At 66.3% G+C, this 57,671-nt stretch carries 49 protein-coding genes and 1 pseudogene (2 of these 50 cut by a window edge); 16 read left to right on the forward strand and 34 right to left on the reverse strand.

Annotated elements, in window-relative coordinates; all coding sequences use genetic code 11:
- Positions 1 to 1,496 carry the 3' portion of a malto-oligosyltrehalose trehalohydrolase gene (treZ, locus tag QM590_RS03020; protein WP_269593996.1) on the forward strand. The gene continues 250 nt to the left of window position 1, outside the view, so only the last 1,496 of its 1,746 coding nucleotides appear in the window; its start codon lies beyond the left edge, outside the window; its stop codon occupies positions 1,494 to 1,496.
- Here treZ and QM590_RS03025 read toward each other — a convergent pair.
- Positions 1,469 to 3,015, reverse strand: a pseudogene (locus QM590_RS03025) (MFS transporter). The gene treZ and the pseudogene QM590_RS03025 sit on opposite strands and share 28 nt — an antisense overlap.
- A gap of 134 nt (positions 3,016 to 3,149) precedes the next feature.
- Here QM590_RS03025 and QM590_RS03030 point away from each other — a divergent pair.
- The gene (locus tag QM590_RS03030; protein WP_269593915.1) at positions 3,150 to 3,674 is read left to right on the forward strand and encodes a TetR/AcrR family transcriptional regulator; all 525 of its coding nucleotides are present in this window, start codon (positions 3,150 to 3,152) and stop codon (positions 3,672 to 3,674) included.
- A 27-nt stretch (positions 3,675 to 3,701) separates the two neighbouring features.
- Here QM590_RS03030 and ilvA read toward each other — a convergent pair whose 3' ends face one another.
- Positions 3,702 to 5,057: a threonine ammonia-lyase IlvA gene (ilvA, locus tag QM590_RS03035; protein WP_269593914.1), complete on the reverse strand. Its 1,356-nt coding sequence runs from the start codon at positions 5,055 to 5,057 to the stop codon at positions 3,702 to 3,704.
- 70 nt (positions 5,058 to 5,127) lie between these two features.
- Positions 5,128 to 5,562, reverse strand: a complete 435-nt coding sequence (locus QM590_RS03040; RefSeq protein ID WP_269593913.1) for a nitroreductase family deazaflavin-dependent oxidoreductase — start codon at positions 5,560 to 5,562, stop codon at positions 5,128 to 5,130.
- Positions 5,563 to 5,719: 157 nt separating this feature from the next.
- On the opposite strand from QM590_RS03040, the gene QM590_RS03045 reads away from it, so the two are divergent.
- Positions 5,720 to 5,989 carry a hypothetical protein gene (locus QM590_RS03045; protein ID WP_269593912.1) on the forward strand — a complete coding sequence of 90 codons (270 nt, stop codon included), beginning with the start codon at positions 5,720 to 5,722 and terminating at the stop codon, positions 5,987 to 5,989.
- On the opposite strand, the gene dnaE is transcribed toward QM590_RS03045, so the two are convergent.
- The 4 genes from dnaE to lspA form a co-directional block, all read right to left on the reverse strand.
- On the reverse strand, positions 5,960 to 9,496 hold the full coding sequence (gene dnaE / locus QM590_RS03050) for a DNA polymerase III subunit alpha (protein WP_269593911.1): 3,537 nt from the start codon (positions 9,494 to 9,496) through the stop codon (positions 5,960 to 5,962). The genes QM590_RS03045 and dnaE overlap by 30 nt on opposite strands.
- A gap of 146 nt (positions 9,497 to 9,642) precedes the next feature.
- Complete coding sequence (locus QM590_RS03055; RefSeq protein ID WP_269593995.1) at positions 9,643 to 10,299, reverse strand: hypothetical protein; 657 nt, start codon at positions 10,297 to 10,299, stop codon at positions 9,643 to 9,645.
- The gene (locus QM590_RS03060; protein ID WP_269593910.1) at positions 10,299 to 11,225 is read right to left on the reverse strand and encodes an RluA family pseudouridine synthase; all 927 of its coding nucleotides are present in this window, start codon (positions 11,223 to 11,225) and stop codon (positions 10,299 to 10,301) included. Before QM590_RS03060 ends, QM590_RS03055 begins: the two co-directional genes overlap by 1 nt.
- Positions 11,222 to 11,854 (reverse strand): signal peptidase II, encoded by a 633-nt coding sequence (gene lspA / locus QM590_RS03065; protein ID WP_394855419.1) that lies wholly within the window; start codon positions 11,852 to 11,854, stop codon positions 11,222 to 11,224. Before lspA ends, QM590_RS03060 begins: the two co-directional genes overlap by 4 nt.
- Before the next feature lie 89 nt (positions 11,855 to 11,943).
- On the opposite strand from lspA, the gene QM590_RS03070 reads away from it, so the two are divergent.
- Complete coding sequence (locus tag QM590_RS03070) at positions 11,944 to 12,921, forward strand: hypothetical protein (RefSeq protein ID WP_269593909.1); 978 nt, start codon at positions 11,944 to 11,946, stop codon at positions 12,919 to 12,921.
- The gene (locus tag QM590_RS03075; RefSeq protein WP_269593908.1) at positions 12,918 to 13,661 is read left to right on the forward strand and encodes a hypothetical protein; all 744 of its coding nucleotides are present in this window, start codon (positions 12,918 to 12,920) and stop codon (positions 13,659 to 13,661) included. The genes QM590_RS03070 and QM590_RS03075 overlap by 4 nt, the downstream gene beginning before the upstream one ends.
- A 94-nt stretch (positions 13,662 to 13,755) precedes the next feature.
- Here QM590_RS03075 and QM590_RS03080 read toward each other — a convergent pair whose 3' ends face one another.
- From QM590_RS03080 to mraZ, 22 genes are all read right to left on the reverse strand, one after another.
- Positions 13,756 to 14,241 carry a WKL family lipoprotein gene (locus QM590_RS03080; RefSeq protein WP_176460298.1) on the reverse strand — a complete coding sequence of 162 codons (486 nt, stop codon included), beginning with the start codon at positions 14,239 to 14,241 and terminating at the stop codon, positions 13,756 to 13,758.
- Between the two features lie 197 nt (positions 14,242 to 14,438).
- Complete coding sequence (locus tag QM590_RS03085) at positions 14,439 to 15,797, reverse strand: DNA polymerase IV (RefSeq protein ID WP_269593993.1); 1,359 nt, start codon at positions 15,795 to 15,797, stop codon at positions 14,439 to 14,441.
- A 2-nt stretch (positions 15,798 to 15,799) separates the two neighbouring features.
- Positions 15,800 to 16,447 (reverse strand): peptide deformylase, encoded by a 648-nt coding sequence (locus tag QM590_RS03090; protein WP_269593907.1) that lies wholly within the window; start codon positions 16,445 to 16,447, stop codon positions 15,800 to 15,802.
- Entirely contained in the window at positions 16,444 to 19,581 is a 3,138-nt protein-coding gene (gene ileS / locus QM590_RS03095) for an isoleucine--tRNA ligase (RefSeq protein ID WP_269593906.1), read from the reverse strand. The genes QM590_RS03090 and ileS overlap by 4 nt, the downstream gene beginning before the upstream one ends.
- 541 nt (positions 19,582 to 20,122) lie before the next feature.
- Positions 20,123 to 20,974 (reverse strand): DivIVA-like cell division protein Wag31, encoded by an 852-nt coding sequence (gene wag31 / locus QM590_RS03100; protein WP_094640120.1) that lies wholly within the window; start codon positions 20,972 to 20,974, stop codon positions 20,123 to 20,125.
- A 160-nt stretch (positions 20,975 to 21,134) separates the two neighbouring features.
- Entirely contained in the window at positions 21,135 to 21,422 is a 288-nt protein-coding gene (locus tag QM590_RS03105; RefSeq protein WP_068051947.1) for a YggT family protein, read from the reverse strand.
- An 82-nt stretch (positions 21,423 to 21,504) separates the two neighbouring features.
- Entirely contained in the window at positions 21,505 to 22,149 is a 645-nt protein-coding gene (locus QM590_RS03110) for a cell division protein SepF (RefSeq protein WP_269593905.1), read from the reverse strand.
- Between the two features lie 83 nt (positions 22,150 to 22,232).
- Positions 22,233 to 22,988 carry a YggS family pyridoxal phosphate-dependent enzyme gene (locus tag QM590_RS03115; protein WP_269593904.1) on the reverse strand — a complete coding sequence of 252 codons (756 nt, stop codon included), beginning with the start codon at positions 22,986 to 22,988 and terminating at the stop codon, positions 22,233 to 22,235.
- A 19-nt stretch (positions 22,989 to 23,007) separates the two neighbouring features.
- The gene (gene pgeF, locus QM590_RS03120; RefSeq protein WP_068051953.1) at positions 23,008 to 23,775 is read right to left on the reverse strand and encodes a peptidoglycan editing factor PgeF; all 768 of its coding nucleotides are present in this window, start codon (positions 23,773 to 23,775) and stop codon (positions 23,008 to 23,010) included.
- Positions 23,772 to 25,067: a cell division protein FtsZ gene (gene ftsZ, locus QM590_RS03125; RefSeq protein WP_269593903.1), complete on the reverse strand. Its 1,296-nt coding sequence runs from the start codon at positions 25,065 to 25,067 to the stop codon at positions 23,772 to 23,774. The genes pgeF and ftsZ overlap by 4 nt, the downstream gene beginning before the upstream one ends.
- A 171-nt stretch (positions 25,068 to 25,238) precedes the next feature.
- Positions 25,239 to 26,033 carry a cell division protein FtsQ/DivIB gene (locus QM590_RS03130; protein ID WP_082898936.1) on the reverse strand — a complete coding sequence of 265 codons (795 nt, stop codon included), beginning with the start codon at positions 26,031 to 26,033 and terminating at the stop codon, positions 25,239 to 25,241.
- On the reverse strand, positions 26,030 to 27,535 hold the full coding sequence (gene murC, locus QM590_RS03135) for a UDP-N-acetylmuramate--L-alanine ligase (RefSeq protein ID WP_269593992.1): 1,506 nt from the start codon (positions 27,533 to 27,535) through the stop codon (positions 26,030 to 26,032). The genes QM590_RS03130 and murC overlap by 4 nt, the downstream gene beginning before the upstream one ends.
- 63 nt (positions 27,536 to 27,598) lie before the next feature.
- Positions 27,599 to 28,741 carry an undecaprenyldiphospho-muramoylpentapeptide beta-N-acetylglucosaminyltransferase gene (gene murG / locus QM590_RS03140; protein ID WP_269593902.1) on the reverse strand — a complete coding sequence of 381 codons (1,143 nt, stop codon included), beginning with the start codon at positions 28,739 to 28,741 and terminating at the stop codon, positions 27,599 to 27,601.
- Positions 28,738 to 30,336 carry a putative lipid II flippase FtsW gene (gene ftsW / locus QM590_RS03145; protein WP_269593901.1) on the reverse strand — a complete coding sequence of 533 codons (1,599 nt, stop codon included), beginning with the start codon at positions 30,334 to 30,336 and terminating at the stop codon, positions 28,738 to 28,740. Before ftsW ends, murG begins: the two co-directional genes overlap by 4 nt.
- Positions 30,333 to 31,805: a UDP-N-acetylmuramoyl-L-alanine--D-glutamate ligase gene (gene murD / locus QM590_RS03150; RefSeq protein ID WP_269593900.1), complete on the reverse strand. Its 1,473-nt coding sequence runs from the start codon at positions 31,803 to 31,805 to the stop codon at positions 30,333 to 30,335. Before murD ends, ftsW begins: the two co-directional genes overlap by 4 nt.
- Before the next feature lie 3 nt (positions 31,806 to 31,808).
- Positions 31,809 to 32,894 carry a phospho-N-acetylmuramoyl-pentapeptide-transferase gene (mraY, locus tag QM590_RS03155; RefSeq protein WP_032394385.1) on the reverse strand — a complete coding sequence of 362 codons (1,086 nt, stop codon included), beginning with the start codon at positions 32,892 to 32,894 and terminating at the stop codon, positions 31,809 to 31,811.
- Positions 32,891 to 34,399, reverse strand: coding sequence for a UDP-N-acetylmuramoyl-tripeptide--D-alanyl-D-alanine ligase (locus QM590_RS03160; RefSeq protein ID WP_269593899.1), 1,509 nt, complete (start codon positions 34,397 to 34,399; stop codon positions 32,891 to 32,893). Before QM590_RS03160 ends, mraY begins: the two co-directional genes overlap by 4 nt.
- Entirely contained in the window at positions 34,396 to 35,997 is a 1,602-nt protein-coding gene (locus QM590_RS03165) for a UDP-N-acetylmuramoyl-L-alanyl-D-glutamate--2,6-diaminopimelate ligase (RefSeq protein WP_269593898.1), read from the reverse strand. Before QM590_RS03165 ends, QM590_RS03160 begins: the two co-directional genes overlap by 4 nt.
- Positions 35,998 to 36,156: 159 nt before the next feature.
- A complete protein-coding gene (locus tag QM590_RS03170) occupies positions 36,157 to 38,013 on the reverse strand; it encodes a peptidoglycan D,D-transpeptidase FtsI family protein (protein WP_269593897.1) in 1,857 nt (618 codons plus the stop codon).
- Positions 38,010 to 38,837, reverse strand: coding sequence for a cell division protein FtsL (gene ftsL, locus QM590_RS03175; protein WP_269593896.1), 828 nt, complete (start codon positions 38,835 to 38,837; stop codon positions 38,010 to 38,012). The genes QM590_RS03170 and ftsL overlap by 4 nt, the downstream gene beginning before the upstream one ends.
- Positions 38,834 to 39,865, reverse strand: coding sequence for a 16S rRNA (cytosine(1402)-N(4))-methyltransferase RsmH (gene rsmH, locus QM590_RS03180; RefSeq protein ID WP_269593895.1), 1,032 nt, complete (start codon positions 39,863 to 39,865; stop codon positions 38,834 to 38,836). The genes ftsL and rsmH overlap by 4 nt, the downstream gene beginning before the upstream one ends.
- Positions 39,866 to 40,085: 220 nt before the next feature.
- Positions 40,086 to 40,517 (reverse strand): division/cell wall cluster transcriptional repressor MraZ, encoded by a 432-nt coding sequence (gene mraZ, locus QM590_RS03185; protein WP_027497352.1) that lies wholly within the window; start codon positions 40,515 to 40,517, stop codon positions 40,086 to 40,088.
- Positions 40,518 to 40,618: 101 nt separating this feature from the next.
- Here mraZ and QM590_RS03190 point away from each other — a divergent pair, with 101 nt between their 5' ends.
- Positions 40,619 to 40,963, forward strand: coding sequence for a hypothetical protein (locus tag QM590_RS03190; protein ID WP_269593894.1), 345 nt, complete (start codon positions 40,619 to 40,621; stop codon positions 40,961 to 40,963).
- 64 nt (positions 40,964 to 41,027) lie between these two features.
- Here QM590_RS03190 and QM590_RS03195 read toward each other — a convergent pair whose 3' ends face one another.
- Both QM590_RS03195 and QM590_RS03200 read right to left on the reverse strand, forming a co-directional pair.
- On the reverse strand, positions 41,028 to 41,465 hold the full coding sequence (locus QM590_RS03195) for an SCO2097 family morphological protein (RefSeq protein ID WP_269593893.1): 438 nt from the start codon (positions 41,463 to 41,465) through the stop codon (positions 41,028 to 41,030).
- Between the two features lie 227 nt (positions 41,466 to 41,692).
- Positions 41,693 to 42,148 carry an SAV_6107 family HEPN domain-containing protein gene (locus tag QM590_RS03200; protein ID WP_269593892.1) on the reverse strand — a complete coding sequence of 152 codons (456 nt, stop codon included), beginning with the start codon at positions 42,146 to 42,148 and terminating at the stop codon, positions 41,693 to 41,695.
- Positions 42,149 to 42,344: 196 nt separating this feature from the next.
- Between QM590_RS03200 and QM590_RS03205 the strand changes: the two genes are divergently transcribed.
- Genes QM590_RS03205 through QM590_RS03225 form a run of 5 tightly spaced genes read left to right on the forward strand, consistent with a single transcriptional unit; the run spans position 42,345 to position 47,362 of the window.
- On the forward strand, positions 42,345 to 42,962 hold the full coding sequence (locus QM590_RS03205) for a GNAT family N-acetyltransferase (RefSeq protein WP_269593891.1): 618 nt from the start codon (positions 42,345 to 42,347) through the stop codon (positions 42,960 to 42,962).
- A gap of 4 nt (positions 42,963 to 42,966) precedes the next feature.
- On the forward strand, positions 42,967 to 44,574 hold the full coding sequence (locus tag QM590_RS03210; protein ID WP_269593890.1) for a phytoene desaturase family protein: 1,608 nt from the start codon (positions 42,967 to 42,969) through the stop codon (positions 44,572 to 44,574).
- On the forward strand, positions 44,571 to 45,413 hold the full coding sequence (locus QM590_RS03215) for a carotenoid biosynthesis protein (RefSeq protein ID WP_269593889.1): 843 nt from the start codon (positions 44,571 to 44,573) through the stop codon (positions 45,411 to 45,413). The genes QM590_RS03210 and QM590_RS03215 overlap by 4 nt, the downstream gene beginning before the upstream one ends.
- A 27-nt stretch (positions 45,414 to 45,440) precedes the next feature.
- Positions 45,441 to 46,196 carry an LppM family (lipo)protein gene (locus QM590_RS03220; protein WP_176460266.1) on the forward strand — a complete coding sequence of 252 codons (756 nt, stop codon included), beginning with the start codon at positions 45,441 to 45,443 and terminating at the stop codon, positions 46,194 to 46,196.
- On the forward strand, positions 46,193 to 47,362 hold the full coding sequence (locus QM590_RS03225; protein ID WP_269593888.1) for a glycosyltransferase family 2 protein: 1,170 nt from the start codon (positions 46,193 to 46,195) through the stop codon (positions 47,360 to 47,362). The genes QM590_RS03220 and QM590_RS03225 overlap by 4 nt, the downstream gene beginning before the upstream one ends.
- A gap of 6 nt (positions 47,363 to 47,368) precedes the next feature.
- Here the strand turns inward: QM590_RS03225 and metF are convergent, their stop codons facing one another.
- Positions 47,369 to 48,295 carry a methylenetetrahydrofolate reductase [NAD(P)H] gene (metF, locus tag QM590_RS03230; RefSeq protein ID WP_269593991.1) on the reverse strand — a complete coding sequence of 309 codons (927 nt, stop codon included), beginning with the start codon at positions 48,293 to 48,295 and terminating at the stop codon, positions 47,369 to 47,371.
- Positions 48,296 to 48,543: 248 nt separating this feature from the next.
- Here metF and QM590_RS03235 point away from each other — a divergent pair, with 248 nt between their 5' ends.
- The 4 genes from QM590_RS03235 to QM590_RS03250 all read left to right on the forward strand — a co-directional run bounded on the left by QM590_RS03235 (position 48,544) and on the right by QM590_RS03250 (position 53,975).
- Positions 48,544 to 49,602 (forward strand): polyprenyl synthetase family protein, encoded by a 1,059-nt coding sequence (locus QM590_RS03235; protein WP_068052016.1) that lies wholly within the window; start codon positions 48,544 to 48,546, stop codon positions 49,600 to 49,602.
- Between the two features lie 11 nt (positions 49,603 to 49,613).
- Positions 49,614 to 51,197, forward strand: a complete 1,584-nt coding sequence (gene crtI / locus QM590_RS03240) for a phytoene desaturase family protein (protein WP_269593887.1) — start codon at positions 49,614 to 49,616, stop codon at positions 51,195 to 51,197.
- Between the two features lie 157 nt (positions 51,198 to 51,354).
- On the forward strand, positions 51,355 to 52,998 hold the full coding sequence (locus QM590_RS03245) for an alpha-(1->6)-mannopyranosyltransferase A (RefSeq protein WP_269593886.1): 1,644 nt from the start codon (positions 51,355 to 51,357) through the stop codon (positions 52,996 to 52,998).
- Between the two features lie 11 nt (positions 52,999 to 53,009).
- Entirely contained in the window at positions 53,010 to 53,975 is a 966-nt protein-coding gene (locus QM590_RS03250; protein ID WP_269593990.1) for a phytoene/squalene synthase family protein, read from the forward strand.
- Here QM590_RS03250 and QM590_RS03255 read toward each other — a convergent pair.
- On the reverse strand, positions 53,972 to 54,343 hold the full coding sequence (locus QM590_RS03255; RefSeq protein WP_068052028.1) for an Rv2175c family DNA-binding protein: 372 nt from the start codon (positions 54,341 to 54,343) through the stop codon (positions 53,972 to 53,974). The genes QM590_RS03250 and QM590_RS03255 overlap by 4 nt on opposite strands.
- 185 nt (positions 54,344 to 54,528) lie before the next feature.
- Here QM590_RS03255 and pknB point away from each other — a divergent pair, with 185 nt between their 5' ends.
- Complete coding sequence (gene pknB / locus QM590_RS03260) at positions 54,529 to 56,511, forward strand: Stk1 family PASTA domain-containing Ser/Thr kinase (RefSeq protein WP_269593989.1); 1,983 nt, start codon at positions 54,529 to 54,531, stop codon at positions 56,509 to 56,511.
- Here the strand turns inward: pknB and QM590_RS03265 are convergent, their stop codons facing one another.
- Positions 56,512 to 57,671 carry the 3' portion of a class II 3-deoxy-7-phosphoheptulonate synthase gene (locus tag QM590_RS03265; protein WP_032394396.1) on the reverse strand. 226 nt of this gene lie beyond the right edge of the window, so the window shows 1,160 of its 1,386 coding nt (coding positions 227-1,386); its start codon lies beyond the right edge, outside the window; the stop codon is at positions 56,512 to 56,514.

Here is a 57,671-nt window from a genome sequence, read left to right on the forward strand (position 1 = left end):
ATCCGACGCTGTGGACCGACGCGGCCTGGACCGGCCGGCAGCTGCCCGGCTCGTCGATCTACGAACTCCATATCGGCACGTTCACCGACGAGGGCACGTTCGATGCGGCCGTCACCAAGCTCGATCATCTTGTCGATCTCGGCGTGACGTTCATCGAGATCATGCCGGTGAACGGGTTCAACGGCGTGCACAACTGGGGCTACGACGGTGTTCTCTGGTACACCGTGCACGAGGCGTACGGCGGGCCGGAAGGCTTGCAGCGCTTGGTCGATGCGTGCCACGGCCACGGCATCGGCGTCGTTCTGGACGTGGTCTACAACCACCTCGGCCCGTCCGGCAACTACCTCGACCGCTTCGGCCCGTACATGACCGAGGGTGCCAACAGTTGGGGCCAGGCGATCAACTACGCCGAGGCCGACTCGGGCGAGGTGCGGCGCTACGCCCTCGACAACGCGCTGCGATGGTTCTCCGAGTTCCACATCGACGCGCTGCGACTCGACGCGGTGCACGCGATCGTCGACCACACTGCGATGCACCTCCTCGAACAGCTCTCGATCGAAACCCGAAGCCTCTCAGCTCATCTGGGCCGGCCACTGACCCTGATCGCCGAGAGCGATCTCAACGATCCGATGCTGATCACTGCTCGGTCGGGTGGCGGTTACGGACTCGACGCCCAGTGGGACGACGACATCCACCACGCGATCCACGCAGCCGTCTCCGGTGAGCGGCAGGGTTACTACGGCGATTTCGGTTCACTGCAGGGGCTTGCGAACACGCTGCGGCAGGGCTTCTTTCACGCCGGAACGTACTCGAGTTTCCGCGGTCGCGTCCACGGTCGCCCACTGGACACCCGGCGTATCCCGGCCAGTTCCCTGGTGACCTACACGACCACACACGATCAGGTGGGCAACCGCGCGATCGGCGACCGACCTGGGTTCTACCTCTCCCCCGGCCAGCTCGCGATCAAGGCCGCCCTGGTGCTGACCTCCCCCTACACTCCGATGCTGTTCATGGGCGAGGAGTGGGGGGCGTCGACGCCGTTCCAGTTCTTCACCTCGCACCCCGAGCCCGAGCTGGGCAAGGCCACCGCAGAGGGGCGCAAGGCGGAGTTCGCCGAGCACGGTTGGGACAAGAGCGATATCCCCGATCCGCAGGATCCCGAGACGTTCACGCGGTCCAAGCTGAACTGGTCGGAGCTGGGCGACGGCGATCATGGGCGACTGTTGGCCGTCTACCGGGATCTGTTGCGGCTGCGTCGTGACCGGACCGAACTGACCGATCCGTGGCTCGACCACGTGAAGGTGGAGTACGACGAGGACGCGCAGTGGATCGTCGTTCGCCGAGGCCGCATCAGCGTGGTGTGCAACCTGTCCGAATCCGCGGTGACGGTACCGGTCGGCGGCTCAGCACTGATCGAGTGGGAGCCGACGACCTCGGACGAGACCGGCTCTGCCACCACGGTTCCCGGTCACTCCGTCGTCGTGCTGGAGTCCTGACGCTTACGTAGATTGACCAGGACGAACACGGCGGTGATCGCCAGCACCACCGCGGTGGCGACGGCCGCGACATGCATGCCCGACACGAACGCAGCATGCGCGGAATCGAGCAGAACCGTCGCCACCGAGTCCGGCAACTCACGAGCCACCGCATCCGCGCCGCCGAGTGTCTCCCCTGCCCTGGCTCCGAGCTCGGGGGTCAACTGGGTGACGTCGATTCCGCGGCGGAAGATGGCCATGACCACGGTGCCGAGTACGGCGACACCCAACGCGATACCCAACTCGTATGCGGTCTCCGACACCGCCGAGGCCGCTCCCGCTCGTTCGGGTTCGACGGAGCTGACGACCAACTCGGAGGTCAGCGTGAGCGCCACACCGACCCCGGCTCCCACCAGGACGAATCCGGCGATGAACAACGCCGGTCCGCTGTCGGTCGCGAGTCCGACCAGGATGCCTGCGCCCGCGGCGGCGACGATCATCGAACACCCAGAACCGTTCCCGCGCTGAAGTATCGAACCAGGACCGCGACCAGCAGTGAGGTGACGATACTGGCGGCGGTGCCGGGCAGCAGCAACAGTCCGGCTTCGAGTGGGCTGTTGCCGAGCACGAGCTGCAGGTACTGCGAGCCGAAGAACAAGACCCCGGCGAGGGCGAACACCGACAGGAAGTTCGTGGCCACGCCCGTCGAGAACGCCCGGTTGGCGAACAGTCGTAGGTCGATCATCGGGGCGGCAAGAGTCCGCTGCCGACGGACGAACACGTACCCGGCGATGACGCCGACCACCGCGGAGAGCAGGTAGACCACGTCGAATCCGTGTGCCGCAGTCTCTTTCACCGCGAACACCACGGGGACGATGGCAAGCATCGACAGTGCCGAGCTAGTCAGGTCGAAGCGCCCCGGGTTCGGATCCTTGGACTCGGGGATGACCAGGGGCCCGAGCGCGATCAGCACGATCATCACGGGGATGTTGATGAGGAACACCGATCCCCACCAGTAATGCTCGAGCAGCCAGCCGCCCACGAGCGGGCCTGCGGCGGCACCGCCGCCTGCCATCGCGCCCCACACGCCGATCGCGGCGACGCGTTGACGCGGGTTCAGGAAGATGGTCCTGATCAGGCCGAGAGTCGCGGGCATCAGAGTTGCGCCGGAGATGCCCTGCAGCACCCGGGCGGCGATGAGCATCTCGGCGCTGGTCGACACCGCGGCGACGAGCGAGGCGAGACCGAAGCCCGCTGCTCCGATCAGCAGCAGTCGACGACGACCGATTCGATCGCCGAGCGTGCCCATGGTGATGAGCAGGCCGGCCAGGACGAACGAGTAGACGTCGATGATCCACAGCAGCTGGTTGCTGGTGGGTGCCAGATCCGCGCTGACGAACGGCAGGGCCAGATCGAGGACGGTGCCGTCCACAGCGATGAGCAGCACCGCGAAAGCAAGCACCACCAACCCGAGCCAATCTCGGGGGCCGGCCCGATGCTCGGACGCTCCGTCGACCTCGTGCACCGAACCGGTGCGCACGTCACTCACCACGATCTCCTACGTTCTGCGCTCGGCGACCGTATAGGCCGGACGAAGCGACGACACGTACCGACCGTCCAGCCGGTACAGTGATCGAGAGTACCGCGAACCGTCCAGCCGGTAAAGTGACTTTCATGTCATCGGACACCCGCGACCGAATACTCGACGCACTCGAATCGATGCTGATCGAACACGGCATGACCAAGGTGACCCTCGACAGCGTCGCCGCCGCCGCAGGCGTCTCCAAGGGCGGCCTGCTCTATCACTTCAAGACCAAGGACGCGCTGATTGCCGCCATGGTGCGACGACTCGGTGCCCAGGCCGACAAGCAACGCGCCGACGCCACAGCAGGGGGCACCTCGGTGTCCGAGTGGTATCTGCAACCACCCGACTCCATCTCCGAGAAGGAGATCGCACTGTATCGATCGACCCTGGCCGCGTTGCGTAGCGTCGACGGTAATTCCGGCGAGGTGCAGGACGCCGTCACGGAGATGATGCGATTGTGGGACGAGGGGCTACGCGCCGAAATCGACGATCCCGTTCAGGCCGAGATCATCCGACTCGTCGGCGACGGCATCTACCTTGGAGCCCTCCTCGATCTGCCGGGCGTGGACCCCGAACTGCACCGACAGGTGGTCGATCGCCTCCTCGGCCGGTAACTCCGCAGGTAGGTCCGGTGGGCCGGCTCAGGTCAGGTAGCGATACACCGGAGAGCCCGGCTCCAGCTGCTCGACGTGCAGGTGCGAATTCCGCATACGTTCGAGCAGCGGGCTCAATCCGGCCGCCGACCCGAGTTCGACGCCCACCAGAGCCGCACCGGTCTCACGGTTGTTGCGCTTGACGTACTCGAACAACGTGATGTCGTCCTCGGGGCCGAGCACCTCGTCGAGGAATCTGCGCAGCGCCCCGGGTTCCTGCGGGAAATCGACCAGGAAGTAGTGCTTGAGCCCCAGGTGGACCAGAGAGCGCTCGAGGATTTCGCCGTAACGGGAGACGTCGTTGTTACCACCCGAGACGAGGCACACGACGGTACTGCCAGGGGCGATGTCGAGGTGCTCGAGCGCAGCCACCGCGAGTGCGCCCGCGGGCTCGGCGATGACGCCCTCGTTCTGGTAGAGCGCCAGCATCGCCGTGCAGATCGCGCCCTCGTCGATCTGCGTGATCAGGAACGCGCCCGGGCCCGCACTGTCGAACACCGGCGCAGTGAGCAGCGGCAGCGAGGCATGCGAGACCACACTCGCTCCCAGCGACCGCAACGCGGCGTACGGCACGTCTCCGATGCGGCGGACGGCAGCTCCGTCGACGAACGGATCGATGTCGGCGAGTGTCACCGGACCACCGGCGATCAGTGCGGCGGTCATCGACGCGGCTCCGGACGGCTCGACGCCGACCAGTGAGGTCTGCGGTGCTCGCTCGCGCAGGTAGCTCGAGATGCCCGCGATGCATCCGCCGCCGCCGACCGGCATCACGACGACATCCGGCGCGCCGCCGAGCTGGTCGACGATCTCGGCGGCGATAGTGCCCTGGCCGGCCACGGTTCGGGGGTCGTCGAACGGCGGCACCATCGTGGCACCGGTACGAGCGACATCCTCGGCAGCGGCGGCAGCTGCCGCGTCGAACGTGTCGCCGATGACGATGAGATCGACGAATTCCCCTCCGTGCACCCGGATGCGGTCACGCTTCTGCTTCGGGGTGTTGGCCGGGACGTAGATCCTCCCCCGCACCTGCATCGTGCGGCATGCGAATGCGACGCCCTGCGCATGGTTCCCGGCGCTCGCCGTCACCACGCCCACGGCGAGCTCGGCGTCCGTCAGCTGATCCATCAGGTTGTATGCGCCGCGAATCTTGTACGACCGCACGATCTGCAGGTCCTCGCGCTTGAGGTAGACCTTCGCGCCCGTCTCCGCGGACAGCCGCTCGCACAGCTGCAGGGGTGTCGCGGCCACCACCGAAGAAATTCGCACCGCAGCGGCATCGATGTCGGCAGCGGTGACGGCTACCGACGATGAGTGCTGGGAGGCGAGTTCAGGGGATGAAGACACCAGGACATGCTGCCACCAGCGTGGAACGGTTGCCCATCCGGGACCGTTCCACGACCAGTGCAGGCACGCCTCAGGCGCGCGAGAGAACCAGAACCGGTATCTCGCGGTCGGTCTTCTTCTGGTAGTCGGCGTAGTCGGGGTACGCGGCAACCGAGCGTTCCCACCACACGGCCTTCTCGTCGCCGGTCACTTCACGTGCGATGTAGTCGTGCTTCTCGGGACCGTCCTGCAGCTCGACCAATGGCTCGGCCTTGACGTTGTGGTACCAGACGGGGTGTTTCGGCGCGCCGCCGAGGGAGGCGACGATGGCGTACTCGCCGTCGTGTTCGACCCTCATCAACGGCGACTTGCGGAGCTTGCCGCTCTTGTTGCCCTTCGTGGTCAGCAGCACGACCGGCATGCCGTTCATCATCGTGCCTTCGGTTCCGCCGGAGTTCTCGTACAGCTCGGCCTGCTCGCGGGCCCAGTCGGATGAACTCGGTTCGTATTCTCCTGTCAATGGCATGGCTTTCAGTCAACACCCACCGACGTGGCGACGCCAGGAGATCGCCAACAATGCCAGGCCGAAGCACAAGTTCGGTGGACCGAATCTTTTGTTGGGTATAGTCTGAACTTCCCGCAGCGGAGACCCGAATCTGCCGGTGGCACCAGAGGAGAACGCGATGACCTACACGAGCACCCAGGTGAGCCGTCGACCCGCTCCTACCCTGCGCACCGCGGACGTGGCAGGCATCGCATGGCCGGTCTACAAGCTCGAAGCCCTCGCACTCGGATTTCTCGTGTTCGCCGCGACCCTCGTCATCGCCGGCTCCCTGCAGGCAGCCGTGCTGGCCGGCGCAGCGGTCGCCGTAGTCGCCTGGTGGACGCTGCGGGTGACCGAGCTGGGTTCGACCGCGCCGGCGTCAGCCCGTCAAGCAGCCCGGCCCCAGTAGCGCCTTCAGGTCTCCCATCAACGCCGAGGTCGGCGTCACCCTCAGGCTGTCGTCCAGCTTCATCGTGGTGATCTTGTCGCCGCTGACCAGCCGCAGATGGACGTCCGAGGTCCCTGGGTGACTGATCAACACCCGCTTGAGCGCGCCGACCTTGTCGGCGGTGCACAGTCGCGTCGGTAGACTCACCGCGAGCGGCTTGTCGATACCGATGGCCGAAAGATCGGGCACCGCAAGGTCGTTCGCGATCAAGGAAACTCGGTCGTCACGCACCGAAACCCGACCCTTGACCAGCACTACCGAGTCCTCGGTGACATCGGCACCGAACACCGAGTACGCCTGCGGGAAGAACAGCACCTCGATACCACCGGCCAGGTCCTCGAGCTGAGCCGACGCCCACGTCAGACCGTTCTTGTTGATCCGACGATTCACCGAGGCCAGAATGCCGCCGACGGTGACCTGGGTGCCGTCCTTGATGTCACCCTCGAGGATGGTCGGGATGTTGCAGTCGGACTTCGCCGCCAACATGTGCTCGACGCCCAGGAGCGGGTGGCCCGAGACGTAGAGACCGAGCATCTCGCGCTCGAGGGCGAGCCGATGCTTGGATTCCCACTCCTCGTCCGGCACCCGGACGTTGAACACCGCAGAGATGGACTCGTCGGCATCCTCGCCGCCGAACAGGTCGAACTGGCCGATCGCCTCGGCCTTCTTGGTACCCATCACCGCGTCGATCGCATCGGCGTGAATGAGCATCAGACCTTTGCGCGGATGATCGAGCGAGTCGAAAGCACCTGCCTTGATGAGAGATTCGGTGACCTTCTTGCTGCACGCGACCGCGTCGATCTTGCCGAGGTAGTCGGAGAAGTCGGTGTACTTCGACTTCTCCGATCGCGCCCTGATAATCGACGCGACCACATTGGTACCGACGTTGCGGACAGCGCCGAGACCGAACCGGATGTCCTTGCCCACCGACGCGAAGTTGAGTTCGGACTCGTTGACGTCCGGCGGCAACACCGTGATCCCGAGCTTGCGGCAATCGGCCAGATAGATCGCAGCCTTGTCCTTGTCGTCGCCGACGCTGGTGAGCAGGCCGGCCATGTACTCGGCCGGGTAGTTGGCCTTCAGGTACGCCGTCCAGTACGACACCAGGCCGTAGCCCGCGGAGTGAGACTTGTTGAACGCGTAGCCCGCGAAGGGCAGCACGGTGTCCCACAGCGCCTTGATGGCCGCCTCGGAGAAGTCGTTGTCCAACATGCCCTGCCGGAACCCGGCGTACGCCTTCTCCAGCTCGGAGAGCTTCTTCTTACCCATGGCACGACGCAGCAGGTCGGCCTGGCCCAGGGTGTAGCCGGCCACCTTCTGCGCGAGCTGCATGATCTGCTCCTGGTAGACCACCAGGCCGTAGGTCTCGCCGAGAATCACCTTGAGCGGCTCTTCGAGCTCCGGGTGAATCGGCTTGACCTCTTGCCTACCGTTCTTGCGGTCGGCGTAATCGTTGTGCGAGTTCATGCCCATCGGACCGGGCCGGTACAGCGCCAGGACGGCGACGATGTCCTCGAAACCGGTGGGCTGCATTCGCCGGAGAAGATCGCGCATGGCACTGCCATCGAGCTGGAAGACGCCGAGAGTGTCTCCGCGAGAGAGCAAGTCGAAGGTCGCCGGGTCGTCGAGCGGGAGAGCGTCGAGGTCGATGTCGATGCCGCGGTTGGCCTTGATGTTGTCGATGGCGTCACCGATGACGGTGAGGTTTCGCAGGCCCAGGAAATCCATCTTGAGCAGGCCGATGGCCTCGCACGACGGGTAGTCCCAGCCGGTGATGATCGCGCCGTCCTGCGCGCGCTTCCACACCGGAATCGCGTCGGTCAGCGGCTCGGAGGACATGATGACCGCGCAGGCGTGCACGCCTGCGTTGCGAATCAGGCCCTCGAGTCCCTTGGCCGTCTTGTAGATGGTCGCGACGTCGGGATTCGAGTCGATGAGCGCTCGAACCTCGACGGCTTCCTTGTAGCGCTCGTGCGACGGATCGGTGATGCCCGCCACCGAGATGTCCTTGGCCATGATGGGCGGCGGCAGCGCCTTGGTGATCTGATCGGCGATCCCGAAACCGGGCTGGCCGAACTGCACTCGGGCCGAGTCCTTGATCGCGGCCTTGGTCTTGATGGTGCCGAACGTGATCACCTGGGCGACGCGATCGCTGCCCCACTTCTCGGTGGCGTAGCGGACCATCTCACCGCGGCGGCGATCATCGAAGTCGATATCGATATCGGGCATCGACACACGCTCGGGGTTGAGGAATCGCTCGAAGAGCAGACCGTGCGGCAATGGGTCGATGTTGGTGATGCCCATGGCGTAGGCGACCAACGATCCGGCGGCGGAACCTCGGCCCGGCCCGACGCGGATGCCGACGGCCTTGGCGTGGTTGATCAGGTCGCCGACCACGAGGAAGTAGGCCGGGAAGCCCATCTCGAGGATGACCTTGATCTCGTACTCGGCGCGTGCCAGGTAGTCCTCGGCCGGTCCGTCGGGGAACCGTCGCTCGAGTCCGGTCATGACCTCGTGGCGCAACCAGGTGCCCTGGGTGTGACCCTCGGGCACGGGGAAGATCGGCATGCGGTCGCGGTGCGCCCACACCTCGTCGTAGGGCTGTACTCGCTCGGCGATGAGCAGGGTGCTGTCGCACGCACCCGGCACCTGGTCGTCCCAGAGCTCGCGCATCTCGGCGGCGGACTTGAGGTAGTAGCCGTCACCGTCGAACTTGAACCTAGTGGGATCGCTGAGCGTCTTACCGGTCTGGATGCACAGCAGCGCCTCGTGGTTCTCGGCGGCATCCTTGGTGACGTAATGGCAGTCGTTGGTGGCCAACGGCGGGATCGAGAGCTTCTTGCCGATGTCGAGCAGGCCTTCGCGGACGCGTCGCTCGATGGACAGGCCGTGATCCATCAGTTCGAGGAAGAAGTTCTCCGGACCCCAGATCTCGCGCCACTTGGCAGCGGCCTCGAGCGCCTCACGATCCTGGCCGAGTCGCAACCGAGTCTGCACCTCACCCGACGGGCAGCCGGTGGTGGCGATGATGCCCTCGGCGTGCGAGGCGATGATCTCCTCGTCCATCCGGGCCCACTTGCCCAACTGACCCTCGATGGAAGCGAGCGAGGACAGCTTGAACAGGTTGCGGACTCCGGTGGCGTTCTCGGCAACCATCGTCATGTGCGTGTACGCACCGCTACCCGAGACGTCGTCGGACTTCTGGCTGCGGTCGCCCCACAGCACACGCTTCTTGTTGAACCGGGACTCGGGCGCGATGTAGGCCTCGATGCCTATGATCGGCTTGATGCCGGCCTTCTTGGCCTCGTTGTAGAACTCGCTGGCCCCGTACATGTTGCCGTGGTCGGTCATGCCGACTGCCGTCATCTCCAACCGTGCTGCCTCGGCGAACATCGCGCCGATCTTGGCGGCACCGTCGAGCATCGAATATTCGGTGTGGTTGTGCAGATGAACGAACGAATCGGCCACGAAGGTTCTCTCCTGAAGGTCGTGCGTCGGCGTGAATACGAGCCGCGAACGTACTCACTGTAAGCGGTCGAACCGACAGAATTTTCACGCTGCCGGTGTGTCCTGGGAGGACGTGACAGGTGTGACGGATGCGACGAGAAATCGCCTCATCGGGTCGGCACGGGACCGTCGTCCGGGAGCGGACCGACGACGTCCACGTGCTCCGGCAGGAGCGGCTCGACTGCGAACTTGCCGGACACCGCATCCGGCGGAAGCGCCTGCACCGCTCGCACATCGGCGCGGCCGGCCAGCTCGCTCAACTCGGCTGGGGTCGCGCGCACCACCAACGTCACCACACACGCACACCCGTCGAGCAGCCGTTGCCGCGACACTGCGGCGATCTGCGCCTGCCGGTCCCTCGCCCCGAACGATTCGGTGGCCAGGCTCGCGGCCCGCGCGGTCGAATTCAGTACCGAGCGTTCGCTGCCCGGCACGCCGACGGTCAGGATCGGGGTCTGCACACGATCGAGCGGAACACGCAAAAGCACCTGCGAGATACGAATCCCGTCGGCCACGGCGTAGGCCTGTTCGGCGGTGAGTTCGCGATCGAACGACACCGAGCCCCACCGAGGTTCGGTGTTGTCGCTGCGCAGGCTCGCCTCGGCGCGGGCCAGGTAATCGATCACCTGCTCGCCGCTGTCCGGGCCGAGCCGGTCGGTGCCCACGCCCAGCTGTCGTACCGGGTTGAGGTGCCCGATCACCGCGAGCGCCACGAACACGAGTGCAGCGGCAACGACACCGCCCAGCACTCCCCTGGTGCGCATCACGCCTTCCGAAGCACCTCGAGTGCGTGCTCGAGGTCGGCCGGATACTTGCTCTCGATCTCCACCCAGCGGCCGTCGGACGGATGCGCGAAGCCGAGCGACCGCGCATGCAGCCACTGCCGTTCCAGGCCCAACCGTTCGGCCAGCCGCGGATCGGCACCGTAGGTCAGATCGCCGCAGCACGGATGACGCAGAGCCGAGAAATGCACCCGAATCTGGTGCGTGCGACCGGTTTCCAAGTGCACGTCCAGCAGGCTCGCGGCCTGGAACGCCTCGACCGTGTCGTAGTGGGTGACGCTGGGTTTGCCGTCGGCACGAACGGCGAACTTCCAGTCGTTGCTGCCGTGTCGACCGATCGGGGCATCGATCGTTCCACTGCTCGGATCCGGATGCCCCTGCACCAATGCGTGGTAGCGCTTGTCGATCGTGCGCGCCTTGAACGCCCGCTTGAGCACGGTGTACGCGCGCTCGGACGTGGCGACCACCATGACCCCGGACGTGCCGACGTCGAGGCGGTGCACGATGCCCTGGCGTTCGTGCGCACCGGATGTAGAAATTCGGAAACCGGCGGCCGCGAGACCGCCGATGACGGTGGGTCCGGTCCAGCCGACACTGGCATGCGCAGCGACCCCGACGGGCTTGTCCACGGCCAAGATGTCGTCGTCGGCGTAGAGGATGTCCATCCCCTCGACCGGCTCCGCCTCGATCGTCAACTCACGGGCCGGCTCGGGCAGCGTCACTTCGAGCCACGACCCGGCGGCCAGCCGGTCGGACTTGCCTACGGCACCGGCATCGACCAGAACCGAGCCCTCCTCGGCCAGTGCCGCGGCGACGGTACGCGAGAGCCCGAGCAGCCGAGCGAGACCGGCGTCGACCCTCATTCCGTCCAGACCGTCGGGCACCGGCATCGAGCGCGATTCCCTCACTTGTCGGCCTCGGCTGCGGCATCGGATTTCGCCTTCGTCACCCGTTCACCGTTCGGCTCGAACCCGAACAGGCTCAGGACGACGAGCAGGATCGCACCACAGACGATGGACGAATCGGCAACGTTGAACACCGGCCACCAGCCCACCGACACGAAGTCGACGACGTGTCCCTGGAACGGACCCGGGGCACGGAAGAATCGGTCGATCAGGTTGCCGAGCGCGCCGCCGAGAACCAGACCCAAACCCAGTGCCCACCACGGCGATCGCAGCGTCCGACCGATCTTGATCACACCGATGACGACCGCGACTGCCACGACCGTGAGCAACCAGGTCATTCCGGTGGCCATCGAGAACGCCGCACCGGGATTACGCACCAGCCGCAACGTCACGACGTCTCCGACGATCGAAATCGGGTTGCCGGGCTTGACGTAATGCACCACCACGATCTTGGTCACGAGGTCGAACAGCAGAATCACGGCCGCGATCACGACCAGCAACCGCGTCTTGAGCGGCTTCGGAACGAGACTCGCGGCGCTGTCGGTATCGGTCACCTGCGAGTCCGCGGTCTCGTTCGGTGCCGGAACACTACTCGTCTCGGCTGGCGGATCGTCGGCGCGGTCTTCACTCACCTGTCCATCATGGCGTATGGACGGCGGCGGGTCCTCATCCGTGCCGCGCACCACCGGTCTCCACGGGCGGTGTCAGTAGCCTGGTGGCCGTGAAGTCGACCGATCGTTTCCGCACCGTCCGCTCCGGCACCGTCCGCTCCGGTTTCCTCGCCGCCTGCTGTGCACTGGTTCTCGTCGCCGGATGTTCGAGCACCGACTCGGACACCGATCCCGCTCCCGAGCAGGCGGCGTCCTCGAACGAGGTGACGATCGCCGTGACGCCGACGACCACCACCGTGGTCGACCCCGGCACCGAGCCGCGACGCGTACTGGCCTTCGACACCTCCGACGCGAACGAGCAGAACGTGGACCTCACCACCACCTCCACCGTCTCGCAGCAGATCAGCGACGGGACTCCGCAGGACTTCTCCAGCCCCGAACTGACCGTGCCCCTGTCCGCATCGACGTCCGATACCGTCCCGGACGACGACGCCTCGACCGGCGCTACCCGGTCCGTCGAGCTGACCATCGGAGCTGCGACGTCGCCCGACGAGGGACTGACCGACGCCCTCTCCGCATCCGAGGGCTCGTCGGCACGGCTGGCGACCACCGACTCGGGAGCGATCACCGCACTGCACATCACCCCCGCCGACGCCGCGCTCGACACCGCCCGCGCGGCGATCGAACGCTCGTTGAACGCCGCGGTGTACCGCTCCGTCGATTTCCCCGAGGCAGAGGTGGGAGTGGGCGCGACATGGACCGTCGATCAACAGGTACTGAGCGGTATCACGTTGAACCAGCGCACCACGGTCACGCTGCGAGCACTCGACGGTGACCGAGCGACCCTGGACGTCGCGATCACCCAGACGCCCGAATCGACCACCTGGAACCTGCCCGACGACGCGGGGACGCTCAACATCGAGACCTACACGTTCACCGGCTCGGGAACGCTCGAGATCGATCTGACCCGACCGCTTCCCGTCGGCGGATCGATCACCGCAGGTGGCGAGCAGATGTACACCGACCCCGAAAGCACGACCGTGCTACGTCAGACCGTCGGAGATTCGATCACCTGGGCTGCCCGATGACCGCGCGGACCGTGACGCAGCTGCTGGCGGCGCTGTCTGTCCTCGGCGTCGCCGCGTCCGGGTGCAGCGCAGACCAGCCGGCCCCGACCCCTGCACCCGCGCCCAGCTCCGTCCCCGCACCCGACCCCCTGCTCGGTGCCCCGATCACCGACTCCGGCGTCCTCGCCGCAGCGATGTTGGGTCTCGGCGACCTCCCGGACGGCTTCTCCTCGATTCCCGACCCCGTCCAGGATCTCGGTCTCGACCCGGCTCCCGAGTACGACTCCCCCGACGAGTCCGGTACCGACCCGGCCGAGTGCGCTGCGGTACTGGCACCGATCTCGGAGCAGCGGAGCGGTGCGGCGTCGAACGCAGTCGTCCGCTTCTCGGGACCGAACTTCTCCTCGATCGACGAGGATGCGGCGAGCTACCCCGATACGGGCACGGCCGAGGCCTTCACGGCGATCCAGCAGGCGTGGGTGGGGTGCACGACGTTCAGCGGCACGGACGCGGACGGGGTGAGCGTCGACTACGCGTTGGCGGGCCGGGAGCAGTCGACGGTCGGTGACGCGTCGGCCTCGGTACGCCTGACCACCAGCAGTGAAGGGTTCACCTTGGTCTCCGATGTGGTGGTGGCCGTGGTCGACTCGACCGTCGTCCAGATCGTCGTCTCGGATCAGGCCGGCCTGGAACCGGAGACCGTGACCGCTGTCGCCGAGGCTGCCGTCGAACGCATTCGATCGGTGACACCGAGCATGTGAATCGAGCCGGGCCCACGAAAAACTGCCGGTGACACGTCCCCGAGGGGACATGTCACCGGCAGTGTTCTTGTCGGTCAGAGACGATCGGCAGGACTCAGGGTGCGGGGCACGCCGGGCTGGTCAGCTGCGCGAGCGAGACGATGCCGCACGCGTTGTCCTTGGAGAGCTTCCAGACGCCGTCCTCGGGGACGAACTGGAAGGTGCCGGGGTTGGCCTGGCCGTTGAGCGTGATCGTGATGCCTGCGTTGAGGACGCCGGTGCCGAGATCGTCGATGCTGGTGATCTCGATTTGCGCGTTGTTCGCGACGGCAGCGGCGGCGACCTGGTTGATCAGTTCGGGGTCCTCGGATGCACCCTGGATCAGGGCGGCCTTCTCCTCGACCGGAACGTTGGGGTCGAGCCCGCGTACGAGCTGAGCGTTGAGGTCCTCCACGGTCGGCACCGGCGGGTACGCACCGGCGTCGGGAGCGGCAGCGGCAGACGTTGTGACCGCCGTCGTCGTCGCGGTGGGCTCTTCGTCGCCTCCGGAGCTGCAGGCGGTCATGGTGAGCGCTCCGGCGATGGCGATGCCGGCAACCATTGCCCGTCGGGTGTTACGAAGCTTCAAGTGCTTGTCCTTTTCACTCTGAGTCACGTCTCGATCGTTCTGTGACTCGTCGGTCGTCTGGAATGGGGTCGTCTCGGACCTGGTCCACTATGTCAGCTCGACACGCCCGAGTCACAACGCGATCGGCATACCTGTGAAACCTCACAGAGTTTCCTCAGCGACGCCACAACTCACTTCAGGCTGTCGAGAACGTCGGCAACGACCAGGTTCTCGTCCGATTCGGCGAAGGTGCGCGCGATTCCCGGCCCGCTGGTTCGCGTCTCGAATCGCACGGTCACCACCGAGTGACCGGCCCCCTGCACCCAGCCGTGACCGAAGTCGGGATGCCGGACGTCCATGCCCGGTTGCCACCGCGGACCGTCCGGGACGACGACATCCGCGGCGGCCTCGATCAGTGCAGGCGACTCCTCGGTCGCATCCGCGGCCGGCTCGTACTCCAGCTCGGGAAACAGCGAACCCTGTCGCACGGCCGACAATCCGGCCAGCCCGACGCCGACCAGCCTGATCGGACCGACGTCGACCGGATCGACGGCAAGTCGCTGCGCCGTGGCCACGATGGTCTGCTTGTCCACCGTCGCGTACGGCAACGTTGCCGATCGGGTGATGATGCTCATGTCGGACTTGCGCAGTTTCAGTACCACCGTCCTGGCACCCCGACCGTCCTTCAGCAACCGGCGATGCGTCGAATCGACGATGGACTCGATGGCCGGGCGGAGCTGAGCGAGAGAGATCAGGTCCTGTGCGAACGTCGTCTCGGCGCTGACCTGTTTGGCCTCGGCCCGCTCGGCCACGACGCGATTGTCGATTCCGCGTGCGAGCTGATGCAGGCTCGGCCCCATCGTGGCCCCGAGAATCGACGCCACCTCGGACTCCGGGGTGGCCACGAACTTGCCGATGGTGTCGATCCCCAAGCGTCGCAAGCGCTCTCCGGCCACCGGTCCGATCCCCCACAATTTCCGAACCGGCAGAGCCGCCATCAACTCGGCCTGGATTCCCGGAGCGACGACGGTGATGCCGTCGGGTTTGGCCAGTCCCGACGCGATCTTGGCAATCTGTTTTCCGGATCCGGCACCGATCGAGGCGACCAGTCCGGTCTCGGCGAGTATCAGTGCGCGCAGGCCCGCGCAGAACTGCTCGACCTCGTGAACCGTCGCACCGGCGAGTTCGAGCGGCTCACCGAACGCCTCGTCGATCGAGAGTTGTTCGAGAACGGGCATGGGTCCGCGTAGTGCCTCGAAAGCGCGTCGGCTGAGCTCGGAGTAGAGAACGAACCGCGGTGGCAACACCACGGCCCCGGCTCCGACGAGTCGGCGAGCCTGATGCATCGGCATGGCCGAACGCGCCCCGAAGGCACGCGCCTGGTAGCTGCAACCGGCCACCACTCCCCGCCCACCCGCGCCGCCGACGAGGACCGGGCGGCCCCGCAACGTGGGGCGAGTGAGCTGTTCGGCGGATGCGAAGAACGCGTCCATGTCCAGGTGCAGCACCCATCGGCGACTCCGGAGAGTGTCGTCGGCGATGTTCGACATCGTCAGCCGAGATCGACGGTGAAGCCGAGCGCCTGCGCCGCCCGTTCGGGTGTCGGATCCGACCACAGCTCGCCGTACACCTCGCTCGTCGTCAGCGATCGCATGTGCGCGGTGTCGATGTACAGGGTGCCGTGGAGATGGTCGGTCTCGTGGGCCACGATCCTGGCCGGCCAGCCGGCAACCACCTCGTCGATCTCGCGACCGGCTTCGTCGGTGCACTCGAGCCGCACCTCGGCCGCTCGCGTCACGACGGCCTGATAACCGGGAACACTGAGACAACCCTCGTAGAAGCCTGCGGTCCGCGATCCGACCGGGGTGTACCGAGGATTGACCAGTACCCGGAACGGAAGCGGCGTGCGCTCCCGGACCCGGGACACCTCCGCTTCGACGTCGCAGCGATCCTCGATCACTGCGATCTGCAACGGGATGCCGATCTGCGGTGCGGCCAGGCCGACACCGGGCGCGTCGTGCATGGTCGCGCGCATCACCTCGATCAACTCCGCGAACGTCTCGGAGTCGAGCTGACCGGAATACCGCGCTGCCTCGGACCGCAGAACCGGGTCACCCGCCGCGACGATGGGCACGACGCCGCCGCGAGCTTCGGCGAGAAGCTCGCGGACGGCACCGACCGATACGTCGCCGTCGATCATGACGACTTGGTGATCGCTGCCCGCACTCCCTCACCGAGATCGCTGCCGTCGTCGCCGACGCGTCCGTCGACGAGCGAGAGTGCGAGCACCTCACCGGCGATGAGATCGCGGTGCGTGTCGAGCCACGCCTGCCGATGTTCGGGGACCTCGATGACGATGTCGATGCGGTCCGAGACGTCGAAGCCGTGATTGCGACGCGCGTCCTGCAGTTCGCGGATGCGGTCCTTGGCCCAGCCCTCGGCTTCGAGTTCCTCGGTGACGGCGGAATCGAGCACGACCAGTCCGGCGTTTCCTGGCAACGGTGCCGTCGATTCGGGCTCGGCGGCAACGAGCCTGCGAGTGAATTCCTCCGGCAGCAGCGCAATTCCTGCTGCGCTCACCACACCGTCCGCGTCCTCGGACCAATCGCCTGCCTTCACGGCCTTGATGACGGTCTGGACGTCCTTGCCGATCCGCGGGCCCGCAGCACGCGCATTGACGACGAGCTCGAACTTTCCGTGTACCGCAACGTCTTCGGTCAGATAGACCTTCTTGACGTTGACCTCGTCGGCGATGATGTCGACGAACGGACGCAGCCGCTCCGCATCGGCGGCCGCGACGGTCACCTCGGGCAGCGGCAACCGCACGCGCAGGTTCTGTGCCTTGCGCAGACCCAGAACGGTCGAGCACACGGTGCGGACTTCGTCCATGCTCTCGACGAGTTCGGGATCCGACGGCAGTTCGTCGGCCTCGGGCCAGTCCGTCAGGTGCACCGAGCGGCCACCGGTCAAGCCCCGCCACACCACTTCGCTGATCAGCGGCAACAGCGGGGCGGCGATACGCGTGAGCACCTCGAGCACGGTGTGCAGGGTGTCGATCGCGTCGGCGTCCTCGCTCCAGAACCGCGAACGCGACCGTCGCACATACCAATTGGTCAGCGCATCGCAGAACGTGCGCAGCTCGTCGCAGGCACCGGCGATGTCGTTGCCCTCGAGCGCATCGGTGATCGCGTCGCGGGTGGCCGACAGCTTGGCCAGAACGTAGCGATCGAGCACGTGCGGAGAATCGGTACGCCATTGCCCGGGCTTCGAGGCGTAGAGCTGAAGGAAGCTCCACGCATTCCAGATCGGCAGCAACGCCTGGCGGACGCCCTCGCGGATGCCCTGCTCGGTGACGATGAGGTTGCCGCCGCGCAGGATCGGTGAGGACATCAGGAACCACCGCATGGCGTCGGAGCCGTCGCGGTCGAAGACCTCCTTGACGTCCGGGTAGTTGCCCTTGGACTTGCTCATCTTCAAGCCGTCGTCACCGAGCACGATGCCGTGTGCGGCAACGGTCTTGAACGCCGGACGATCGAACAATGCGGTCGCGAGCACGTGCAGGGTGTAGAACCAGCCGCGTGTCTGCCCATTGTACTCGACGATGAAATCGCCCGGGTTGTGCGTGGAGAACCACTCCTCGTTCTCGAACGGGAAGTGCACCTGCGCATACGGCATCGAGCCGGACTCGAACCAGCAGTCCAACACCTCGGGAACGCGACGCATCGTGGACTTACCCGTCGGGTCGTCCGGGTTGGGACGCGTCAGATCGTCGATGTAGGGCCGGTGTAGATCGGTCGGCCGCACACCGAAGTCACGCTCGAGCTCGTCCAGGCTGCCGTACACATCCAGCCGCGGGTAGGCCGGGTCGTCGGAGGTCCACGCCGGAATCGGGCTGCCCCAGTATCGGTTTCGGCTGATGTTCCAGTCGCGTGCACCTTCGAGCCACTTGCCGAACTGGCCGTCCTTGATGTGCTCGGGAACCCAGGTGATCTCCTGGTTCAGCTCGACCATCCGATCACGGAACTTGGTCACCGCGACGAACCACGACGGCACTGCCATGTAGATCAGTGGCTGACCACTGCGCCAGCTGTGTGGGTACGAGTGCTCGATGGTTTCGTGCCGCAGCAACCGACCCGAGGCCTTGAGGTCCTTGATGATCACCGGATTGGCGTCGAACACCATCAGGCCCTCGTACGGCGGCACCAGCGAGGTGAACTTGCCGCCTGCGTCGAGCGGCTGCACCACCTCGATGCCGTTCGCGGTGGCGACGTCCATATCCTCCTCACCGAAAGCCGGTGCGAGGTGGACGATTCCGGTGCCCGAATCGGTGGTGACGTAGTCGGCCTGCAGCACGCGGTGCGAGTTCTCGTGGCCGAGGAAGAAATCGTACGGCGGTGCGTAGGCAAGTCCGACCAACTCGGTACCGGTGTGCTCCGAGAGCACCTCCGGCTCCTCCCCCAGTTCCTTCGCGTAGTGCGAAAGACGCGCAGCGGCAAGCACGTAACGCTCACCGTCGGTGCCTCGCACCTGCACGTACTGCACCTCGGGATGCACCGCGATCGCCAGGTTCGACGGCAGGGTCCACGGCGTGGTGGTCCAGATCAACGCGTTCGCGCCGTCCAGGGGCGAGCCGGGAGCCGTCAACGGCATCGTGACGGTGACCGCGGGATCCTGACGCATCTTGTACGCGTCGTCGAGGCGGGTCTCCTGATTGGACAGGGGTGTCTGCTCGTACCAGCTGTACGGCAGAACTCGGTAGCCCTGGTAGATCAGGCCCTTGTCGTGCAGCGTCTTGAACGCCCACATGACGGACTCCATGAAGTCGACGTCGAGAGTCTTGTAGTCGTTGTCGAAGTCGACCCACCGCGCCTGCCGGGTGACATAGTCCCGCCACTCGTCGGTGTACTGGAGCACCGACTGCTTGCAGTAGGCGTTGAACTTCGCCAGGCCCATCTCGTCGATCTCGGACTTGTCCTTGATACCGAGCTGCTTCTCCGCTTCCAACTCTGCGGGCAGACCGTGGCAGTCCCAGCCGAAGCGGCGCTCGACCTTCTTGCCCCGCATCGTCTGGAATCGCGGGACGAGGTCCTTGACGTAACCGGTGAGGAGGTGGCCGTAGTGCGGCAGACCGTTCGCGAAGGGAGGGCCGTCGTAGAAGACGAACTCCTCGGCACCCGCTCGATTGTCGATGCTGGCTCGGAAGGTGCCGTCCTCGGCCCACTCGTGCAGCACGATGCGTTCGAGATCGGGGAACGGGACACTGCCCGATCGGCCCTCGGCCAAATCGACCAGCGGGTACGACGCATTCTTCGGACGTGCGCTCGCATCTGTCATATCTGTCTCCTCCGTGCCGGACGCGTACTGGACGCGACACCTGTTGGCACGGGGACGACATTCGACGATCGGGACGTCGGATACCGCGGTACCACCCCGCTTGCTCGGCTCCGACGACACTGTCGCCGGAGCAAGCCTCTCCACGTGAGCTGTGACGGGCTCACCCGTTCGGTTCTACTGGACGTCGATTCGAGGTGGTTGCCCCTCGAACCGAGTCGTTCTTCCGAAGGCTCCCCGGTGATGGCCGGATCGACGCCTGAAACAACTGGGGAAAATCAGCACATATTACTTATCGGGTTCCGGCGGTGGTCGTTTGCCCGTCAATGCACCGACAAGTAGCAGGACTGCTCCCACGATACACACGACGATGCAGGCCCACGCCCACACAACCGACCCCGTCATCAACGCGAGAACCAGAAAGCCGAAACCGATAGCCGCTGCGCCGAGAGTCAGGACCAGCACGTGATTCCTCGCTCACCGTTCGACGCGACGTCAGGGTGCGATGCTGCCGTGTTCGGCAGCATCGGCACGAACTCCTGCGTCAGTTGCCCTTGGCGTACGACTGGCTGTACCCCGACGACTGGCTGTCCTGGTTGAAGTTGTCCTGCCCGTTGTCCACCGGCAGCGCCGAGGAACGGTTCTCGAGCTCTTCGAGCTGCGATTCCAGGTAGGACTTGAGCCGCACGCGGTACTCCCGCTCGAACGTCTTGAGCTGCTCGATGCGACCTTCGAGTACCGAACGCTGCTGGTTGATCGTCGCCATGATCTCGGTGTGCTTGCGTTCGGCATCGGCCTGCAATGCGTCGGCCTTCTCCTTGGCCTGACGCAGCTGGGTCTCGGAGCGCGTCTGTGCGTCGGACAGCAGCGACTCGGACTTCTGCCGAGCCTCGGACATCATCGACTCCGAACGCGTGCGGGCATCCGAGACCAGACGCTCGGCGTTGGTGCGCGCGTTGCCGAGCAGCTGCTCGGACTCCGACTTGGCATCACCGGTGAGACGATCGGCCATCTCCTGAGCGAGGCCCAGAATCTTGGCGGCCTGCATGTTGGAGTCGCCACTCTGCTGCGGGGCCGCCGCAACGGGTGCGACCGGAGCGGGCTGCGCCGCGACGGGCGGTGGCTTGGGGGGATCCACCGGGCGCTGTGGCTCGGCCTTCGGTGCCGCGACCTGAGCCGCCTGCGGGCTCTGCCGCGAAGCGTTCTTGGCGTCCGCAAGCTCCTGGTCGAGCTCACCGACCCGCTGGCGGAGGTCGGCGTTCTCTTCGATCAGTCGCGACAACTCTTGCTCGACGAGGTCGAGAAAAGCGTCGACCTCGTCTTCGTTGTAACCACGCTTACCGATGGGCGGCTTGCTGAACGCGACATTGTGCACATCAGCTGGAGTCAGCGGCATGGAAGGATCCCTTCACGCGTCTTGGGGCGGTAGAGCAAGCATTCAGTTATATGCCATTCCGCGCGAGTGCAGAACAATCAAACTGTAACTGGCGTCCATTCTGTCACACAGGACACGCAGCATGCGCTGGGTCCCGCGTTCTAACATTTCGTCTGCGATCTCAGGCCGCGAGACCGCTGGTCACATTCCACGCGATGAAGACGACGAACAGCAGGACCATGATGGACAGGTCCAGTCGCACTCCGCCGAGGTTGAGCGGCGGAATTATCCTGCGGAGGAACTTCACCGGCGGGTCGGTGACCGTGAAGATCGCCTCGAGCACGATGACGACCAACCCGGTCGGTTGCCAATCTCTCGCGAAAGTTCTGATGAACTCGACGATGATTCGACCGATGAGAAGGAGCCAAAAAAGAAACAATACGATGTTGATCACCGTGAACACGATCACGGCTATACTCTGCCTGAATTCGACGGGCTGAGCAAAGCGCGCTGGTCACAGCCCTGCACTACCTCTCCGAACAGCGAATCTCTCACTGCTGACTGTAGAAGCCGGTCTCGGCGATCCGCCTGCGCTCCTGCGGCGAGACATCGACGTCGGCCGGCGAGAGCAGGAATACCTTGGTCGCAACCTTGTCGAAGGAACCGCGCAGCGCGAAGGCGAGGCCTGCCGCGAAATCGACCAGGCGCTTGGCGTCCGCGTTGCTCATCTCGACCAGGTCCATGATGACCGGAGTGCCGTCGCGGAAACGCTCACCGATGGTGCGCGCCTCGCTGTAGTCACGCGGTCGCAACGTGGTGATCTTCGAGAGCGGGCCGCCGTCGTCCGCGATCGGGCTGCGTCGCGTCTCCGCACGCACGTCCATCCGAGTGTCCATGGCCAACGCTCCCCTGGTTGCCGCACCTCGCGTGGTCGGTGCCGCGCCACGTCCTCGTCCGCCGATCGGGGCCAGCGTCGCCGGACGCGGGGCCTCGTAGTCGTCGTAGTCGTCATCGACCTGCGCGTGCCGAGATCCACCGAACGACGGCTTCACGAATTCACGCTCATCCATGTCGTCGTAGCTGTCACGACCACCACGGGAACTGCGTCGCGTGTCCGGATCGTCGAGGTAGTCGTCCTCGTAGTCGGCGAGCGGAACCATGCCGAAGTACGCCTTGAACTTGTGCAGGGTGCTCATCGTTCTGCCTTCCGTGGCGGTGTGTCTACTGTCCATCTCCAGGTTCGCAAGTGTCTGTTGTGACTGATGTGATCCATGGACTGTTATTGCGAGGTTATCGGCCGCGCGCCGAGTATTGCGGTACCGACACGCACGCACGTCGATCCGTGCCGCACAGCAGCTTCCAGGTCTCCGGTCATGCCTGCGGACAGCTCGAGCGCTTCGGGATGATCGGCCGTCAGCCGACGGTGCAGGCTCTCGAGATCGGCGAATGCGGCGTCCGGATCGGCACCGAGCGGTGGCACCGCCATCAACCCCGCCAAACGCAACCCGGACGCGTTCGACACCGCGTCGGCGAGCTCGTGGAGTTCGTCGCGTTCTACGCCGCCGCGGTGCACATCCCCGTCGAGACTGACCTGAACGATCACGTCGAGTTCGGTCCGACGCACACCCTCGTCCAATGCCGCCGTCGTCGCCTTGGACAGTGCGGCCACCAACCGCGCACTGTCGACGGAATGAATGGCGTGCGCCCACGCGGCAACCGACTTCGCCTTGTTTCGCTGCAGGTGTCCGATCATGTGCCAGCGAGGCGGATCGCCGACGAAATCTTCGGCCGTCTCGGCGACCTTGGGCGACGCGTCCTGCTCTCGGGACTCGCCGAAGTCGCGGCACCCCAGTTCGTAGAGAATCCGCACGTCCGAGGCGGGGAAGAACTTGGTCACCGGCAGCAGAGCCACGTCGGCGGGCGACCGGCCCGCATCGACACAGGCACGGTGCAACCGCTCACGCACCGACGTCAACGCCGTCTCGATCTCCTGCGCCCGGTCGGTGCCCGACGCGCCGCCGGTGGGTTCGCTCATGACAACCTCTTCTGCCGGTTCACCGGTCTGCCGTTTCGGCCCGATCACCTGGGGATGTGCTGTCCATCCAGACGACACTGGCGATTCGGCCGGTCGATCCTTCGCGACGGTGACTGAACAAGGCCCGGTCCTCGATGGTGCACCGCGGATCCTGAGCGACCCCGGACACTCCCGCGGCGAGCAGTTGAGCGCGGATACCGGCGGGAATGTCGAGCCCCGGCGTATTGCGGACCGTGGTCGTCGCGCTGCCGGGGAGATGCTTGTCGACGTCCGCTCGCATGGAGGCGGGCACCTCGTACTGTCGGCCGCTCGCCGCCGGACCGAGAAAGGCACCGATCCGCGCCGGAACCGCCCCGAGCTCGACCATGGCGGCCAACACCCGGGGAACGATGCCGATGCGGGCACCGACCCGTCCTGCATGCACCGCTGCGATCACGCCTGCCTCCTCGTCGGAGAGCAGGACCGGCACGCAATCGGCAGTCAACACCACCAGACCGAGATCACGTTGCGTCGTCACCAACGCATCGGTCATCGGCACCGGCTCGGACACCGGACCGTCCACCACGGTGACGGTGCGTCCGTGGACCTGCTCCATGAACACGAGCCGTTCGAGTCCCATACCCAGTCGATCACCGAGGCGTCGACGGTTGGCTTCCACCGAAGCGGGGTCGTCACCTACATGGTCGCCGAGATTGAACGTGTCGAACGGCGGTGCCGAGACGCCGCCCGCCCGCGTCGTCGAGACGCGTCGGACACGAAACGGACCGGCGGAAGCGGTGTCACTCACCGCCGCATGAAGGACGGCACATCGACTTCGTCTTCGCCCTCGTCCTCGGCGATCGGAACGCGACGGCCGGAACCGACGGAGTCGCGGCCCTGTCCGGACGAGTCCCGGCCCTGGCCGGACGAGTCGCGACCGTAACCGGCTGCGGATTCGCGGCTCGACGATTCGCGGTTGGACGAGCTCGACGAGTTCAGCGGCGGCAGACTGCTACCACTCGGTGCGCCGACCGGGTCGCGGAACACAGCACCGTCGGAACTGTCGGTCGATTTGGAGGACACCTCGCCCGAGCGGGCCGATCCGATCGGGCCGCGGGTGGAGGTGGCAGCTTCGACCGGACGCCGCGTCGGGGTTCCGCCGTCGAAGCCTGCGGCGATGACGGTCACGCGGACCTCGTCGCCGAGCGAGTCGTCGATGACGGTGCCGAAGATGATGTTGGCGTCGATGTGTGCGGCTTCCTGCACCAGCGAGGCGGCCTCGTTGATCTCGAACAGACCGAGGTCGGATCCACCGGCGATGGAGAGCAGCACTCCGCGTGCACCTTCCATCGAGGCTTCGAGCAGCGGCGAGTTGATCGCCGATTCGGCCGCCTTGATCGCGCGACCCTCACCGCGTGAGGATCCGATACCCATCAGTGCACTGCCTGCGCCGGACATGACGCCCTTGACGTCGGCGAAGTCGACGTTGATCAGTCCGGGAGTGGTGATCAGGTCGGTGATGCCCTGGACACCGTTGAGAAGTACCTCGTCGGCGCTGCGGAACGCGTCCATGAGGCTGACGGCCGCATCGCCGAGCTGAAGCAGTCGGTCGTTCGGGATGACGATGAGCGTGTCGCAGGACTCCCGGAGCTGCTGGATGCCGGTGTCGGCCTGTCCACCGCGCCGCTTGCCCTCGAAGGAGAACGGCCGGGTGACGACACCGACGGTCAGTGCACCGAGCTTGCGAGCGATGTTGGCGACGACAGGAGCGCCACCGGTGCCGGTGCCGCCGCCCTCGCCTGCGGTGACGAACACCATGTCGGCACCCTTGAGCACCTCTTCGATCTCGTCCTTGTGATCGTCTGCTGCGCGGCGGCCGACCTCGGGATCGGCACCTGCGCCGAGTCCGCGGGTCAGTTCGCGGCCGACGTCGAGCTTGACGTCTGCGTCACTCATCAGCAAGGCCTGAGCGTCGGTGTTGACCGCGATGAACTCGACTCCCTTGAGTCCCTGTTCGATCATGCGGTTGACCGCGTTCACGCCGCCGCCGCCGATGCCGACGACCTTGATTACGGCGAGGTAGTTGTGCGGGGGCGTCATGGGCTCTCGCCTTCCGTGGATTGTTGCCTGAAATGTGGAAAACCCTCAACCTAAACCACAGGCTTAGAGTTATGTCAAGTACTGAACTGGTCGAAACGCTATTCATCGCCGACGACTATCGCCATTAGGCGCGCCGACGCCACGCGAGAAATTCCGGTCCGCGCGTCGAAACTATTTGGTGGTGGGCAGATCCGGACTCGACACGTCGAAGATCTGACCGGGCTGGGACAGCAATGCGATCGCGACCGCGCCCTTGCGCTCGGAGTCGTCCTTGCTGCCCCACACGACGGTGCGCCCGTCGAGCAGCAGAATCGAGATGTCGGACAGCGTGCTCGCCCGCAGCTCGGCGGCCTGATCGCGCAGCAGCGGTGGCAACGTATCGAGAACCGCCAGTGCATCTTTCGTCACCGGATCACCGAACACCGGATTGTCGGTCACCAGACGCACCACCCCTGGCGGTGGCGGCGCGATCGCGAAATCGACGCCGGTGGAGTCCAGGAGATGGGTGCCGTCCGGAGAATCGAAGAACGCCACCGGAACTCGCTCCTCGACCGTCACCTGCACGGTGGACGGATACTGGCGTTGCACGCGGACCGTCGCCAGCGCCGGGATCGTTGCCACCCGCTGCGCCGCCCCCGCCGTGTCCACCCGAACCAGCGGAAGGCCGACGGGTACGTCCAGCCGGTCGAGGATCTCCTGCTCGGACACCGACGATGCCCCCGCGACTGCGATGGTGCGAACGGACAACAGCGGCGTGAAGTACACCAGCGCAGCCGATCCCACCACGACGACCACCACGGCGAGCGCAATCAGAGCGGCTTTGCGACGCGACCGCTTCACTCGGGCGCGCTCTTCTTCCCGTGCCTGAGCACGGGCTTGCTTGTCGGTGACCGCGGACGGCGAATCACCCTCTCGTGCAGCTGTTCCCGACCTCGAAGAACGGACTCGATCGGAGCGGCGGGTCACGTCGACGGCCGATCCTTCGGTACTCCGCGGCCGGTCGCAGCACCGAAATCGGTCTTCGAGCGAAGCGCATCGAGAATCGGCCCGCCGAGCATCGTCACGTCGCCGGCTCCCATGGTGATGACGACATCGCCGGGCACACTCAGGTGGGCGACCTGCTTGGCCACCAACGACAGATCCGGCTGATAGTTCACCGGCTTGGTCACCGAAGCGGCAACCAGCGCCCCCGTCACACCGGGCAATGGCTCCTCGCGCGCGCCGTAGACGTCGAGCACGACGATCTCGTCGGCCAACGACAACGCGGCACCGAACTCCTCGGCGAACGTCGCGGTCCGCGAGTACAGGTGCGGCTGGAACACCACCACCACCCGTCCCTGCTCGCCACCCGAACGATCCTGGCCTGCTACGAGGGCCTGCGCGGCAGTCAGCACCGCACGCACCTCGGTCGGGTGGTGCGCGTAGTCGTCGAACACGCGGACGCCGTGCTCACGCCCGGTGAACTGAAAGCGTCGATGCACGCCGCCGAAACCGGTGAGTCCGGCCAGCAATTCCTCGACTCCGGCACCGACCTGGCGCGCCGCGACGAACGCCGCCAGCGCGTTGAGTGCAGTGTGCCGACCGGGGACGCCGAGCCGTACGGTGCGCGCCGCGTCCTCACCTGCGATCTGCAACTGTGCGACGCCGCCGATGTCCTCGGGCTCCCACGCCAGCAGCCGAACGGCCATGTCGACCGGCCCCGCGTCGACGTCCGAGGACCCGTATCCCAGCACCGTGACTCCCGGAAGGTTCCGCTCGACCACGCGTCGAGCGAGCGCCGCCGAACCCGGGTCGTCCATACAGGCCACGAGCACACCGCCGGGACCGAGGAGCGCAGCGAAATCGTCGAACACCTGAACATAGGCGTCGGTGGTGCCGAAGTAGTCCAGATGATCGGCCTCGATGTTGGTCACGATGATGACGTTGGCCTTGTACTGCAGCAGCGAGCCGTCACTCTCGTCCGCCTCGGCCACGAACACGTCGCCGCTGCCGTGATGGGCGTTGGTCCCGGCTTCGTTGAGCTCTCCTCCGACGGCGAACGACGGATCGAACCCGCAGTGCTGCAGGGCGACGACCAGCATCGAGGTCGTGGACGTCTTTCCGTGCGTACCCGAGACCAACAGCGTGCGGTATCCCTGCATGAGAGAAGACAGCACGGCCGGTCGCAACACCACCGGGATTCCACGCATCCGAGCTTCGACGAGTTCGGGATTGGTCTGAGGAATCGCGGCGTGGGTCGTCACCACCACGGTGGGTCCGCCGTCGATCATGTCCAGGGCGCTGGCGTCGTGACCGATGCGGACCTGGGCGCCGCGTGCGCGCAATGCGAGCACGCCGCGCGATTCCTTGGCATCCGAACCCGACACCTGTCCCCCGCGAGCGAGCAGGATCCGCGCGATGCCGGACATGCCGGCACCACCGATGCCCACCATGTGTACTCGTTCGAGCTCTGCCGGCAGATCCGACATCGCACCCTCAGTTGTCACGCGGACGTCTCCCTCGTTCTCTTCTCATGCGCGACGCCGCCCAGCTCAGCGCCGCGACGCGTGCGCGGTGTCGAGCACGATCTGCGCGACGGCAGCTGCTGCGTCCTTGTGCCCGGCACCGGCGGCGGCACGAGACATGGTGGCGATTCGTTCGGTGTCGGTCAGCAGCGCGACCACTGTCTCGCTCACGTACTGCTCGGTCAGTGTCGCATCGGGTACCAGGATGCCACCTCCGGCGTCGACCACGGGACGGGCGTTGAGTTCCTGCTCGCCGTTGCCGTGCGGCAGGGGCACGTAGACGGCGGGCAGACCGGTCGCGGAAACCTCGGCGACCGTCATGGCACCGGAGCGACAGATCGCGAGGTCCGCAGCCGCATACGCCAGATCCATCCGGTCGATGTAGGCACGCGCGACGTACGGCGCGGCCGGATTGCGCTGCTCGACGTCGAGCGAGTTCTTCGGACCGTGGGCGTGCAGAACCGAGATACCAGCATCGGCGAGGGCCGCCGAGGCTCCGGACACCGCGTCGTTGAGCGATCGGGCCCCCTGTGAGCCGCCGAACACCAGCAGCACCGGGCCGTTCTCGGGCAGGCCGAAGTGCGCGCGAGCCTCCGCGCGGACGGCAGCCCGATCGAGGCCGGTGATGGTGGGACGCACGGGAATTCCGATCACGTCCGCGTCGGCAGCACCGCGCGCGGCGATCCCCGAGCCCGCGACCGCGGCGAGAACCCGCTCGGCCGAGCGGGCACCGACCTTGTTGGCGATACCCGCTCGTGCGTTGGCCTCGTGGATGACCACGGGAATTCGGCCGCCACGGCCGAACAGTCGACCGCGGGCCGCGAGATAGGCCGGTAACGCGACGTAGCCGCCGAATCCGACGAGCACGTCCGCCTCCACGGCCGCGAAGATCTCTCGGGTGCGGCGCACCGATCGCACGACGCGCAGCGGCAACTTGAGCAGGTCGACGGTGGGCTTACGGGGCAGCGGAACGGGCGGAATGAGCTCGAGTGCGTACCCGCGAGCCGGGACGAGAGTCGTCTCGAGGCCCCGGCTGCTGCCGAGAGCGGTGACGGTGACGGTGGGGTCGAGGACACGCAAGGCGTCGGCCACAGCGAGCGCAGGCTCGATGTGCCCGGCCGTTCCGCCCCCGGCAACCACTACGGAAATCGGTCGAGATGTCTGCTTCACCGTCGATATCCTCGCTCACCCGAGCGGACGGGAGGGCGACCGGGTTGTGGTTCCGGCCGCGGACGGTATGCCGATCGCGATCCTGCGGCGGGCTCTCGCCGGACCGGATCGCTTCGACGGGGGTTGCCGCGGGCGTTACCGCGGGGAGCGTCGCCCCGGTACGCAGCCGATGTGGGCGACATCGTGTCGGTCCGTGAACTGGAGACGCGCGTGCGGGCACGGCCGGGTTCGGCAGCCCGCGCTGTCCGTGCGTCACTGCCCTTGCCCTTACGGGACTCGAGGCGTTTGCGATCCTGCGCCGCCAGTGTGGGGCGAGTGGACTTCGAGCGCGCCATCGCGGCTCGCTTGGGCGAGAACACGGCGGGCAGCGGCAGCTTCAGAGCTCGCGCGATTCGGCCCTCCTGCCCTGCGTGCAGGGCCGCGATCGCCTCGGGTTCGTGGCGGGCGGCGCTCGCGATGATGCCGAACATCAGCAGCGTGATCGCGGTCGAGGTGCCACCGTAGGACACCAGGGGCAGCTGCAGACCGGTCACCGGCAGCAACCCGACGACGTAGCCGATGTTGATCATGGCCTGGCCGAACACCCAGCACGTGGCACCTGCGGTCAACAGCCGCAGGAACGGATCGACCGAACGCATGGCGATGCGCAGGCCGGTGTAGACGAAGAGACCGAACAATCCGATGACTGCGAGGCAGCCGATCATTCCGAGTTCCTCGCCGATGATGGCGAAGATGAAGTCGTTGTGCGCGTTGGGCAGGTAGCTCCACTTCGCGCGGCTCTGCCCGAGCCCGCGACCGAACATTCCGCCGTCGGCCAGCGAGTATTTCGCCTGGGTGGACTGATAGGACAGGCCCTGGGTGTCCTCACCCGGGTTGAGCCAGGCCTTGACGCGATTGGATCGGTAACCGGCGGTGAACGCGAGCACGGTCGCCAACGCCAGACCGGTCATCAGCACCGCACCGAACAGCCGAGCGTTGAGGCCGGCGAACCACAGCAGTGCCACCAGGATGATGCCGAGGGCGATGGCGGTACTGAGGTTCGGCTGCAGCACGACGAGCAGACACATCAGCAGACCTGCAGGCAACAGCGGCACCAGCAGCGATTTGATGTTGCCGTGCTCGCTGCGCCGCGAGGCCAACAGGTGTGCGCCCCACAGAACCAGCGCGACCTTGGCCAGCTCGGACGGCTGGAAGGACACGACGCCGAAGTCGAACCAGCGGCGCGCACCTTGGCGTTCGGCACCGATTCCGGGAATGAGCACCAACATCAGCATGGTGATCGAAACCAGGAACAGTGGAAAAGACAGCTTCCTGAGGTAGCGAACCGGCAGCCGGAGAGCGACGTAGAACGCCACGACTCCCAGCGCGACACCGATCAGCTGCTGGGTGAAGAGCGCGTACCCGGACTCATCGGCTGCGAACGACTCGGCGGACGACGCCGACAGCACCATCACCAGGCCCAACACCGTGAGCAGTACCGCGATCGTGACGACGAGGTGGAAGGACGCGAGCGGTCGGCCGAACCACAGGCCGATTCGGGTGCGTGGAGCGGCGGTGCGGCGAGGTGGACGCGGCGGATGACCGGCGGCAGTCACGATCGCGACGATCCGATGTCGGTGGCCTCGAGGCGCTGGACCGACTCGGCGAAGCTGCGGCCGCGGTGGCCGTAGTCGGCGAACATGTCCAGTGACGCGGCGGCCGGGGCCAGCAGGACCGTATCCCCCGGCGCGGCGAGTTCGGCCGCATGGGCCACGACCGCCCGCATCACCGCATCAGCATCTTCAGCACCATGAGTCACACCAGCATCGTCTCCCGAAGGGAGCCTGACGACCGGAACATCGGGCGCGTGTCGCGCCAAAGCCTCTGCGATCTGCATCCCATCGCGCCCGAGAACGACCGCAGCCACGAGACGATCGGCGATCTCGACCACCAGATCGTCGATCACCGCACCCTTCAGCAACCCACCCGCGATCCACACGACGCGATCGTGCGCCGAGATCGAGGAGCGAGCGGCGTGCGGGTTGGTCGCCTTCGAGTCGTCGATGAACGTCACCCCGCCGAGCTCGCGCACCACCGCCGCACGATGCGGACCCACCCGATAGGTCTGCAGCCCGACCCGAACAGCGTCGGCGTCCACCCCGATCGAACGAGCCAGCGCGCCTGCCGCGAGCGCATCGAGAATGCCGGACGGGCCGCTCGGCTCCACGTCCTCCGCAGCGAGAAGCTCGACGTTCGCACCGAAGGCGTCGTCCACGAGAATCCCTGCCCGCACTCCCAGCTCACCCGAGGCCGGCTCACCCAACCGAAACCCGACGACGGTGGCTGCGGGCGATCCGGCAGCGAGACCCGCCGCCCTGGAGTCGTCGAGACCGATCACCGCGACATCGCCACTCAACGCACGAGCCTTGGCCTGGACGTAACCGTCCATGCCGCCGTGCCAGTCGAGATGGTCCTCGGCGATGTTGAGCACCACCCCCGCCGCCGGACGCACCGACGGAGCCCAGAACAACTGGAACGACGACAACTCCACGGCGAGCACACTCGGATGCGGGGTACCACGCAACGCGTCGGCGATGGGGAGTCCGATGTTGCCGCAAGCCACCGATGCGATGCCTGCGGCGTCGAGTATCGACGCCAGCATCGAGGTGGTGGTCGTCTTTCCGTTGGTGCCGGTGACCACCAGCCAGCGAGTTCGGGGTCCGTACAACTCGGCCCGGTCCACGTGCCAGGACAACTCGACATCGCCCCACACCGGAATGCCCTGCTCGGTGGCCGCGGCCAGCACCGGAGAGTCGGGACGAAAGCCGGGACTGGTGACGACGAGCGAAAACGCAGCGAGCGCCGCCGGATCGTCGAGCAGGTCGTCCTGCAGCACCACGGCAGCCCCGGAGTCCGACGCCTCGTCCAGCGCGGCACGATTCGAGTCGGTGACGGTGACGATGGCACCGAGATCGAGCAACGGTTGCACGACGGCCAGTCCCGAGATGCGGGCACCGGTCACCAGCACCGAACTGCCGCGCAACCAGGTCAGGTCGGTCCGAGCGTGGTGCGGAGATTCGGCCATGCCCTATCCGCCGACAGCAGCGAGATACTCGCTGTAGAACAGAGCGAGTCCGACGGCCGACGCGATGGCGGCCAACAACCAGAACCGGATGATCACCGTCGTCTCGGCCCATCCGGCCAACTCGAAGTGATGATGGAACGGTGCCATGCGGAACACGCGTCGGCGACTGGATCGGAACACCGCGACCTGGATGACGACCGATGCGGCCTCGGCGACGAACAGCGCACCGATGACCACCATGATCAGTTCGGTCTTGGTCACCACCGACAGGCCTGCGATCAGACCGCCGAGGGCCAGGGATCCGGTGTCGCCCATGAAGATCTTGGCAGGCGCGGCGTTCCACCACAGGAAGCCGATGCAGGCTCCCGCTGCGGAGGCGCAGACCAGTGCCAGGTCGAGGGGATCTCGGACGTCGTAGCAGCCCGGGGCTGGCCCGGCGGGGCCTGCGCACGCCTGGCGGTACTGCCAGAAGGTGATGACGGTGTAGGCACCGAGCACCAGTGTCATCGACCCGGCTGCGAGGCCGTCCAGTCCGTCGGTGAGGTTGACCGAGTTGGACCACGCGATCACGAGCAGGCAGACGAAGAACACGAAGACCACCGCGGACATCGACCAGGTGGCGATGTCGCGTACGTACGACAGTTGGGTGCTGCCAGGAGTGAGCCCACTCTCGCTGCGGAACTGCAACACCAGGATCGCGAACAGCACGGCTGCCGTTATCTGACCGACGTACTTACCGGTGGCGTTCAGACCCAGGTTGCGCTGCTTGCGGATCTTGATGAAATCGTCGAGAAAGCCGACGAGACCGAGCACCGTGGTCAGGCCGAGAACGAGCAGGGCCGAGGCCGACGGACCGTCTGCGTCGTAGCCGATACCGATCAGATGCGAGCCCCAGTAGCCGGCCCAGATGCCGACCAGAATTGCGACGCCGCCCATTGTCGGTGTGCCCCGCTTGGACTGGTGACTCGCCGGGCCCTCCACTCGAATCTCCTGGCCGAAGCCCTGTTTCGAGAAGGTCTTGATCAGCACCGGGGTCAGGAGGATCGCGACCGCGAGCGCGATGCCTCCGGCGAAGAGGATCTGCCTCACTGCTCACCCTCCGCGGTGGCGCTCGACGCATCGGCCAGCAGGGCGTCTGCGACGGTCCACATCGCCCCGGACTGCGAGGCCTTCACCAGCACGATGTCGCCGGGACGCACTTCCTCGTGCAGTACTGCGATCGCCGTTTCACGGTCGGGCACCAGCATCGATTCCTCGCCCCACGAACCCTCCATGACGGCACCCTGGTGCAACGCCCGGGTGGGACGGCCGGTGTCGACGATGATCAGACGGTCGACGTCGAGGCGGACGGCGAGGCGGCCGATCGCGTCGTGCTCGACCACCGAGTCCGAACCCAGTTCGCCCATCTCTCCCAGCACCGCCCAGCTGCGGCGTTTCGGCCCGTCGTCGCGACGCGACATCGACACCAGTGCTTTGAGTGCGGCGCGCATCGAATCGGGGTTGGCGTTGTACGAGTCGTTGACGACGGTGACGCCGTCGGCGCGGGTGCGCACGTCCATCCGCCTGATCGACGTCGGTGCGGCGGCCCCGACCGCCTGGGCAACCTGCGTCAGCGTTGCTCCGCACTCGAGTGCGACGGCCGCTGCCGCGAGGGCGTTGCCGACCTGATGCTCACCGTGCACCGCCAGGGTGATCGGTACCGAACCCGCTGCGCATTCGAGCGTGAACGACGCCCGGGCGTCGGTGTCGACCTGCACGTCGACTGCTCTGATGTCGGCATCTGCGTTGCGCCCGACCGTGACGACGGCAGCCGTTGTACGCGTGACCATTTCGGCGACGAGGCGATCGTCGATGTTGAGGATCGCCACTCCCCCGTCGGCGGCACTCGGCAGCGCCTCGACCAGCTCGCCCTTCGCCAGTGCGATGGCCGCGCGCGAGCCGAACTCGCCCAGGTGCGCGGTTCCGACGTTCAGGACAACCCCGATCCGGGGCGGTGCGAGCGTGGCGAGTTCGGCGATGTGGCCGATTCCTCGGGCGGACAATTCCAGACAGAGGAAATCGGTGTCGGCATCCGCTCGCAGCGCCGTCCACGGATGTCCCAATTCGTTGTTGAACGATCCGGGCGGTGCCACCACCGAGCCCAGAGGCTCGAGGACCGCAGAGATCAGGTCCTTGGTCGAGGTCTTCCCGGAGGATCCCGTCACACCGACGACGGTCAGGCCGTGCTCGGCCGTCAACTCGAGCACCGAGGCCCGGGCCAGAGCGCCGAGCGCGGACAGTACTGCCGAACCGGAGCCGTCCGGGTCGTTCTCGAGTGCCATCGCGCGGCTCTCGTGCGGAACCGGACTGACGACCACGGCCGGTACGCCCACCGGACGCGCGGCCAGTACCAGCGCCGCACCTGCGGCAACCGCGGCGGGGGCATGGTCGTGACCGTCCACCTTCGCGCCGGGTAAGGCGAGGAAGATGCTGCCGGGGGTGACCTTGCGGGAGTCGAACTCCACCGGTCCTGGCACCACGACCGTCGGATCCGGCACATCGTGCACCGTGCCTCCGACGATCTCGGCGAGGCGGTCGATCGAGAGGGGGATCACCGTACGCCCGCGCTCGTGCCGACCCGACGCGCATCGATGGCCGAGGCGAGTATCACTCGATCGTCGAACGGATGCTTCACACCCGCTACCTCTTGTCCGGTCTCGTGCCCTTTACCTGCGATCAACACAACATCCCCTTCGCGTGCCCACGCCACGGCCTGTTCGATCGCCGCTGCGCGGCCTGCCACGTTTCGTACTTCACCGCGAGCCTCGTCCGGCACCGACAGTGCGCCGTCCTCGACGGCCTGTCGAATGATGGCCGGGTCCTCGCTGCGCGGGTTGTCGTCGGTCACCACCAGGAGCTCTGCGCCGCGCGCACCGGCGGCACCCATCAGGGGACGCTTCGCGGTGTCGCGGTCGCCACCTGCTCCGAGTACCACCGCGATTCGTCCACGCGAGGATTCGCGCAACGTCGCCAGCACGGCCTCGACGGCGGCAGGCTTGTGCGCGTAGTCGACCACCGCCAGGAAGTTCTGTCCACGGTCGATCCGCTGTACGCGGCCCGGCACGTCGACCGTCGCGACCCCGGTCACGGCCTTGCTCACGTCGGCCCCGGCCGCCGCGCAGGTCGCCAACGCCAGCACGGTGTTCGCGACGTTGTAGCGACCCGGCAACCGGACCGAGACCGGCAGCGACGCACCCTCCGGATCGGCGACCGTGAACGACTGGGTGCCGTCGTCGTGCTTGGCCCAGTCCGAGACCGTCCACTGCGAATCGGCCCCGGTCGACGCGGTCACCACGGCCGACCCGGCCGATCGAGCGATGTCGGCCATCCGCATGCCCCACGCGTCGTCGACACAGACGACGGCGGTGTCGGCACGAACCGCCGAGTCGGCCGCGAACAACCGACTCTTGGCCGAGAAGTAGTCCTCGAGAGAGTCGTGAAAATCGAGGTGATCCTGGGAGAGATTGGTGAACGCACCGATCGCGAAGCAGGTGCCGTCGACCCGGCCGAGGGACAACGCATGGGAGGACACCTCCATCACCACCGTGTCGACACCTTGCTCGACCATGACGGCGAAGAGCGCATGCAGCTGCGGGGCCTCGGGCGTGGTGAGCGCGCTCGGTACATGCCGGCCCAGAACACGTGTCTCGATGGTGCCGATCAGACCGCATCGACGACCTGCAGCAGTCAGGCCGGCTTCGAGCAGATACGACGTCGTCGTCTTTCCCGAGGTACCGGTGATACCGATGACGGTCATCTTCGACGACGGGTTGCCGTACACCAGAGCGGAGACCGCACCCAACACCTGGCGCGGGCGCTCGTGCACCAGAACCGGAACTTGTCGACCCGTGCCTGCGAGCGCTCCCCGCACGATCTCGAGTCCGGCCGGATCGGTGAATACCGCCACGGCACCCCGCTCGACTGCGTCGGCGACGAACTCGGCACCGTGTCGAGACGATCCGGGCAGTGCGGCGAAGAGATCGCCGGGAAGAACGGACTGCGCGCGCAGATCGATACCGGTCACGCTCACACCGGCGGGATCGGCCTCGCCGATCGTTGCACCGACCGCGGACGCCACCTCCCGCACTTCGGTGTGCGGTGGATGCGCCGGACGTGAACCCGGAGCCGGTTGTGAATCCGATGACACAGTCACTCCTGCTCCCTTCCTCTCTACTGCCGGCCACGCGCCTGCCGCGGCTCGATCACGCCGCGGCGGCAGACGAACGAAGACGCCCGAGCCGATGTGTCAGATTACCGGCGTCCGGGATCGTGATGTCGCCGCCCCGACTACGAGGACCGGCGGGTCGGGATCTCAGTCCGCCTGCAGAACCAGCTTGGGTCCGGGGTCCGCGGACATCGGCACGCTGTCGCGCTGCAGCATCCAGCTGGCGATGTTGTGGAACAGCGGTGCTGCCGACTGGCCGCCCGAACCGTCGGCGCTGCGGGTCGGGGCGTCGAGCATGATCCCGATCACGTAGCGGGGATCGTCGGCGGGCGCGATACCGGCGAACGTGATCCAGTAGTTCGAGTTCGAGTAGCACTTGCACTCGGGGTCGACCTGCTGAGCCGTACCTGTCTTGCCGCTGATCTGGTAGCCCTCGACCCCAGCGGCCACTCCGGTACCGCGCTGGTTCCCGGTGTCGTCCTGGGTGACGGATCGGAACATGTTGCGGACGGTCTTCGCGGTATCGGGACTGACCACGTACACCCCGTCCGGCTGCTGGGTCTCGGTTCGCTGACCGTTGGCGTCCACTGTCGCTTCGACGATCCGCGGCGGGATGCGAACCCCGTCGTTGGCGATGGCCTGATACATCCCCGTCATCTGCAACAGCGTCATGGACAGGCCCTGACCGATGGGGAGGTTGGCGAACGTTCCACCCGACCACTGATCACGGCTCGGTACATTTCCCGCGCTCTCGCCTGGCAGACCGACGTCGCTGCGTTGGCCGAGGCCGAACTTGGTGAGCATGTCCGCGTAGCGATCCTCACCGACGCGCTGCGCCAGCATGAGGGTGCCGACGTTGGAGGACTTACCGAACACGCCGGTCGTCGTGTACGGCACGACGCCGTGGTCCCACGCGTCCTTGACCGACACGCCGGACATGAAGATGCTGCCCGGTACCTGCAGCACCTCGTCGGGTGTGGTGAGTCCGTACTCGACGGCTGCGGCCGCGGTGATGATCTTGTTCACCGAACCGGGTTCGAACGGCGTGGTGACGGGCAGATTGCCCATCTCCTTCGTGCGCTCGTTGTTGCCGACTCCGATACCGGGGTTGAAGGTGTTGTCGTTCGACATGGCGAGCACCTCGCCGGTGTGCGAATCCTGCACGTACGCCGAGGCGTTCTTCGCTCCCGACAGGTCCTTCGCCAACTGCACCTGCTGTTGCACGTAGTACTGCAGATCTGCGTCGATGGTCAGTTCGACACTCGAACCGTTGACTGCAGGCTGCTTGTCCCGCCAGCTTCCTGGAATGACGGCACCGTCGGATCCGCGGTCGTAGGTCTGCGAACCGTCGGTTCCGGCCAGGGTCGCGTCGAGCGAATCCTCCAGACCGAGCAGACCGTGTCCGTCCCATCCGGTGGCACCGACGATGTTCCCGGCCAGCGATCCGCCCGGGTACTCACGGATGTCCTGACGCTCGAGTCCGACCTGCTTGAAATCCTTGCTGATCTTCGACGCCACGGTGGCGTCCACACCGCGGGCGAGGTAAGTGAATTCGTCGTTGCTCTTCAGCTTCGCGAGCAGGTCCTTCTCGCTGATCACATCGCCGAGATCGCTGTGGATGCGGGCAGCGATGTCCTCGAGGTACTGCTCGGTCTCCGGCTCGGTGGGGTCCTTCGCCCTCGCCTCGTCGAGTTCCTTGCGAACCCGAACCGGTTGGAACGTCAGCGCTTTGGCCTCCATCGTGAAGGCGATCGGATTGCCGTTGCGGTCCAGGATGGATCCACGCATCGCCGGATCGACGAGAGTCGTGGTGCGTTGCGACGCCGACTCGGCCGACAACCTCGGCGCATCGAATCCCTGAATCCACAGCAACTGTGCCGCCGCGACGGCGAGCGCCACATACATCAGGACGCGACCGGTGCCGTGACGGAACCGAAAGGTGGACGAGTCGAGACGCTTTCGGCTCGGTGGCCGACGGCGTGGAGCAGGCGACGGCCTGGTCACTGCCCGCCACCCGATGCTTCGCCGGTGGACTCGGGGGCTTCGACCGAAGGTGTTTCGAGCGAGGGGATGCTCATGGGAACCAATTGTTCAGCAAGCGCGGTGTTTCCAGCTCCATTGCTTGTACTCGGCGTGGCGGCGCGGGTGTCGATCGTGCCCGAGGTTCGGTTGGGCTGAGACGCGCTTCGCGGCGTCTGCTGCTGCGATGACTGCGTGCTCGGATTCGCGACGGTGCCCTCGCCTGCGGCCGCGGCCGGTACCGGATCGAGCGGTGCCACCGGTGCACCGTCGGCCGGAGCCGGAGTACCGACGACCTGGACACCGCCGTCCGGCGCGACGATCAGACGCGCGGAGTTCTTCGCCGGGACCATCCCGAGCTCGGCGGCCTTGCGCGCCAACTCCGGAGCCGATTCCGCCAACTCCACATCACGCTGCAACGACGCCCGCTCCTGAGCGAGTTCGGCGTTGACGGCCTTGGCGGCGCTGAGATCGTAGGAGTCTCCTGCGGACCGAGTGGTCAGGAGCAACGTCAGACCGAGACCGATGGCGAGCAGGCCGATGATCAAGGCGACGAACGGAATTCGCGCGGCGATAGCGCTTCCGTTCAGCGAAGGCCGCGCACCGGCCCCGGAACCACGCGCAGAATCCGAGGTATGGATCGACGCACGCTGCTGCCTGCGCTCGTATGCGCGAAGTGCAGCGCCTGATCGTCCACCACCCTTGCTCGTACGTTCGGGTCGCGAGAGTGGAGCCTGCGGAGCGACCCTGTTCCTCGGTGCTGGAACCCGATTGCGTTGTGTTCCAACGGTTGTGCCTGGAACCGTCATTCCGCTCTCCTTGCAATCCGTTCGGCGGCGCGCAATCTCACCGGAGCCGAACGTGGGTTGTCGTCTATTTCTGAATCCGAGGCACGCTCGGCACCTCTGGTCAGGAGCCGGAACTCCGGACCCATTCCTGGAAGCTCGACCGGCAGCCCCTCGGGACTGCGGGACTTGATCCGAGGTGCCAACTCCTGCTTGACGACTCGGTCTTCGAGCGATTGATACGACATGAAGACGACCCGGCCGCCGACAGCCAACGCGTCGAGCCCGGCAGGTACCGCCGCCTTCAACGAATCCAGTTCACCGTTGACCTCGATGCGAAGTGCCTGGAAGGTGCGCTTGGCAGGGTGTCCGCCGGTGCGCCGGGTCGCGGCCGGAATTGCGGCATAGAGCAATTCGACCAACGGGCCACTCGTGGTGAAGGGCGTGTGCTCTCGGCGTCGCAGTACAGCGGAAGCGATCTTGCCGGCGAACCGTTCCTCGCCGTACGTGCTGAGGACCCGTGCGATGTCGCCGTGCGAGTACGTGTTGAGGACGTCTGCGGCGGTGATTCCCACGGTCGGATTCATTCGCATGTCGAGTGGGGCGTCCACGGAGTAGGCGAATCCGCGATCGGACTCGTCCAACTGCATGGACGACACTCCGAGGTCGAACAGAATCGCGTGAACGGAGCCGACAGCAGGCAGACCGGCCTCGTCGAGGGCTTCGGCGATGCCGTCGTAGGTCGTGTGCACCAACGTGATTCGATCGGTGAATGGAGCCAAGCGGGCTCCGGCCAGCTCGAGCGCATCGGGATCCCGGTCGAGTCCGATGAGGTGCAGGTGCGGACAGGTCCGCAGGAAATGCTCGGCGTGACCGCCGAGGCCGAGCGTTGCGTCGATCATGACGCGAGTACCGCCGGTGGAGCCGAGTGCGGGTCCGAGCAGTTCGTCGGCTCGTTCGAGTCGAACCGGAACGTGGAGCGGGCCGGCGGATCGACGGTGGGTTCGGTCGGCGGACGACTCGATGTCGTCCGGTCCGGTGCCCTCCGTCATGGTTCCTCCCGGTCGCGCGTACGTACTTCTCGCCCGGGTCCGGGCCGTGCGGGTCGCCCACCGAAGCCGACGCGAATGCATCGAGGTCCCTGTCCGATAGGGAACCTGGCGTTGGGGAAGAACGTCAGGGTCCTGATCTGCGAAACCTGGCGTTGGGGAAGAACGTCAGGGTTCTGATCGGGCAGAGGCCTCGCTGCACTCGCAGGCGACCTGGTTCGGGCTACAAGATCCCTCCGAGGGACTCGTCGAAAGCGTCGGAGAAATCCTGTTCGTTCTCAGCGGAGTAGCGCGCCCACGCTTCGTCGTTCCAGATCTCGATGAAGTCCATCGAACCGATCACCACGCAGTTTCGTTCGAGCCCCGCGTACCGGCGATGCTCGGGACTGATGGTGATTCGACCCTGTCCGTCCGGCCGCTGTTCGTCGGTTCCCGAGAAGAACTGGCGAACGTAAGCACGGGCTTTGGGGTTGGCACGAGAAGCCGCCGTCAATTTCCGAGAGCGCTCTGCGAAATCGGCCGCGGTGTAGACAGCGAGGCTGAAATCCTGCCCCTTGCTCACCATGACCCCTCCTGCAAGCGCGTCCCGAAACTTGGCCGGCAACGTGAGTCGACCCTTGTCGTCGAGCTTCGGCGTGTAGGTACCGAGAAACACTCGCCACCTCCAGCCTCGACTCTCCGCTGCGGACCACTTTACCCCACTCTCCCCCACTTCGAACCATCCGAAGCCGGAAAACTTTGGCGAAAGTGACATTCATGCAGCTCAGCATGCACAAGATCGGCGGCATCGGCAGCGATGCCGCGGGTGATATCGCCGGTTCGATTCGGGAGCGACAGCCCTCGGGTCCGTCACTGAAGCCGCCTGACCAGCACCTCGACGTCGGGTGTGGCGGATGGACGCAGATCTCTGCCCTTCAGTGGGGCCTCGGTGGGGAGAAGTGGGGAATGTGGGTGAAAGTGGGGAGTGTCGGGGAGGGATCCCAGAATTCCCGTGCGCGGGAGTGTTCGAGCCGGCCCTCGACGCGGAGCGGAGGGCTGCAGGCAATTCTGCGGCGTCTGTTCGCGGGCAGAAAACGACAACAGCACCTCACCCGAGGGTGAGATGCTGTTCTACGTCGACGCGTGAAGTTGTGGAGACGAGTCGGTTCGATGGAACCCGGTCGATTCAGTCCTGCTCGAACCTCTTACGGAACCGATCTTCCATGCGAGAGGTGAAGCTGCCGCCCTTGCGACCACCCTTCGATTTCTGCCCGGTAGAACGCCCGGACGTCTCGGCAGCATCGTTGGCTGTGCTGCTTTCGTCCTGCGACGCTGCGGCTCCCTTGCTGGAACCGCCGAACAGGAACAGTGCCCCGGCACCGAACATCAACAAAAAGCCGATGAGACTGACGACGAGAAAAGCCAAACTGTTCGTCGACAATGCAACACCGGCGACGAGCAACACGAGTCCCACTACGAACAGCGCGGCAGCCTGAAAGCGCCTCCTGCTCGACGCCGCGCGTACGCGACCGCCCCTCACATGAGACGCGAATTTGGGATCCTCGGCGTAGAGAGCGCTCTCGATCTGATCGAGCATGCGCTGCTCGTGCTCGGAGAGTGGCACGGTACCTCCCCCTGCACAGATATTGAAGGTCATTTCGGTTACGAAACGACGGGAAGCTGACCTTGGCGGCTACCTGTTGTCGATGATACGAGCTGAATCGGCCGCTTACCACCTACTCGGTCGATGTGTTCCTGAGAAACACCGAAGTTTTCGAGACGCACGTCCCGAAAACTCCGTGCGAACACCGCATGACGTGGCGATTGTCGCCTGACGTCCAGCTGTGTGAGCTACGCCGACAAGGGTGCGGTCATCGGGTCGACGGACGCGAAACGCCCCTGCCCGCCGAGTCGATCCTCGACGGAGTTCAGAAAACGACCGACGTGCCGCTGGAAATCGTCGGCGTCGAGATCGTCGATCGTGCTCGACGCACCGGCCTCGACTGCAGCCCGGGTGGCCGAGAAGGACGCGAAGTAGTCGGCCCAGACAGCGAGGTCCGGTGCCGCCTTCGCCATCAACACCCACGCACTGCGTGAACGAGGACGCGCTCCGATCGAGTTCGGCAACGACGCGAGCACCGCTGCCGCGCCTTTCAGTGCGGCGGCGTAGCTGCCGAGAAATCGATCTCCGGCATTGCTCTCCCCGATGGACTCGGACAGCAGAGCATCCGCTCGACCCAACAGAACCTGAGCCTGACGCGACACCGGCGACCGCACTCCGGCATCGAATGCCTTCGTGATCGTCATACTCGAACACCTCCAGTTCGAATCTCCGGCGCGCACCTGGCGCGGCCGGAACCGTGGCGAAGCCTTACAGTCGAACTCCGGAGAATCCGACTCGAGGATCCGAGCCGGAACCACCGGCGCACTCGGCCCCGATTGTCGAACACCCGTTCGACACATTCAATATAGCTGTGCCCACCGACAAGTTTCCGAAGAAAGGTTGAGAACAGTCGTCACCGATGCGCAGACAACGCCGTACCTGGTCGATCTGACGCCCCCGGAATTCCGCCAGCGGCTGTTCGAGGCACTGTCCATCTACGTCGAGGCCATGGGCTATCCGCGTGGAACCGAACAGAGCAGAGCACCGATGTGGAGCGAACATCTGCACCGGCCGGGCTGGCGAGCAGTCGGTGCACTGCTCCCGAACACCGACCCGACACAACCCGATTCCCTGGTCGCCGTCGCATACGGCTACAACGGTGCCGCGCACCAGTGGTGGCATCAACAGGTTCGCGACGGTTTGCGACGCACGGGGCATTCCCCACAGAACGTCGAGGCCACGCTCGACGACTACTTCGAGCTCACCGAGTTGCACGTCCTGCCGAGCGCTCAGGGGCACTGCCTCGGCGGACGACTGTGCAGCCGTCTGCTCGACGGCGTTTCCGCGCAGAACGTGATGTTGTCCACACCCGAGGTCTCGGAGGAGGACAATCGAGCCTGGCGGTTGTACCGGCGGCTCGGCTTCGCGGACGTACTACGCGACTTCACGTTCGCCGGTGACCGACGCCCCTTCGCGGTCCTGGGCCGCCGGTTGCCTCTCGACGGGCCAGTAGCCTGAAGGTGTGATCGATGCTGTGGTGGTGGGCTCCGGCCACAATGCCCTGACCTCTGCCTGTTACCTGACCGACGCCGGCATGTCGGTCGAGGTTCTCGAGCGCGACTCCGTCGCCGGTGGCGCGGTATCGACGGTGGAACGCTTTCCCGGCCACCGTGTGGACCGTGGTTCGTCGGCGCACATCATGATTCGTCACACCGGCATCATCGAGGAGCTCGGACTCGCCGACTTCGGTCTGCGCTACATCGACTGCGATCCCTGGGCGTTCGCGCCTGGGGCCGTCGGCACCGACGAACGCGGCATCGTGTTCCACCGCGATCTCGACCGAACCTGCGACTCCATCGCCGCTGCCTGCGGCACAGCCGACGCACGCGCCTACCGCACCTTCGTCTCCGTCTGGGGTCCCCGCAGCGAACGCACCATGCGTGCGTTCGGCGGACCACCAACCGGGGCGAAACTGCTCCGATCCTTCTGGGGCCTCGGCGCGCCCGACGGCGGCAGCATGCTCTCGCGGGAATTCCTCGCCACCGGCGATTCCCTGCTGGACGAGATGTTCTCGAGCGAACGCCTCAAGGCCGCACTCGCGTGGTTCGGCGCACAGTCGGGTCCGCCGATGTCCGAGCCGGGTACCGCACCGATGGTCGGCTTCGCTGCCCTCATGCACACCCTTCCGCCGGGCCGCGCCGTCGGCGGTAGCGGCGCGCTGACCGAGGCGATGATCTCTCGGCTACAGCGCGACGGTGCCGTACTGACGCTCGGCGACGCCGTGACCTCGCTCGTACGCCGCCCACACGGCTGGACCACCAGGACCGCGTCGGGACGGGAGGTCGACAGCCGCATCGTCGTGGCCGGTTGCCACATCGTGACCACCCTCGACCTGCTGGCCGCCGGCGGCCACGATTCGGCGCAGCTCGCGCGGTGGCGCAGCACCATTCGGGTGGGGCCCGGGATCGGTACCGCGGTCAGACTGGCCACCGACGCCCTTCCGGCGTTCCCGAGCGCGGACCGGATCGAGGACGGCACCCACGGTCTGGCGCTGCTGGTACGCGACCGCAGCCAACTGCGGTTGGCACACGGGCACGCGCTGGCGGGCGATCTGCCGCCCACCCCGGCTGTGCTGGGGATGTCCTTCAGCGCGCTCGATCCCACCATCGCGCCGCCGGGACAGCACCAGATCTCTCTGTGGTCGCAGTGGCATCCCCACACCCTCGCCGACGGCAGACAGTGGCGATCGGATGTTCCCGGCGAGCGATCGTTGGCCGAGTACGAGGCGGATCGGATCGTGGCCGAATTGGACCGATACGCACCCGGTTTCGCGGGATCGGTGCTGGATCGGTTCGTTCAGTCGCCGCCCGACATCGAGCGGGAGCTCGGTCTGGTCGGAGGCAACATCATGCACCTGGACATGTCGTTGGACCAGATGATGATGTGGCGACCTCATCCTCAACTGGCCGGACATCGGGTCCCCGGTGCAGACGGGCTCTATCTCACCGGCGCATCGACCCATCCCGGCGGAGGGGTCACAGCGGCCAGTGGTCGCTCGGCGGCGCGGATCGCGATCGCCGACGCCCGCGCCGCCCGCCGTCGCACGTTCTTCGGAAGGAAACGGGTATGAAGGTTGCGCCGATCGTCGTGGCTGCCGCTGCCGTGGGCTGCCAGATCCTCTACCCCTTGGTGTCGGGATCGACCAGAGACGTGGTGACGGTGGCGGTGGTGGCCCTGCTCGCGCTTGCGTCGATCCTGCACGCGGCACTCAATCGCGGCGTCGTGTGGGCCACCATTCTCGTCGTCGTGACCGCAGGTACCGGATTCGCGTCCGAACTCGTCGGCACGGCAACCGGCATCCCGTTCGGCGAATACTTCTACGCGCAGAATCGATTGGGCCCGAGCCTGTTCGAGGTGCCTGTCGTGGTTCCCCTGGCGTGGACGGCCGGGTTCTACCCGATCTGGTGTGCAGTGACCTTCGTCGTTCGCCGTCTCGATACGACGCAGGTACGCGCCACCGCCCTCCGAATCGTGGCGGTCGCGGTGGGAATGGTCGGTTGGGACCTGTATCTCGATCCACAGATGGTCACCGACGGACAGTGGACCTGGACCGCCGGATCCGCCGGACTGCCCGGGGTGCCGTCGATTCCGCTCACCAACTACCTCGGCTGGCTGGTGGTGGCCACCCTGATGGCTGCGGTGATGGAATCGCTCGACCGCGCCGTCGGTCGCCCACAACCATCCGACGACGCGGTGCCCATCGGGTTGTTCCTGTGGACGTGGCTGGGGTCGGCGCTCGCGCACGCGGTGTTCCTCGACGGTCCGGAACTCCGATACTCGGCGGTGTACGGGTTCGTCGTCATGGGCCTCGTCGGCATCCCCCTGTTGTGGATTGCCCGTCGCGACCGACCACTCGGGGCCGGACCGCGTGCGGCCGTCGATCGCTCCGGTACCGACACGCCTCGCTGACAACCCCTGCCGACTGACATCACCTCGATGTCCTGGCACGATGTCGCTGTGCAGTCGACATCGCGAACATCTCATCGAACCCACCGCCGCCGTGTTCTCTCGGTGGTCGCGCTGGCGCTGCTGGTCGCGCCGATGCTGGCCGGTTGTCTGCGTGTGCAGGTCACGATGGGCGTGTCGGCCAACGACCGCGTCGCGGGTCAGATCGTGGCTGCCAGCGTGCCGACATCGGACTCCGACACCGGCCCGGAACTGGTGGTGCCCTCCTCGATCGAGGACAAGGTTCGCGTCGAGCCGTACAACCAGGACGGATACGTCGGGTCGCAGGCCATCTTCGACGATCTGTCGTTCGGCGACGTGCAGACCCTCGGCTCGATCTTCCAGAACGCGGCCGGATCGTTCCAGCTGACGCTGCAGCGCTCGGGTGACACCGTCACTCTGGCAGGCAACGCCGATCTGTCCTCCGTTCCGGTGCAGGGCTCGGACGTACAGTTCACCATCGCGTTCCCGGCCCGCATCGGCACCACCAACGGCACCCGCGAGAGCGACAACTCGATCTCGTGGAAGTTGCCTGCGGGCGAGGTCACCTCGCTGCGCGCCGAGGTCAACTATCCCGATCCCAACACCCGCAGCTTCGCCGGCTGGGCCGGCATCGTGGGCGGCGTGACCGTCGGCGTCGCGGCCATCGTCGGGGCCATGGCCTGGGTGTCGCGCAACCCACCGCTACGGGGCCGCGGGTCGCGCAACACCGACTCCGGAAGCTCCACCGACAGAACGTCTGTGTGAGAGCCCGCCTGCTCGCGCGCACAACGGCGACGGCAAGCGTCCTCGCGACAGCGTCGGCCGCGGTCTCCGTGTTCAACTCTCGATTCATGCCGAGCCTGCGCTCCCCGGACCACGACGTCACCGAGCGCGTCGTCGTCTGCATTCCCGCCCGCAACGAGGTTTCGACGCTGCCTGCGCTGATCGGCGACCTCACGCGGCAACGATCGTGCACAGACCTGCGCGTGATCGTCCTCGACGACGATTCGACCGACGGAACGGCGTCCGCTGCCCGTGCGGCTGCGGACGGTGACCCGAGGATTCGCGTCGTGACCTCCGGTGTCGCTCCCCCGGCCGGCTGGACCGGCAAGGCCGCAGCGTGCGCCGAGCTCGCCAGACTGGCCGACGAGGACGACCCGATGACGTCGCTGATCGTGTTCGTCGATGCCGATGTGCGACTCGAACCGGAGGCGGTGGCGGCAGCGGCCCGGGTACTGCGACGGCGCGGTGCCTCCCTGCTGTGCCCGTGGCCGGAGCAACTCGCCGAGAGCACCGTCGAGCGACTCGTCCAGCCCCTGCTCGCGTGGTCGTGGATGTCCACGCTTCCGGTACCTCTGGGCAACGCCACTCTCGCACCGTCGATGGCGGTCGCGTGCGGGCAGTTCATGGCCTTCGACGCCGCCGCCTATCGCGCCATCGGTGGCCACGGATGCGTGGCGGCGAGCGCAACCGAGGACCTGGATCTGGCACGCGCTCTGCGTCGACGAGGATTCTCGACGGCGGTGGCGTCGGGTGCGGGGTTCGTCCGATGCCGGATGTACCGATCGGCCGCGGAGTTGCGGTCCGGCTACAGCAGGTGGTTGTGGAGCGAGTTCGGTGGACCGGCCGGTTCGGCTGCGGCGGCCCTGGCACTGACGGCCGTGTACGTCCTGCCCCCGATCACCGCACTCACGTCCTCGGGTGTCACGCGCCGCCTCGGTCTCGCCGGGTATCTCGCCGGCACGGTATCTCGGATGTCCACCCGTCGGCGCGAGGTGGGATCGCGATTCGGGGTGGTCGACGCAGTCGATGCTGCGCTGCACCCGGTGTCGATTCTCGCGTTCGTCGGCCTCGTCGCGGAATCCCACGTGCGTAGGCGTCGTGGCGCGCTGTCGTGGAAGTCGCGCCCGATGCCGCGCGGCGAGACCTGACCCGTCTCACACTCGTGCGGCCGCGAGCCCCAGGTTGCTCAACACCTCACGCGTCGCGCGCGCGAAGTTCAGGGTGATGAAGTGCAATCCGGGCGCGCCCTCGGAGATCAGGCGCTCACCGATGTTCGTGGCGAGTTCGATGCCCACCTCTCGGACGGCGGCGCGGTCCTCTTCCGGACCGGATCCTGCTGCGCGAGTGAACTTCTCGTCCAGGTGCGACGGAAGCGTTGTACCCGAGAGCTCGAGCATCCGGCGAACCGAACGAAGTGAGGTGATGGGCATGATCTCGGGAATGATCGGCTTGGCACCCTGCTCGGCGTCGAACGCACTCACGCGGTCCCGCAGGCGCAGGTAGTCGTCCACATCGAAGAACATCTGTGTGATCGAGTACTCGGCACCCGCCCGCAACTTGCCGACCAGGCACCGGGTGTCCTGCTCGAGGTCGGCGGCGCGGTGGTGACCTTCGGGGAACGACGCCACGCCGACGTGGAAGTCGCCGAGATCACGTACCAGCCGGACGAGCTCCTCGGCGTACTCGACTCCGTCCGGATGCTTCTCCCAGTCGCCGAGTGGATCTCCGGGGGGATCTCCCCGCAATACGAGAATGTTGGTGATGCCGCGGTCAGCGTACGACCCGACCATCGATCGCAGCTCGTCCACACTGTGCGAGACGGCAGTGAGATGCGCCACAGGGAGGAGGGTGGTCTCCTCGGCGATCTGCCCGGTGACACGCACCGTTCGATCGCGGGTGGAGCCGCCTGCGCCGTAGGTCATCGACACGAATGCGGGCTGAAGTTGTTCGAACTCACGAACCGCCCGCCACAGCCTGGCCTCGGCCGCCGCGTCTCGTGGAGGCGAGAACTCCACCGAGAACGGGATCCTGGCCTCGGGTTCTGTCCGTAGTCGGTCGACGATGGACGGTGTACTCGTCACGAATCCTCGACTCGACCGCCCCCTGACGGATTCTTCGCTCACCCGAAGATCATAGGTTGTGCCCCAGCGACGCCCGTGAGGCCTCCCGGACGACAGATGTTCGCTGCACGTCGGCCCATGGTGTGCGCGGCTATTACTGTGGGAACCGGAATCCACGCAATTCACAGCAACCTTGGAGGATCGTCCTGTCCGGAGACTTTTCTTCACCCGTAGCCGACGCCCCCGTCGCCGCGAACGACCCGAAGGCGATGCGTTCGGCGGTCGACGCGACTCTCGCCGAGTTCTTCGCCTCGCGCCGAGGTGTCGTGGACACCGTCGGCGGCGGCTACCCCGATGCGGTGGCCGATCTCGAGGCGTTCGTGCTTCGCGGCGGCAAACGCATGCGCCCCGCGTTCGCTTGGACCGCGTGGCTCGGTGCAGGCGGTGAATCCACCGGTGCCCGCGCCGAGGCAGTGCTGCGGGCGTGTTCGGCGCTGGAACTGATCCAGGCCTGCGCTCTGATCCACGACGACATCATCGACTCGTCCAGCACGCGCCGCGGTTTCCCGACCGTGCACGTCGGCTTCGCCCAGCGGCACCGGGACGCGGGCTGGACCGGCTGTGCGGACCATTTCGGTGAATCGGCAGCGATACTCGTCGGCGATCTCGCTCTGTGCTGGGCCGACGATCTACTGCGCGAGTCGGGTATCGACGCCGATGCCGCGCGGCGAGTCCAGCCGGTGTGGTCGGCGATGCGCACGGAGGTTCTCGGCGGTCAGTTGCTCGACATCGAAGCCGAGGCAGGCACCGACGAGAGCGTTGCGGCGGCAATGCGCGTCAACCGCTACAAGACCGCCGCGTACACCGTCGAGCGGCCGCTTCATCTCGGAGCAGTCCTCGCCGATGCCGACGAGAACCTGATCTCGGCCTACCGCAACTTCGGTGCGGACATCGGAATCGCGTTCCAGCTGCGCGACGACCTCCTCGGCGTGTTCGGCGATCCCGAGGTGACCGGCAAACCGTCCGGCGACGACATCACCGAGGGCAAACGCACCGTCCTGATCGCGCTGGCACTGCAGAAGGCGGACGAGACGAGGCCGGATCACGCAGCCACGATCAGGGCCAGCCTCGGGACCGAACTCGACGCCGACGAAGTGGCCGACATCCGTTCCATTCTCGTCGAACTCGGCGCAGTGGACGCGGTCGAGAAACAGATCGACGACCTCGGGACCCGGGCCGTCGCAGCCCTCGACAACAGTTCGATCGAACCGGTCGCTGCCGCGCACCTGCGCGCCATGGCAACCGCCGCCATCCAACGGCAGTACTGAAAGAGAGCGCCATGTCTTCGATCCGCACGGTCTCCGGCACCACCGACTCCGTCGTCGTCGTGGGAGCCGGATTGTCAGGCCTCGCCGCCGGTCTGCACCTACTGGGAGCGGGCAGGAAAGTCACGCTCGTCGAGCGTGACGAGACCGTGGGCGGCCGCGTCGGGGTGTACCCGGTGTCGGACGCCGACGGATCGCACCTCTACGACATCGACAACGGTGCAAGCGTGTTGACGATGCCGAACCTGGTGCTCGAGGCACTCGCCGCCGTGGGGGCCGACTTCGAATCGACCACGCCGCCGATTCGGCTGACGGCTCTGTCGCCGTCCTATCACACGCGCTACGCCGACGGCACGTCCATCGACGTCTACTCCGATCCCGAAGCCATGGCGGCCGAGGTGGAACGCACCTGCGGCCCCGCCGAGGCGCAGGGATACCGCGAACTGCGACGATGGCTCGCCGACATCTTCGACGCCGAGTTCGACCGCTTCATCGACTCGAACTTCGACTCACCGCTCGATCTCGTGGGATCGAAAGCTGCGATCTCCGACACCGCGACACTGACGAAGCTGGGCGGCTTCGGTCGCCTCGGGCCCCGCGTCGACAAGTTCCTGAAGGACACCCGCCTACGCCGCGTCTTCACGTTCCAGGCGCTCTACGCAGGCATGGCACCCCAGAAGGCCCTGGCGGTCTACGGAGCCATCGCGCACATGGACACCTCCCTCGGAGTGTTCTTCCCCGAAGGCGGTATGGCGGCCATCGCCAAGGCCATGGCCGACGCGTTCGTCACCGCGGGCGGCACGCTCGAACTCGGCACCGAGATCGTCGACATCACCGTCGACCGGGGTCGGGCCGACTCCGTGATCACCGCAGCCGGTGGTCGAATCGCCTGCGACGCACTCGTTCTCACCGCAGACCTGCCCGTAGTCGATCGACTCCTCGACAGGGCGTCGGTGTCGAAGAAAGGCCGACGGAACGGATACGGCGTGGTCTCACCGTCGGCGGTCGTCGCGCACGGAACCGTTCCCGTCGAGCTGACGGAGACGTGGCCCGCCCGCGCTCACCACACCATCGACTTCGGCGACGAATGGGCCGAGACCTTCCGCCGCATCACCGCGCGATCGGGCAAGGGATCGTTGATGGCCGATCCGTCCCTGCTGATCACCCGACCGTCGGTGAGCGATCCCGATCTCGAAGTGGTGCGCGGCGGAGTACGCAGCGAACCGGTGTCGATCCTCGCACCGTGCCCCAATCTCGACAGCGCTCCACTGCCGTGGGGCGAGCTGGCGCAGCCGTATCTGAACGAGATCCTGACGACTCTGGAGGCTCGCGGATACAAGGGTCTGCTCGACGGATTCACGCTCGACCACATCGACACACCCGAGACCTGGGCGCAGAAGGGCATGATCGAGGGTTCTCCGTTCTCGTCCGCCCACGTGTTCAGGCAGACCGGACCGTTCCGACGCAAGAACATGGTCGCCGGGCTCGACAACGTGGTTCTCGCCGGCTCGGGCACGACTCCTGGAGTGGGCGTCCCCACGGTTCTGGTGTCGGGAAAGCTCGCCGCGCAGCGGGTGACAGGGCGCACGGGCCGGTAGGTTCGTTCGATTCACTGCGTCGACCAACTAAGCTGAGCGCGATCGTTTGCCGGTCGCGCTCATTGCTGCGACCATGATCGTTCGGTGATCGGCGAGAACCATCGGCCGACGTACACATCTCGACCCACAACTCGTTGCAGAGGAGGAGCAGGCGGCAATGTCTTCGATCTCGTCGCACTCCACCTCCGAGGATCGATCGTCGGACGGCGGCACCCCACCCTCGGCTGCGCGACGACCGTCCAGACTGACCGCAACCGGCAATTTCCTGCGCAGTCCCGAGGGCAAGGCAGCGATACTCGGTGTGGTCGGTGCCGTCTGCATCGTGTTCGGCGGGTTCGGCGCGGGCAGTGTGCGCCGACGCGATCCGTTGCTCGAGGAGATGCACCTGTCGTGGCTGCGATTCGGTCACGGATTCGTACTCTCCACCATCATCGTCTGGGTCGGCGTACTGCTGATGATCACCGCGTGGGTTCGGCTCGGGCGCGCAACCCTGCACGGCCGCACCACGGTGGGCGAACTGCGCTGGATCGTCCCGGCATGGACCGCTCCGCTACTGCTGTCGGTGCCGATGTTCAGCCGCGATGCGTACTCCTACCTGGCCCAGGGCGCTCTGCTCCGCGACGGATTCGACCCGTATGCCGTTGGCCCCGTTGCCAATCCAGGAGTTCTGCTGGACAACGTCAGCAACGTCTGGACCACCACCACCGCCCCGTACGGCCCGCTGTTCCTGCTGCTCGGTCGCGGAATCACCAGCCTGACCGGCGACAACGTCATCGCCGGGACCATGCTGCTGCGCCTGACGATGCTGCCCGGCCTGGCACTGATGATGTGGGCGGTTCCGCGGCTGGCGAAACACCTCGGCGGCCGCGCGACCACCGCGGTGTGGCTCGCCGTCCTCAACCCTCTCGTCCTGATCCACCTGATCGGCGGAGTGCACAACGAGTTGCTCATGGTGGGCCTGATGACCGCAGGGATCATGCTGACGCTCGAACACCGACACGTGGGCGGCATCGCACTGGTCGCGATCGCGGTGGCGATCAAGGCCACAGCAGGCCTGGCGCTGCCCTTCCTGGTGTGGATCTGGATGCTCCATCTGCGGGAGAAGGCGCGGGCCGAGGGGCGAACCCCGATGCCGCCCGCCCTGGCGTTCGTCAAGACCGCGGGCATCGGAGCCGCCGTCTTCGTTGCTGTGTTCGCCGTGGCGTCGGTGATCGCCGGAGTCGGAATCGGTTGGCTGACCGCGCTTTCCGGATCGGCCAAGATCATCAACTGGCTCTCGCTTCCCACGATCCTGGCTCACCTGGTGACCGTCAGCACGTCGTGGTTCCTCGATCTACGCCTCGGACCCGTTCTCGACGTCACCCGCCTGCTGTGCGCCATCGCGCTGGTCGTCGTGCTAGCGGTCGCCTGGTGGTTGGGCCGCAGATCCGAACGCGACGCGGTCAAGGGCATTCTGATCGCCCTGGTCGCCACCGTCGTCCTCTCCCCCGCGGCCCTGCCCTGGTACTACTCGTGGCCACTGGCTGTCGCCGCAGGCTTCGCACTCTCGCGCACCACCCTGATGATCCTGACGGGTCTGTCGACGTGGCTGATGCTCGTCTTCCAACCCGACGGATCGATCGGCCTCTACACCCTCGGACACGTCGCACTGGCGGTCTTCGCCGCGGTCGTCGCAGCTCTGTCTCTGACGCGCGTCGATCCGCTGCGTCTACGATCGGACCGATCCAGGCAACACCGTGCCGTGCCGAACGCACCCAAGACCCCAGCAACGGAACCGACCGGAGACGAATCCACGTCATGAAGGCTCGCGTGATGAAAGAACTGGACGGGATCGATCCGGAGCTGCACGAGGCATACCGCATCTGTCGCGAACTCAACGCCCAGCACGGCAAGACGTATTTCCTCGCCACTCGCCTGCTCCCCACCGACAAGCGCGCAGGCGTGCATGCGTTGTACGGGTTCGCCCGGATGGTCGACGACATCGTGGACCTCGAGGGCACCGACATCTCCGTGGGATCTGACGAACTCAATGCCAGACGCATCGTCGAACTCGACGTGATCGAGTCCCGGGTGCGCGACGCCTTGGCCGGAAAACCGTTGTCCGAGAGCGTGTCCGATCGAGTGTTGAGCGCGTTGTGCGACGCCGTGGGGCGCTACGACATTCCGCACGACTATTTCTACGCGTTCATGCACTCGATGCGGATGGACATTCCGGGGAGTCCGATGTTCGTCTCGCGCTACCGGACGATGGAGCAGCTGCGCGAGTACATGTACGGCTCCGCTGCGGTCATCGGACTGCAGATGTTGCCGATCCTGGGAACCGTCGTCGAGCGGTCGGAGGCCGAGCCTCCCGCCGCAGCCCTCGGCGAGGCGTTCCAGCTCACCAACTTCATCCGAGACATGGGTGAGGACCTCGATCGCGACCGCATCTACCTACCCACCGACGAACTCGCGGCGTTCGGTGTCGACGAAGAACTGCTCCGGTGGTGCCGCACCACGGGAAATGTCGACGCCAGGGTGACCAGGGCCCTCGCGCACCTGATCGCCGTCACCCGCTCGATCTACCGCACGTCCGACGCGGGAATCGAGATGCTGGATCCGCGAGTGCGACCGTCGATGCGCACGGCATCGATCCTGTACGGCCGCATACTCGCAGAGGTCGAGTCACAGGGCTACCGCGTGCTCTCGCAACGCGCGACGGTGCCGCAGTGGACCCGAGCTCGCATCGCGCTTCCGCAGTTCGCCGTCACCGGCTTCAAGCGCGCAACGATTCGCTAGAAGGCCATTGCCTGAGCTCGCCTGATCACTTCGCGCATCAGGTCGCCGTGCAGAGCAGCGACGGGTGCACCGGGCAAGCTCTCGTCCTCGGTGAACAGCCACCGCAGGATTTCCTCGTCCTCGTAACCGCCGTCGTGCAGCACGGCCAGCAGACCCGGCAGGCCCTTGACGATGGTGCCCTTGTCGGTGTCGAGGAACTGCTCGGGAACACCGGGCACACGCGAACGCTTCAGCGCCAGCAGCTGCCGATCTCGAATCAGCTGCTCGACGCGGGTCTTGGGAACGTCGAGAATCTTCGCGACGTCGGCGAACTGCAGCACGGACACCGACGGATCGAGCACGTCGTCGGCATAGGGAATGGCACTCACGCAGGTAACGTTAACGGGTCCGGCATCCAGACATCAAAAGCGTGACAGTCGGCCCAGCAGGACGAACACACGAGCCACGATCGTCGGTCGGCATCTCCTGCACCGATACGATCGACTTCAGCATCCGGCGTCGAACGCCGGAAGACCAGTGGACGACGAGGGGAGGTTCGGTGATACCGGGTTCGATGCTCGATCGTCGATACCGAATAGACGCACCGATCGCGCGCGGCGGTATGTCGACGGTCTACCGCGGACTCGACACCAGGCTCGACCGCCCCGTGGCGGTGAAGATCATGGACCCGAAGTTCGCCGAGGACCCACAGTTCGTCCAGCGCTTCGAGTTCGAGGCACGGGCAGTGGCCAAGCTCAGTCACCCGGGCCTCGTCGCCGTCTACGACCACGGTCGAGACGGCGAACACGCCTTCCTCGTCATGGAACTCGTCGAGGGAGGAACTCTGCGTGAGCTGCTGCGCGAGCGTGGACCGATGCCTCCGCATGCTGCAGCGGCCGTCATCCGGCCGGTCCTCGACGCACTCGCCGTCGCCCACCGAGCCGGTCTGGTGCACCGCGACATCAAGCCCGAGAACATCCTGATCAGCGACGACGGTGACGTGAAGATCGCGGACTTCGGACTCGTCCGAGCCATAGCGGCCTCCACCGTGACGTCGAGCAGTGTGATTCTGGGCACCGCCGCGTACCTGTCTCCCGAGCAGGTCACCACCGGTTCCGCGTCCGCGAGCAGCGATGTCTACGGCGTCGGTGTCGTGTTGTTCGAGCTGCTGACCGGACGCACGCCGTTCACCGGCGACACCTCGCTGTCCATCGCCTACCAGCGCATCGACAACGACGTACCGCTCCCCTCCACCCTCATCGCAGGCGTCCCCCCGCAGTTCGACGAGGTGGTCCAGCGTGCCACCGTCCGCGCCCCGGAACACCGGTACCGCAATGCCGACGACATGGCCCGGGCCCTGCGCGCGGCCGCGTCGGCGCTGGCGCTGCCCGAGTACCGAGTGCCGGCACCCAAGCGCTCGGCCGAGCACCTGAGCTCGGCCGCAGCCGGAGCACCGACGACGGTCGCGGGCAACCGTCCGCCGTCCGCTCGCACCCAGGTCGTGGACACTTCGCCGCCGCCATCTCCGCAACACGGGGTGCAGCACACCAGGGTGGTCACCTCGCCCACAGCGCGGGGCATCGACGACGGCCAGGACATCGCCGAGGTGCCGCCCGCCGGACCACCCCCGACCGGCAGGCGGCACTACGAGTTCCCCGATTTCGACGCCGACCGCCAGCGCTCGCGCCGAGCGATCGTCATCTGGCTCCTCGTCGTCGCCCTGCTCGCGGTGTTGGTCGGCTTCGGCGGATGGTGGATGGGCTCGGGTCGCTACACCGCAGTCCCGATGGTGGACGGGCTCGACACCACCGGTGCCACCAGTGCCGTGGAAGCCGCCGGTCTCGAAGCCGCGGTGCGCGGAACCTACTCCGACTCGGTGGACACCGACCTTCTCATCGGCACCGACCCCACCGGCGGATCGCGAATCGCCAAGGGCGACACGGTGTCTCTGTTGGTGTCACTGGGACGCCCCACCGTTCCCTCGATCGACACGAGCGCATCCGTCGACGACATGGAGCAGCAACTGCGAGACCGAACGTTCACGCCCGTCGACGGCGGCGAGGCCTTCAGCACGTCCGCTCCGATCGGCGGCGTCGCAGCCCTGGACCCGCCGCCCGGCACCGTACTGACCACGGGAAGCTCGGTCACGGTGCTGCGCAGCAAGGGGGCACCGCCGGTCGAGGTACCCGACGTACGCGGGCAGAGCGTCGACCAGGCCAGGACAACGCTGGAATCGGTGGGCATCACCGTCGGCGAGGTTCGGGAGACCTTCGACGAGGACACCGACGGCGGCAGGGCGATAGGGACGACGCCGGAGGCCGGGCAGACGGTGCGATCCGGGACCACCGCTGCGCTCGAGGTGTCCAACGCCGTCACCGTGCCGTCGCTGCTGGGTCGCTCGGTCGGCTCGGCCCGGACCGCTGTCGAGACGTTGGGCCTGACGATCGACGTGCGTCAGGTGGTGGACACCGACGGGTCGCTGATCATCACCCAGAGCCCCGGAGCCGGTTCTCGGGTGGAACCGGGCTCCGAGGTCATGGTCGTCTCGCTACCCTGATCAGTCGCGGAGCATCTCGGCGACCAGGAATGCCAGTTCGATGCTCTGCTGCGTGTTCAGACGCGGGTCGCAGGCGGTCTCGTACCGGCCGGCGAGGTCCAGGTCCGAGATGTCCTGGGCACCGCCGAGGCACTCGGTGACGTTGTCGCCGGTCAGTTCGACGTGAATTCCGCCCGGATGCGTTCCGAGGCCGTTGTGCACCTCGAAGAATCCCTGGACCTCGTCGACGATGCGGTCGAAGTGGCGCGTCTTGTAGCCGGTCGAGGCCTCGTGAGTGTTGCCGTGCATCGGATCGCACTGCCAGATGACCTGGTGGCCGGTGGCCTGAACCTTCTCGATGATGGCGGGCAGGATGTCGCGAACCTTGCCGTTGCCCATGCGTGAGATCAGCGTCAGACGTCCCGGCTTGTTGGTCGGGTCGAGGCGCTCGACGTACTCGACGGCCATCTCGGGCGTGGTCGTGGGCCCGATCTTGAGACCGATCGGGTTGGAGATCAGCTCGGCCAGCGCGATGTGCGCCCCGTCGAGCTGGCGGGTGCGGTCGCCGATCCACAGGAAGTGCGCGGACAGGTCGTACAGCTTGGGGTGATCGTCGGTGTTGTCCAGGCGCAGCATCGCACGCTCGTAGTCGAGAACGAGCGCTTCGTGGCTGGCGAAGATCTGCGCGGTGTGCAGGTTCGGGTCGGAGACGCCGCAGGCATCCATGAAGCGCAGGCCGCGATCGATCTCCCCCGCGAGCGCCTCGTAGCGCGCACCGGCGGGCGACTGGGCGACGAACTCGCGGTTCCAGTCGTGCACCTTGTGCAGATCCGCCATCCCTGCACCGGTGAGTGCGCGGACCAGGTTCATCGCCGCGCTGGCATTGGCGTACGCGCGCACCAGTCGTGACGGATCGTGGCCGCGGACGCTCTCGTCGGCGACGAGCGAGTTGATCATGTCGCCGCGGTAGGACTGCAGACCGAGCGCGTCGATGTTCGACGACCGCGGCTTGGCGTACTGACCGGCGATACGGGCGACCTTGACCACCGGCATGCTCGCGCCGTAGGTGAGCACCACAGCCATCTGCAGCAGCGTGCGGATGTTGCCCTTGATGTGCGGCTCGGTGTTGTCGACGAACGTCTCGGCGCAATCGCCACCCTGCAGCAGGAAGGCCTCGCCTC

The sequence above is a fragment of the Rhodococcus sp. IEGM 1372 genome (genome assembly GCF_030056835.1).
Taxonomy (GTDB): domain Bacteria; phylum Actinomycetota; class Actinomycetes; order Mycobacteriales; family Mycobacteriaceae; genus Rhodococcoides.

Coding starts and splice junctions, on each gene's coding strand:
- QM590_RS03030 (WP_269593915.1), top strand. CDS start 3,150: ATGTCATCGGACACCCGCGACCGAATACTCGACGCACTCGAATCGATG.
- QM590_RS03040 (WP_269593913.1), bottom strand. CDS start 5,562: ATGCCATTGACAGGAGAATACGAACCGAGTTCATCCGACTGGGCCCGC.
- QM590_RS03045 (WP_269593912.1), top strand. CDS start 5,720: ATGACCTACACGAGCACCCAGGTGAGCCGTCGACCCGCTCCTACCCTG.
- QM590_RS03055 (WP_269593995.1), bottom strand. CDS start 10,299: ATGCGCACCAGGGGAGTGCTGGGCGGTGTCGTTGCCGCTGCACTCGTG.
- QM590_RS03075 (WP_269593908.1), top strand. CDS start 12,918: ATGACCGCGCGGACCGTGACGCAGCTGCTGGCGGCGCTGTCTGTCCTC.
- QM590_RS03080 (WP_176460298.1), bottom strand. CDS start 14,241: ATGGTTGCCGGCATCGCCATCGCCGGAGCGCTCACCATGACCGCCTGC.
- QM590_RS03085 (WP_269593993.1), bottom strand. CDS start 15,797: ATGTCGAACATCGCCGACGACACTCTCCGGAGTCGCCGATGGGTGCTG.
- QM590_RS03090 (WP_269593907.1), bottom strand. CDS start 16,447: ATGATCGACGGCGACGTATCGGTCGGTGCCGTCCGCGAGCTTCTCGCC.
- ileS (WP_269593906.1), bottom strand. CDS start 19,581: ATGACAGATGCGAGCGCACGTCCGAAGAATGCGTCGTACCCGCTGGTC.
- wag31 (WP_094640120.1), bottom strand. CDS start 20,974: ATGCCGCTGACTCCAGCTGATGTGCACAATGTCGCGTTCAGCAAGCCG.
- QM590_RS03110 (WP_269593905.1), bottom strand. CDS start 22,149: ATGAGCACCCTGCACAAGTTCAAGGCGTACTTCGGCATGGTTCCGCTC.
- QM590_RS03115 (WP_269593904.1), bottom strand. CDS start 22,988: ATGAGCGAACCCACCGGCGGCGCGTCGGGCACCGACCGGGCGCAGGAG.
- ftsZ (WP_269593903.1), bottom strand. CDS start 25,067: ATGACGCCCCCGCACAACTACCTCGCCGTAATCAAGGTCGTCGGCATC.
- murC (WP_269593992.1), bottom strand. CDS start 27,535: ATGTCGGATCTGCCGGCAGAGCTCGAACGAGTACACATGGTGGGCATC.
- murD (WP_269593900.1), bottom strand. CDS start 31,805: ATGGCCGAATCTCCGCACCACGCTCGGACCGACCTGACCTGGTTGCGC.
- ftsL (WP_269593896.1), bottom strand. CDS start 38,837: ATGACGGTTCCAGGCACAACCGTTGGAACACAACGCAATCGGGTTCCA.
- rsmH (WP_269593895.1), bottom strand. CDS start 39,865: ATGACGGAGGGCACCGGACCGGACGACATCGAGTCGTCCGCCGACCGA.
- QM590_RS03190 (WP_269593894.1), top strand. CDS start 40,619: ATGCAGCTCAGCATGCACAAGATCGGCGGCATCGGCAGCGATGCCGCG.
- QM590_RS03200 (WP_269593892.1), bottom strand. CDS start 42,148: ATGACGATCACGAAGGCATTCGATGCCGGAGTGCGGTCGCCGGTGTCG.
- QM590_RS03215 (WP_269593889.1), top strand. CDS start 44,571: ATGAAGGTTGCGCCGATCGTCGTGGCTGCCGCTGCCGTGGGCTGCCAG.
- QM590_RS03220 (WP_176460266.1), top strand. CDS start 45,441: ATGTCCTGGCACGATGTCGCTGTGCAGTCGACATCGCGAACATCTCAT.
- QM590_RS03235 (WP_068052016.1), top strand. CDS start 48,544: ATGCGTTCGGCGGTCGACGCGACTCTCGCCGAGTTCTTCGCCTCGCGC.
- crtI (WP_269593887.1), top strand. CDS start 49,614: ATGTCTTCGATCCGCACGGTCTCCGGCACCACCGACTCCGTCGTCGTC.
- QM590_RS03245 (WP_269593886.1), top strand. CDS start 51,355: ATGTCTTCGATCTCGTCGCACTCCACCTCCGAGGATCGATCGTCGGAC.
- QM590_RS03250 (WP_269593990.1), top strand. CDS start 53,010: ATGAAAGAACTGGACGGGATCGATCCGGAGCTGCACGAGGCATACCGC.
- pknB (WP_269593989.1), top strand. CDS start 54,529: ATGCTCGATCGTCGATACCGAATAGACGCACCGATCGCGCGCGGCGGT.